General features: G+C 61.8%; 57 protein-coding genes, 1 tRNA gene, 1 pseudogene and 1 riboswitch. Of the genes and pseudogenes, 35 read left to right on the top strand and 24 right to left on the bottom strand.

Features of this window, described 5'->3' with window-relative positions:
- Positions 1–5: 5 nt before the first annotated feature.
- Together AC07SI_RS25255 and AC07SI_RS25250 are read right to left on the bottom strand one after the other, a co-directional pair.
- Positions 6–986, bottom strand: coding sequence for an NAD(P)H-quinone oxidoreductase (locus AC07SI_RS25255; protein WP_495006710.1), 981 nt, complete (start codon positions 984–986; stop codon positions 6–8).
- Positions 983–1,405 carry a RidA family protein gene (locus AC07SI_RS25250; protein ID WP_065904398.1) on the bottom strand — a complete coding sequence of 141 codons (423 nt, stop codon included), beginning with the start codon at positions 1,403–1,405 and terminating at the stop codon, positions 983–985. The genes AC07SI_RS25255 and AC07SI_RS25250 overlap by 4 nt, the downstream gene beginning before the upstream one ends.
- 182 nt (positions 1,406–1,587) lie before the next feature.
- Between AC07SI_RS25250 and AC07SI_RS25245 the strand changes: the two genes are divergently transcribed.
- The 7 genes from AC07SI_RS25245 (at position 1,588) to argE (ending at position 8,767) form a co-directional block, all read left to right on the top strand.
- Positions 1,588–2,562 carry a LysR family transcriptional regulator gene (locus AC07SI_RS25245; RefSeq protein ID WP_065904400.1) on the top strand — a complete coding sequence of 325 codons (975 nt, stop codon included), beginning with the start codon at positions 1,588–1,590 and terminating at the stop codon, positions 2,560–2,562.
- A 311-nt stretch (positions 2,563–2,873) separates the two neighbouring features.
- A complete protein-coding gene (locus AC07SI_RS25240) occupies positions 2,874–4,391 on the top strand; it encodes an amino acid ABC transporter permease/ATP-binding protein (protein WP_106803132.1) in 1,518 nt (505 codons plus the stop codon).
- Between the two features lie 27 nt (positions 4,392–4,418).
- Complete coding sequence (locus AC07SI_RS25235; RefSeq protein ID WP_495006709.1) at positions 4,419–5,291, top strand: phytanoyl-CoA dioxygenase family protein; 873 nt, start codon at positions 4,419–4,421, stop codon at positions 5,289–5,291.
- A 30-nt stretch (positions 5,292–5,321) separates the two neighbouring features.
- The gene (locus tag AC07SI_RS25230) at positions 5,322–6,152 is read left to right on the top strand and encodes an ABC transporter substrate-binding protein (protein ID WP_065904498.1); all 831 of its coding nucleotides are present in this window, start codon (positions 5,322–5,324) and stop codon (positions 6,150–6,152) included.
- Positions 6,153–6,202: 50 nt separating this feature from the next.
- Positions 6,203–6,934 carry a class II aldolase and adducin N-terminal domain-containing protein gene (locus AC07SI_RS25225; RefSeq protein WP_106803133.1) on the top strand — a complete coding sequence of 244 codons (732 nt, stop codon included), beginning with the start codon at positions 6,203–6,205 and terminating at the stop codon, positions 6,932–6,934.
- A gap of 10 nt (positions 6,935–6,944) precedes the next feature.
- Complete coding sequence (locus AC07SI_RS25220; RefSeq protein WP_495006708.1) at positions 6,945–7,619, top strand: DUF1028 domain-containing protein; 675 nt, start codon at positions 6,945–6,947, stop codon at positions 7,617–7,619.
- Positions 7,616–8,767 carry an acetylornithine deacetylase gene (argE, locus tag AC07SI_RS25215; RefSeq protein WP_495006707.1) on the top strand — a complete coding sequence of 384 codons (1,152 nt, stop codon included), beginning with the start codon at positions 7,616–7,618 and terminating at the stop codon, positions 8,765–8,767. Before AC07SI_RS25220 ends, argE begins: the two co-directional genes overlap by 4 nt.
- 628 nt (positions 8,768–9,395) lie before the next feature.
- Here the strand turns inward: argE and AC07SI_RS25210 are convergent.
- The gene (locus tag AC07SI_RS25210; protein WP_495006706.1) at positions 9,396–10,640 is read right to left on the bottom strand and encodes an acyl-CoA dehydrogenase family protein; all 1,245 of its coding nucleotides are present in this window, start codon (positions 10,638–10,640) and stop codon (positions 9,396–9,398) included.
- A gap of 296 nt (positions 10,641–10,936) precedes the next feature.
- Here AC07SI_RS25210 and AC07SI_RS25205 point away from each other — a divergent pair, with 296 nt between their 5' ends.
- The gene (locus AC07SI_RS25205; protein WP_495006705.1) at positions 10,937–11,236 is read left to right on the top strand and encodes a type II toxin-antitoxin system RelE/ParE family toxin; all 300 of its coding nucleotides are present in this window, start codon (positions 10,937–10,939) and stop codon (positions 11,234–11,236) included.
- 4 nt (positions 11,237–11,240) lie between these two features.
- Positions 11,241–11,594: an addiction module antidote protein gene (locus AC07SI_RS25200; RefSeq protein ID WP_106803138.1), complete on the top strand. Its 354-nt coding sequence runs from the start codon at positions 11,241–11,243 to the stop codon at positions 11,592–11,594.
- Positions 11,595–11,703: 109 nt separating this feature from the next.
- Here AC07SI_RS25200 and gudD read toward each other — a convergent pair whose 3' ends face one another.
- A complete protein-coding gene (gene gudD / locus AC07SI_RS25195; protein WP_213552812.1) occupies positions 11,704–13,029 on the bottom strand; it encodes a glucarate dehydratase in 1,326 nt (441 codons plus the stop codon).
- A 19-nt stretch (positions 13,030–13,048) separates the two neighbouring features.
- The gene (locus AC07SI_RS25190) at positions 13,049–14,410 is read right to left on the bottom strand and encodes an MFS transporter (RefSeq protein WP_495006704.1); all 1,362 of its coding nucleotides are present in this window, start codon (positions 14,408–14,410) and stop codon (positions 13,049–13,051) included.
- Between the two features lie 335 nt (positions 14,411–14,745).
- On the opposite strand from AC07SI_RS25190, the gene AC07SI_RS25185 reads away from it, so the two are divergent.
- From AC07SI_RS25185 to AC07SI_RS25165, 5 genes are all read left to right on the top strand, one after another.
- Positions 14,746–15,456, top strand: coding sequence for a FadR/GntR family transcriptional regulator (locus AC07SI_RS25185; RefSeq protein ID WP_495006703.1), 711 nt, complete (start codon positions 14,746–14,748; stop codon positions 15,454–15,456).
- Positions 15,457–15,480: 24 nt separating this feature from the next.
- A complete protein-coding gene (locus AC07SI_RS25180) occupies positions 15,481–16,176 on the top strand; it encodes a tRNA (adenine(22)-N(1))-methyltransferase (RefSeq protein ID WP_495006702.1) in 696 nt (231 codons plus the stop codon).
- 129 nt (positions 16,177–16,305) lie between these two features.
- Positions 16,306–16,596 (top strand): DUF3144 domain-containing protein, encoded by a 291-nt coding sequence (locus AC07SI_RS25175; RefSeq protein ID WP_065904424.1) that lies wholly within the window; start codon positions 16,306–16,308, stop codon positions 16,594–16,596.
- Between the two features lie 220 nt (positions 16,597–16,816).
- Positions 16,817–18,874: a methyl-accepting chemotaxis protein gene (locus tag AC07SI_RS25170; protein WP_495006701.1), complete on the top strand. Its 2,058-nt coding sequence runs from the start codon at positions 16,817–16,819 to the stop codon at positions 18,872–18,874.
- A gap of 202 nt (positions 18,875–19,076) precedes the next feature.
- Positions 19,077–20,816: an OPT family oligopeptide transporter gene (locus AC07SI_RS25165; protein ID WP_495006700.1), complete on the top strand. Its 1,740-nt coding sequence runs from the start codon at positions 19,077–19,079 to the stop codon at positions 20,814–20,816.
- Between the two features lie 10 nt (positions 20,817–20,826).
- Here the strand turns inward: AC07SI_RS25165 and AC07SI_RS25160 are convergent, their stop codons facing one another.
- On the bottom strand, positions 20,827–21,453 hold the full coding sequence (locus AC07SI_RS25160) for a LysE family translocator (RefSeq protein WP_495006699.1): 627 nt from the start codon (positions 21,451–21,453) through the stop codon (positions 20,827–20,829).
- Positions 21,454–21,594: 141 nt separating this feature from the next.
- Between AC07SI_RS25160 and AC07SI_RS25155 the strand changes: the two genes are divergently transcribed.
- Positions 21,595–22,221, top strand: a complete 627-nt coding sequence (locus AC07SI_RS25155) for a glutathione S-transferase family protein (RefSeq protein ID WP_065904430.1) — start codon at positions 21,595–21,597, stop codon at positions 22,219–22,221.
- Between the two features lie 41 nt (positions 22,222–22,262).
- On the opposite strand, the gene solA is transcribed toward AC07SI_RS25155, so the two are convergent.
- The 3 genes from solA to AC07SI_RS25140 form a co-directional block, all read right to left on the bottom strand.
- The gene (gene solA / locus AC07SI_RS25150; RefSeq protein ID WP_083221397.1) at positions 22,263–23,447 is read right to left on the bottom strand and encodes an N-methyl-L-tryptophan oxidase; all 1,185 of its coding nucleotides are present in this window, start codon (positions 23,445–23,447) and stop codon (positions 22,263–22,265) included.
- Positions 23,448–23,629: 182 nt separating this feature from the next.
- Positions 23,630–24,889 carry a hypothetical protein gene (locus tag AC07SI_RS25145; protein ID WP_495006698.1) on the bottom strand — a complete coding sequence of 420 codons (1,260 nt, stop codon included), beginning with the start codon at positions 24,887–24,889 and terminating at the stop codon, positions 23,630–23,632.
- Between the two features lie 97 nt (positions 24,890–24,986).
- A complete protein-coding gene (locus AC07SI_RS25140; RefSeq protein WP_495006697.1) occupies positions 24,987–25,337 on the bottom strand; it encodes a hypothetical protein in 351 nt (116 codons plus the stop codon).
- A 94-nt stretch (positions 25,338–25,431) separates the two neighbouring features.
- Between AC07SI_RS25140 and AC07SI_RS25135 the strand changes: the two genes are divergently transcribed.
- A complete protein-coding gene (locus tag AC07SI_RS25135; RefSeq protein WP_495006696.1) occupies positions 25,432–25,914 on the top strand; it encodes a GNAT family N-acetyltransferase in 483 nt (160 codons plus the stop codon).
- A gap of 13 nt (positions 25,915–25,927) precedes the next feature.
- On the opposite strand, the gene AC07SI_RS25130 is transcribed toward AC07SI_RS25135, so the two are convergent.
- Positions 25,928–26,791: a LysR family transcriptional regulator gene (locus AC07SI_RS25130; RefSeq protein WP_065904438.1), complete on the bottom strand. Its 864-nt coding sequence runs from the start codon at positions 26,789–26,791 to the stop codon at positions 25,928–25,930.
- 111 nt (positions 26,792–26,902) lie between these two features.
- Between AC07SI_RS25130 and AC07SI_RS25125 the strand changes: the two genes are divergently transcribed.
- Positions 26,903–27,511, top strand: a complete 609-nt coding sequence (locus tag AC07SI_RS25125; RefSeq protein WP_065904440.1) for a LysE family translocator — start codon at positions 26,903–26,905, stop codon at positions 27,509–27,511.
- A 12-nt stretch (positions 27,512–27,523) separates the two neighbouring features.
- Here AC07SI_RS25125 and AC07SI_RS25120 read toward each other — a convergent pair whose 3' ends face one another.
- Both AC07SI_RS25120 and AC07SI_RS25115 read right to left on the bottom strand, forming a co-directional pair.
- Positions 27,524–28,060: a hypothetical protein gene (locus AC07SI_RS25120; RefSeq protein WP_106803150.1), complete on the bottom strand. Its 537-nt coding sequence runs from the start codon at positions 28,058–28,060 to the stop codon at positions 27,524–27,526.
- Between the two features lie 109 nt (positions 28,061–28,169).
- Entirely contained in the window at positions 28,170–28,886 is a 717-nt protein-coding gene (locus AC07SI_RS25115) for a hypothetical protein (protein WP_495006695.1), read from the bottom strand.
- 245 nt (positions 28,887–29,131) lie between these two features.
- On the opposite strand from AC07SI_RS25115, the gene AC07SI_RS25110 reads away from it, so the two are divergent.
- The gene (locus tag AC07SI_RS25110; RefSeq protein ID WP_495006694.1) at positions 29,132–29,692 is read left to right on the top strand and encodes a hypothetical protein; all 561 of its coding nucleotides are present in this window, start codon (positions 29,132–29,134) and stop codon (positions 29,690–29,692) included.
- A 121-nt stretch (positions 29,693–29,813) separates the two neighbouring features.
- Here the strand turns inward: AC07SI_RS25110 and AC07SI_RS25105 are convergent, their stop codons facing one another.
- Positions 29,814–30,164: a DUF7079 family protein gene (locus AC07SI_RS25105; protein ID WP_106803153.1), complete on the bottom strand. Its 351-nt coding sequence runs from the start codon at positions 30,162–30,164 to the stop codon at positions 29,814–29,816.
- A gap of 941 nt (positions 30,165–31,105) precedes the next feature.
- Between AC07SI_RS25105 and AC07SI_RS25100 the strand changes: the two genes are divergently transcribed.
- The gene (locus AC07SI_RS25100; RefSeq protein ID WP_495006693.1) at positions 31,106–31,651 is read left to right on the top strand and encodes a GNAT family N-acetyltransferase; all 546 of its coding nucleotides are present in this window, start codon (positions 31,106–31,108) and stop codon (positions 31,649–31,651) included.
- A gap of 407 nt (positions 31,652–32,058) precedes the next feature.
- Here AC07SI_RS25100 and AC07SI_RS25095 read toward each other — a convergent pair whose 3' ends face one another.
- Positions 32,059–32,394: a hypothetical protein gene (locus tag AC07SI_RS25095; protein WP_282396839.1), complete on the bottom strand. Its 336-nt coding sequence runs from the start codon at positions 32,392–32,394 to the stop codon at positions 32,059–32,061.
- A gap of 299 nt (positions 32,395–32,693) precedes the next feature.
- On the opposite strand from AC07SI_RS25095, the gene AC07SI_RS25090 reads away from it, so the two are divergent.
- The 6 genes from AC07SI_RS25090 to AC07SI_RS25065 all read left to right on the top strand — a co-directional run bounded on the left by AC07SI_RS25090 (position 32,694) and on the right by AC07SI_RS25065 (position 36,203).
- A complete protein-coding gene (locus AC07SI_RS25090; RefSeq protein ID WP_495006692.1) occupies positions 32,694–33,116 on the top strand; it encodes a hypothetical protein in 423 nt (140 codons plus the stop codon).
- 189 nt (positions 33,117–33,305) lie between these two features.
- Positions 33,306–33,539, top strand: coding sequence for a hypothetical protein (locus AC07SI_RS25085; RefSeq protein ID WP_106803157.1), 234 nt, complete (start codon positions 33,306–33,308; stop codon positions 33,537–33,539).
- 66 nt (positions 33,540–33,605) lie between these two features.
- On the top strand, positions 33,606–33,905 hold the full coding sequence (locus tag AC07SI_RS25080) for a 7(1) septoil knot domain-containing protein (RefSeq protein WP_495006691.1): 300 nt from the start codon (positions 33,606–33,608) through the stop codon (positions 33,903–33,905).
- Between the two features lie 70 nt (positions 33,906–33,975).
- Complete coding sequence (locus AC07SI_RS25075) at positions 33,976–34,539, top strand: nucleotidyltransferase family protein (protein ID WP_106803158.1); 564 nt, start codon at positions 33,976–33,978, stop codon at positions 34,537–34,539.
- A gap of 300 nt (positions 34,540–34,839) precedes the next feature.
- Positions 34,840–35,280, top strand: coding sequence for a tryptophan-rich sensory protein TspO (gene tspO / locus AC07SI_RS25070; protein WP_065904475.1), 441 nt, complete (start codon positions 34,840–34,842; stop codon positions 35,278–35,280).
- Positions 35,280–36,203: an alpha/beta hydrolase fold domain-containing protein gene (locus tag AC07SI_RS25065; RefSeq protein WP_495006690.1), complete on the top strand. Its 924-nt coding sequence runs from the start codon at positions 35,280–35,282 to the stop codon at positions 36,201–36,203. Before tspO ends, AC07SI_RS25065 begins: the two co-directional genes overlap by 1 nt.
- Before the next feature lie 138 nt (positions 36,204–36,341).
- Here AC07SI_RS25065 and AC07SI_RS25060 read toward each other — a convergent pair whose 3' ends face one another.
- A complete protein-coding gene (locus AC07SI_RS25060) occupies positions 36,342–37,028 on the bottom strand; it encodes a hypothetical protein (protein WP_495006689.1) in 687 nt (228 codons plus the stop codon).
- 26 nt (positions 37,029–37,054) lie between these two features.
- A complete protein-coding gene (locus AC07SI_RS25055; protein WP_495006688.1) occupies positions 37,055–37,456 on the bottom strand; it encodes a hypothetical protein in 402 nt (133 codons plus the stop codon).
- 124 nt (positions 37,457–37,580) lie between these two features.
- On the opposite strand from AC07SI_RS25055, the gene AC07SI_RS25050 reads away from it, so the two are divergent.
- The 3 genes from AC07SI_RS25050 to AC07SI_RS25040 all read left to right on the top strand — a co-directional run bounded on the left by AC07SI_RS25050 (position 37,581) and on the right by AC07SI_RS25040 (position 38,940).
- Positions 37,581–38,120, top strand: coding sequence for a hypothetical protein (locus tag AC07SI_RS25050; RefSeq protein ID WP_226939940.1), 540 nt, complete (start codon positions 37,581–37,583; stop codon positions 38,118–38,120).
- Positions 38,121–38,221: 101 nt separating this feature from the next.
- Positions 38,222–38,446 (top strand): hypothetical protein, encoded by a 225-nt coding sequence (locus AC07SI_RS25045; RefSeq protein WP_213552772.1) that lies wholly within the window; start codon positions 38,222–38,224, stop codon positions 38,444–38,446.
- Entirely contained in the window at positions 38,443–38,940 is a 498-nt protein-coding gene (locus AC07SI_RS25040; protein WP_495006687.1) for a GNAT family N-acetyltransferase, read from the top strand. Before AC07SI_RS25045 ends, AC07SI_RS25040 begins: the two co-directional genes overlap by 4 nt.
- A gap of 51 nt (positions 38,941–38,991) precedes the next feature.
- On the opposite strand, the gene AC07SI_RS25035 is transcribed toward AC07SI_RS25040, so the two are convergent.
- From AC07SI_RS25035 to AC07SI_RS25025, 3 genes are read right to left on the bottom strand one after another with little or no spacing between them, the layout of a single operon-like run.
- The gene (locus AC07SI_RS25035; protein ID WP_065904487.1) at positions 38,992–39,756 is read right to left on the bottom strand and encodes an ABC transporter ATP-binding protein; all 765 of its coding nucleotides are present in this window, start codon (positions 39,754–39,756) and stop codon (positions 38,992–38,994) included.
- Positions 39,753–40,757, bottom strand: coding sequence for a FecCD family ABC transporter permease (locus AC07SI_RS25030; protein WP_065904489.1), 1,005 nt, complete (start codon positions 40,755–40,757; stop codon positions 39,753–39,755). The genes AC07SI_RS25035 and AC07SI_RS25030 overlap by 4 nt, the downstream gene beginning before the upstream one ends.
- Complete coding sequence (locus AC07SI_RS25025) at positions 40,754–41,764, bottom strand: ABC transporter substrate-binding protein (RefSeq protein ID WP_495006686.1); 1,011 nt, start codon at positions 41,762–41,764, stop codon at positions 40,754–40,756. The genes AC07SI_RS25030 and AC07SI_RS25025 overlap by 4 nt, the downstream gene beginning before the upstream one ends.
- A gap of 115 nt (positions 41,765–41,879) precedes the next feature.
- A riboswitch (cobalamin riboswitch) is annotated at positions 41,880–42,073 on the bottom strand.
- A 116-nt stretch (positions 42,074–42,189) separates the two neighbouring features.
- On the opposite strand from AC07SI_RS25025, the gene AC07SI_RS25020 reads away from it, so the two are divergent.
- Positions 42,190–42,633, top strand: a complete 444-nt coding sequence (locus AC07SI_RS25020; protein ID WP_282396830.1) for a hypothetical protein — start codon at positions 42,190–42,192, stop codon at positions 42,631–42,633.
- 865 nt (positions 42,634–43,498) lie between these two features.
- Here AC07SI_RS25020 and AC07SI_RS25015 read toward each other — a convergent pair.
- The gene (locus AC07SI_RS25015; RefSeq protein WP_495006685.1) at positions 43,499–44,890 is read right to left on the bottom strand and encodes an aldehyde dehydrogenase family protein; all 1,392 of its coding nucleotides are present in this window, start codon (positions 44,888–44,890) and stop codon (positions 43,499–43,501) included.
- 103 nt (positions 44,891–44,993) lie between these two features.
- On the opposite strand from AC07SI_RS25015, the gene ptrR reads away from it, so the two are divergent.
- On the top strand, positions 44,994–45,863 hold the full coding sequence (ptrR, locus tag AC07SI_RS25010; RefSeq protein ID WP_065904494.1) for a putrescine utilization regulator PtrR: 870 nt from the start codon (positions 44,994–44,996) through the stop codon (positions 45,861–45,863).
- A gap of 30 nt (positions 45,864–45,893) precedes the next feature.
- Here ptrR and AC07SI_RS25005 read toward each other — a convergent pair whose 3' ends face one another.
- Together AC07SI_RS25005 and AC07SI_RS25000 are read right to left on the bottom strand one after the other, a co-directional pair.
- A complete protein-coding gene (locus AC07SI_RS25005) occupies positions 45,894–46,103 on the bottom strand; it encodes a hypothetical protein (protein ID WP_017138724.1) in 210 nt (69 codons plus the stop codon).
- 146 nt (positions 46,104–46,249) lie between these two features.
- Positions 46,250–47,446 carry an amino acid aminotransferase gene (locus tag AC07SI_RS25000; protein WP_034116881.1) on the bottom strand — a complete coding sequence of 399 codons (1,197 nt, stop codon included), beginning with the start codon at positions 47,444–47,446 and terminating at the stop codon, positions 46,250–46,252.
- Between the two features lie 343 nt (positions 47,447–47,789).
- Between AC07SI_RS25000 and uvrB the strand changes: the two genes are divergently transcribed.
- The 3 genes and pseudogenes from uvrB to AC07SI_RS24985 form a co-directional block, all read left to right on the top strand.
- The gene (gene uvrB, locus AC07SI_RS24995) at positions 47,790–49,805 is read left to right on the top strand and encodes an excinuclease ABC subunit UvrB (RefSeq protein ID WP_495006684.1); all 2,016 of its coding nucleotides are present in this window, start codon (positions 47,790–47,792) and stop codon (positions 49,803–49,805) included.
- A gap of 88 nt (positions 49,806–49,893) precedes the next feature.
- Complete coding sequence (locus AC07SI_RS24990; protein WP_495006753.1) at positions 49,894–49,968, top strand: UvrB/UvrC motif-containing protein; 75 nt, start codon at positions 49,894–49,896, stop codon at positions 49,966–49,968.
- Between the two features lie 104 nt (positions 49,969–50,072).
- Positions 50,073–50,168: pseudogene (locus tag AC07SI_RS24985) on the top strand (UvrB/UvrC motif-containing protein); the annotation flags it as partial.
- Between the two features lie 118 nt (positions 50,169–50,286).
- Here AC07SI_RS24985 and AC07SI_RS24980 read toward each other — a convergent pair.
- Entirely contained in the window at positions 50,287–51,837 is a 1,551-nt protein-coding gene (locus tag AC07SI_RS24980; RefSeq protein ID WP_495006683.1) for an MDR family MFS transporter, read from the bottom strand.
- Positions 51,827–52,873 (bottom strand): HlyD family secretion protein, encoded by a 1,047-nt coding sequence (locus AC07SI_RS24975; protein ID WP_065904509.1) that lies wholly within the window; start codon positions 52,871–52,873, stop codon positions 51,827–51,829. Before AC07SI_RS24975 ends, AC07SI_RS24980 begins: the two co-directional genes overlap by 11 nt.
- 183 nt (positions 52,874–53,056) lie before the next feature.
- On the opposite strand from AC07SI_RS24975, the gene gltX reads away from it, so the two are divergent.
- A complete protein-coding gene (gltX, locus tag AC07SI_RS24970; protein ID WP_025856465.1) occupies positions 53,057–54,538 on the top strand; it encodes a glutamate--tRNA ligase in 1,482 nt (493 codons plus the stop codon).
- Between the two features lie 147 nt (positions 54,539–54,685).
- Positions 54,686–54,761: transfer RNA gene (locus tag AC07SI_RS24965), tRNA-Ala, on the top strand.
- The last annotated feature ends 45 nt before the right edge of the window (positions 54,762–54,806 follow it).

Here is a 54,806-nt window from a genome sequence, read left to right as displayed (position 1 = left end):
CCAGGTTATTCAGCGACGGTCAGCACGACTTTGCCGACATTGGCATTGGCTTCCAGCAGGCGGTGCGCCTCGGCGGCTTGAGCCAGCGGCACGCGCGCGTGGATCTGCGGGCGCACCACTCCGGCCGCCAGCCACGGCAACAAGCGTGAGCGGATGCACACCGCCAGGCGGGCTTTTTCGGCGTGGCTTTTCGGGCGCAGGGTGGAGGACGTCAGGCTGAGGTTCTTGCGCATCAGCACCTGCAAATCCAAGTCGATATGGGCGCCTTGCAGGAACGACAAACTCACGTGCCGCCCACCCATGGCCATGGCCGCGAGGTTGCGCGCCACATAGGGTCCGCCGACGTTATCCAGCACCACGTCGACCCCACGGCCGTCGGTGCAGTCGCGCACCGCCTCGACGAAGTCTTCAAGGTGTCGGTCAACCGCGCGCCACACGCCGAGCGTTTGCAGCATCGCGACCTTGGGCGGGCCGCCGGCCGTGGCGATCACCCGCGCACCGGCGGCATGCGCGCACTGCACGGCGAAGCTGCCGACACCGCTGGCGGCGCCGTGGATCAGCACACTGTCGCCGCTGCGCAAGCGCCCCAGTTCAAACAGGTTGTGCCACACGGCAAAGGCCGCTTCCGGCACCCCGGCGGCATCGAGCAGCGACAACCCCGCAGGCACCGGCAAGCAGTGCGCCGTGTGGGCCACGCAGTACTCGGCGTAGCCGCCGCCGTTGAGCAAGGCCATCACGTGATCGCCGATCGCGAACTCATCCACGCCACTGCCTACCGCGACCACGATGCCTGCCGCCTCGAGGCCCAGCACATCGGTGACGCCTGCCGGAATCGGCGCGCCGCTGCGTTGCATCAGATCGGGACGATTGACCCCGGCAGCCGTGACGCGAATCAGCACTTCACCGGCTTGCACATCCGGCAGCGGGCGCTCGACGGACTGCAGCACCTGCGGTCCGCCGGGCTCGCGGGCGATCACCGCTTTCATACGGTCCAGTCGTCCGGCACGACGGCGATCACGTCGATTTCCATCAACCATTCCGGCTGGCCCAACCCGGAAATCACCAGCCCGGTGGAAATCGGGAACACGCCTTTGAGCCACTTGCCGACCTCCTGGTACACCGGCTCGCGATAGCGCGGGTCGATCAAATAGGTGGTGGTCTTGACGATGTGCGAGAGGTCGGAGCCTGCCTCTTCCAGCAGTTGCTTGACGTTTTTCATCGCCTGCTCGGCCTGGGCGCGCGGGTCGCCGAGGCCGACCAGGTTGCCGTCGAAGTCGGTGCCGATCTGGCCGCGCACATAAATGGTGTTGCCGGCGCGGACCGCCTGGCACAGGTCGTTGTCCAGGGCCTGGTTGGGGTAGGTCTGCCGGGTGTTGAACATGCGGATGCGGGTGTGGGTAGGCATAACGGCAACTCGTGGGAAGCGGGATGAATCCAGCTTCACACCGCCCCGGTTCCGGCGAAACCAGCATTTGCGCGGGGTAGTGCTTAGGAAAAACCGAAGCCTGTGCCCCTCATCGGTTCGCGGCGGACCCGGCACGAACCCTGCAACGCTGCCCGTACAGTCATTGTTGAGGGGCAGGCGTAATGCTCAGTCGTATTACTCAGCGTCAACTGGAGTATTTCGTCGCGTCGGGAGAAGCGGGCAGCATCAGTGCTGCAGCTGAACGCATTCACGTGTCGTCGCCGTCGATCTCGGCGGCGATCACCCATATGGAGGCCGAGCTGGGCATCCAACTGTTTGTCCGGCATCACGCCCAGGGCATTTCGCTGACGGCGGTGGGGCGCCTGGTGATGCAGGAGGCCAAGCTGATCCTGGAGCAGATGACCAACCTCTACACCATCGCCTCGGAGTCATTGAACACGGTGCGCGGGCCGTTGCGGGTGGGCTGCCTGGAGTCGCTGGCGCCGATGATCACGCCGGAACTGGTGTTCGGTTTTGGCCGCGCGTTTCCCGGCGTGCGCCTGACCCAGGCCGAAGGCAACCATGAGGAATTGCTGGAAAAACTGCGCAGCGGCGAGCTGGACATCGCCCTGACCTATGACCTGGTGACCAGCCCGGATATCGATTTCCAACCCCTGGCGCAGCTGCCGCCGTATGTGATGGTCGGCGAGTATCATCCGCTGGCGAGCTTGCCGGCCGTGAGCATGCAGGACCTTGAGGCGTACCCGGTGGTGCTGCTGGATACGCCGTGGAGCCGCGACTATTTCCTCAGCCTGTTTATCCAGGCGGGCACCACGCCGAACATCATCATGCGCTCCACCAACCTCGAAACGGTGCGCGCCATGGTCGGCAACGGGATCGGCTATTCCTTCGCGAATGCGCGGCCCAAATCCAATATGTCCCAGGACGGCAAGCGCGTGATCCGCCTGCGCCTGGCCGGTGCACACCGGCCGATGCGGCTGGGCTATGCCACGGCCAGCAACACCCAGCTGTCGCGCGTGGTGTCGGCGTTTGCCGAGCGCTGCCGCATGTTTGTCTCCGACCAATACATCCCCGGCATGGCCCCGCCGAGCTTTTTTGACCCACACGCGGTGCGGGTGCTGAGTGGTGTGAGCTGAGATTGCACCAAAAGGTCGCGCGTGCCGCGCCCAGCATTCAGGCGTGCACCGTTTTGGCCAGTGCCTGGGCAGCGCGCACCTGCAGGCGCTGGCTTGCCCGGGAGGGCGGTGCGCAGCGGTCGATTCATTGACTGACAGATCGCTATCGCCGGCAAGCCGCCTCCTGCAGTTGATCTGGCTGGCTTGCGGGGCTGCATAGGCTCTGCCTACCCAGTGCCCCGGCTTTTACGAATTGACCCTGACCACCTCCCGCCACGACTCTCATCCCATCGATGCAGATCAACTTCTTTTTTTTGCAGGGCACAGCGACGATGACATTCGACTGGAATTACATGTTTGGTTTGCTGGGCGATGCCGAGTTCTGGCGCGCGACGTGGACGGTGATCAAGCTGAGTACCCTGACGTGGGTCTTGAGTATCGCACTGGGCTTTCTGCTGGCGCTGGCCAAGCAATCCCGGCACCCATTGCTGAGTGTTCCCGCGCGTGGCTATATCTGGCTGTTCCGCAGCTTGCCGCTGCTGGTGCTGCTGATCTTCATCTACAACCTGCCCCAGGCGCTGCCGGGCACCTCGGCGATTCTGGCCGACCCGTTCTGGTCCGGCCTGCTGGCGCTGGTGATCTGCGAAACGGCGTATGTAGCCGAGATCCATCGCGGCGGTTTGCTCTCGATTCCCAAGGGCCAGGGCGAAGCGGCGCGGGCGTTGGGCTTGAGGTTTTTCGGCACCCAGTGGCGCGTGGTCATCCCGCAGGCGCTGCGGGTGGCGTTGCCGTCGCTGGCCAACGAATACATCTCCATCGTCAAGCTCACCTCACTGGTGTCGGTGATCTCGTTGACCGAAATCCTGATGGTCGGCCAGCGCCTGTATTCGCAGAACTTCCTGGTGATCGAGACCATGGCGGCGGTGGCGTTCTTCTATGTGTTTATCGTCACGGTGTTCGACTTCCTGCTCAAACGCCTGGAGCGTTTTCTCGACGTCAACCAACGCAATGTCTCCCGCGTGCCGGATGCGGCGGTGCTGGCCCTGGCCACGCAACAACGCGTCGCCTTGCAGCGCCCGGCCAGCACCGGCGCCGCCGCGCTGCAAGCCACGCGGTTGCACAAGGCCTACAACGACATCGAGGTGCTGGGCTCGGTCAACCTGCAGATCCAGCCGGGTGAAGTGGTGTCGGTGATCGGGCCGTCCGGCTCCGGCAAGACCACGCTGATCCGCCTGCTCAACGGCCTCGAGCAACTGGACAACGGCGAGATCCAGATCAACGGGCAGCCGTTCATTCACTTGAACAAAGTCGGCGCGCAGAAACCCCAGTACATCGAGCACGCCGAGCATCGCCTGAACATCGGCATGGTGTTCCAGAGCTTCAACCTGTTCCCGCATTTGAGCGTGCTCGACAACCTGCTGATGGCGCCCAAATACCACCGCCTGGGCGCGACCTCCGAACTCAAGCAGCAGGCCTACGCGCTGCTGCACAAGGTCGGCATGCTCGATCACGCCTGGAAGTACCCGCACCAGTTGTCCGGTGGCCAGCAGCAACGCGTGGCCATCGCCCGCGCCTTGATGATGCGCCCGCAGATCATGCTGTTCGACGAGCCCACCTCGGCGCTCGACCCGGAAAAAGTCAACGAAGTGCTGCAGGTCATCGAGGCCTTGGCCGAGGAGGGCATCACCATGGTGATCGTCACCCACGAGATGAATTTCGCCTTCAAGGTCTCCGACCGCATCGTGTTCATGGAGAAGGGGCGTGTGGTCTGCGACGACACGCCCGATGCCTTGCGCAGCGGCCATAACCCACGCGTGGAGGCGTTCCTCAAGGACGTCTCGCTGGCGTGATCTCTTTAACGTTCAGGAAACACTAAAATGATCGAGCAAGCACACATCGAACAATTCCAGCGCGACGGCTTCCTGGTGGTAGAAGGCGTGTTGTCGGCGGACGAAGTGGCCGCGCTGCAGCATGACTTCGACCAGTGGGTAGAAGAGAGCCGCAGCCATGACCAGGGCTGGGGCGCCACCGTGGATGGCCGCGCGCGGTTCGACCTGGAGGGCGACCACCGCGCGGATCATCCCTCGCTGCGCCGGGTGAGTTCGCCTACCGAGATTTCCGCGGTTTATGAGCGCGTGGCGTTGCACTCGCGGATGGCGGCGATTTCCGCGCAACTGGTCGGCGCCAGTGGTGCACGGTTTCACCACAGCAAGATCAACTCGAAACTGCCGCACACCGCGACCCAGGTGAAGTGGCACCAGGACTTTCTGTTCACGCCGCACAGCAATGACGACATCGTCACGGCCTTGCTGATGGTCAGCGAAGTGACCCCGCAGAACGGCCCGCTGAATGTGATCCCCGGCAGCCACAAAGGCCCGCTGTGGTCGCACTGGCAGAACCAGCGTTTCACCGGTTCGGTGGACGACGCGGTGGTTGAAGAGCACTGCCAGCAACCGGTCGCCTGCTACGGCCCGGCCGGTTCCGTGTGCTTCATGCACACGCGGCTGTTGCATGCGTCGAGCCCTAACGAGACCGAGCTGCCGCGCACGCTGTTCATCAGTGTCTACGCCGCTGAAGACGCGCTGCCATTCGGCGAAAACCCATTGCCCAGCGTTCATGCCGGCCTGCTCGTGGCCGGTGCCGAAAGTGGCCTGGTGCGCTCCACCAGCAACCACATGCGTTTGCCGCAGAAGCCTCGCGGCGCGTCGTTCTTCGTGCAACAGGCCGGACAAGATACCGCCACTGCCTAACCACCCCCCAAGACCTTGCAGGTAATGACCATGACAGCGTTTCGTAAAAGTGTTCGCCCCCTTGCCGTGTGCCTGTTGGGTGCTGCGGTTGCGATGACTTCGTTGGCGGCTTCGGCCTTCCAGAAAGACGGCACGATTGTCGCCGGCTCCGACGTCACGTTCTTTCCCTATGAATACATGGACAACAACAAGCCGGCGGGCTTCGATATCGAGTTCATGGACGGCCTGGGCAAGGTCATGGGCCGCAAGGTCGAGACCCTCGACACACGCTTTCCCAACTTGATCACCGGACTGCAGGCCGGGCGTTTCGATGTGACCAACTCGTCGATGTACATCACGGCAGAGCGGGTCAAGGTCATCGACATGATCCCTTACCTGAAGAGCGGCGAGTCGATCCTGACCCTCAAGGACAGCGCCTTCCAGCCCAAGACCCCGGAAGAGTTCTGCGGCCACAAGATCGGCTCCATGGGCGCCACCTCGTGGCTGGCGCAGATGAACAAACTGTCGACGGAGTACTGCGTGGCCAAGGGCTTGAAGCCGATCCAGATCAGCGAATACAGCACCGACCCGCAGACCACCCAGGCCCTGCTGGCGCACGCGGTTGAAGCGCAGATCACCGACGCCGCCGTGGCCCGTGGGGTGATCGACAAGTTGGGCAACCGCGTGGTGATTTCGTCCGACACGTTGATCTACCCGGTGCTCAACGGCTTTGGCGTGAAGAAGGGCAATGACACGGTCAAGCAGGCCTTGCTCGACGGCCTGGCAAAATACCGCGCCACGCCTGAGTACGCGGCCTTGCTGAAGAAGTATAACTTCGAGGCACCGACCGATGCCGACCTCGCGGCGCTGATGCCCAAGTAACCCAATCACGCGGCCGCCGCTGTGCGGCCGCGTCCTGCGGAGACCGATTCATGGCGTTATCCCACGAAGAACAGACGCGCATCGACCTGGCGGCGACCTTTCGCATCATCGCCCACCTGGGCATGCACGAGGCGGTGGCCAACCACTTCAGCGCTGCCGTGTCGGCCGATGGCAAACAGTTTTTGCTCAACCCGAAGTGGAAGCACTTCTCGCGTATCCGTGCCAGTGACCTGTTGCTGCTCAACGCTGATGACAGCGCCTGCGCCGATCACCCGAACGTGGACGCCACCGCCTGGTCGATCCACGGGCAGATCCACCGGCTGTTGCCACAAACCCGCGCGGTGCTGCATTTGCACCCGGTGTACACCACGGCCGTGGCGTGCCTGGCCACGCCGCACATCCCGCCGATCGACCAGAACACCGCGCGTTATTTCAACCGCGTGGCGGTGGATGAACTCTACGGCGGCATGGCCGACACCGAGGCCGAAGGCGCTCGCCTGGCCGGGCTGCTCGACGGCAAGCGCCGCCTGCTGATGGGCAACCACGGCGTGATGGTGACGGCGACGTCCATCGGCGAGGCCTTCGATGATATCTGGACCCTGGAGCGTGCCTGCCAGATCCTCGTGACGGCCTGGTCCACCGGGCAGCCGCTGCGGGTGCTTTCCGATGACGTGGCGGAGAAAACCGCGCGCGGTTGGGAAGGGATTGTGGATTTCTCGGTCCGGCATTTTGAAGAAATGAAGCAGTTGATGATCGACGCCGACCCTTCGGTACTCGATTGAGGAGCACGCCATGACTTTTTCCGTTGTCGCCCGGTGTGCCGAGACCGGCCAGTTGGGTATTGCGATCAGCTCTTCGAGCATTGCCGTGGGTGCCCGCTGTCCTTGGCTGCGCCCAGGCGTTGGCGCGGTGGCGTCGCAGAACATCACGCTGCCGAGCCTGGGGCCGCAACTGCTGGATTTGCTCGAGCAGGGCCTGGCGCCGAGTGAGGCGCTGGCGACCTTGGTGGAACAGGATCACAGCCAATATCGTCAGGTTACCGTGATTGATAGTCAGGGGCGCACCGCGCATTTCAGCGGGGCGCAGACCCTCGGGATTCATCACGCGCTGAGCGGCGAGCAGTGCGTAGCGGCGGGCAATATGTTGGCCGACGCTGGGGTGATTGCGGCGATGGTGCGCGCGTTCGAGATGGCCACGGGGCCGCTCGCCGAGCGTTTGCTGGCGGCGATGCAGGCCGGCCAGGCCGAAGGCGGCGAAGCGGGGCCGGTGCATTCGGCGGCGTTGGTGGTGGTCGACGACTTGCTGTGGCCGATCGTCAACCTGCGTATCGACTGGGCCGATGAGGATCCGATCAGCGCGCTCGATCAACTCTGGCAAGCCTATCGCCCGCAACTGCAGGCCTACATCGACCGCGCCCTCAGCCCGCAGATCGCACCGGGCTATGCCGTGCCGGGAGATGAGCGTTGAACACAAGCCGCGACCTGCTGGCGCAACTGGTGCGCTTTGATACCACCAGCCGCGAATCCAACCTGGCGTTGATCGACTTTGTGCGCACCTATCTGCAGGACCACGGCGTGGCTTGCGAGCTGGTCTACAACGCGCACAAGAGCAAGGCCAACCTGCTGGCGACCATTGGCCCGGCCGAGGTGCCTGGCGTGGTGTTATCCGGGCATACCGACGTGGTGCCGGTGGACGGGCAGCGCTGGACGGTGGCGCCGTTTGAACTGACGGAAAAACACGGCCGGTTGTACGGGCGCGGTACTGCCGATATGAAGGGCTATATCGCCTGCGTATTGGCGTGCGTGCCGGCGCTGGTGAAGGCGCCGTTGCGCATGCCGGTGCATATCGCGCTGTCGTACGACGAAGAGGTGGGCTGCCTGGGTGTGCGCGCGTTGATCGAGCGGTTCCATGGGCAGGCGGTCAAGCCGTTGCTGTGCGTGATCGGCGAACCTACCGAGCTCAAGCCGGTGCTCGGCCACAAAGGCAAGCTGGCAGTGCGCTGCGAAGTGCACGGCGCGGCCTGCCATTCGGCGTATGCGCCGTCGGGTGTGAATGCCATCGAATATGCCGCGCAACTGATCAGCGAGCTGGTGCGACTCGGTGAGACACTCAAGGCGCCGGCGTTGCTCGACGAGCGTTTTGATCCGCCGTTTTCCACGGTGCAGACCGGCGTGATCGGCGGCGGCAAGGCGCTGAATATCGTCCCGCAGGACTGCACGTTCGACTTTGAAGTGCGCTCGCTGCCGGCCCAGGATCCCCGGCAGGTGGCGCAGCAACTGCGCGATTACGCCGAGCACACCTTGCTGCCGGCGATGCAGGCAGTGAGCGCGCACTGCGCGATTGAGTTCAGTGAATTGTCCAGCTACCCAGGGTTGGCCACCTCGCCGCAAAGCCAGGCAGCGGAGTGGGTCGCGCAGTTTTGCGGCTCCCGGGATTACGGCACCGTGGCCTTCGGGACTGAAGGCGGGCTGTTTGACCAGGCCGGCATCCCGACAGTGGTATGCGGCCCCGGCAGCATGGAGCAGGGGCATAAGCCGGATGAATTCATCAGCCTGGAACAGCTGGATGCCTGCGACCGAATGCTGGAACGGGTGCTCGCGTTCGTGAGCCGATAAACCCCTCTCAAGCCATGTGCTCATCAAACTGTGGGAGCTGGCTTGCCCACTCCCACAGAGGCCTCAAGGCATGGCTCAGGCCCCCGGGCATATGGAGCTCCCACAGAGGCCCCAAGGCATGGCTCAGGCCCCCAAGCCTATGGAGATCAAATGTGGGAGCTGGCTTGCCTGCGAAGGCGCTGTGTCAGTCGACGAATTGGTCAACTGACCCACCGCCTTCGCGAGCAAGCCCGCTCCCACAGGGGGATCCTGGTATTACTCGGGATCCCGGGTGTATGGAGCTCAAATGTGGGAGCTGGCTTGCCTGCGAAGGCGGTGTGTCAGTCGACGAATTAGTTAACTGACCCACCGCCATCGCGGGCAAGCCCGCTCCCACAGGGGCCTCAAGGTATGGCTCAGGCCCCAAGCATATGGAGCTCCCACAGAGGCCCCAATGCATGGCTAAGGCCCCCAGGCATATGGAGCTCAAATGTGGGAGCTGGCTTGCCTGCGAAGGCGGTGTGTCAGTCTACGGATTGGTTAATTGACCCACCGCCTTCGCGAGCAAGCCCGCTCCCACAGGGGCCTCAAGGTATGGCTCAGGCCCCCAGGTGTATGGAGATCAATGTAGGAGCATGCTGTGGTGATTTCACCCAGCCCCGGCCACGCCCACTCGCCACTGCGCCGGGGGCAGGGTTCCGTTTACCAGGTAATTTCCCACGATCCGTGATTTGTAGACGCGCGGGTTGTGGTTGGCCAATGTGCGCGCGTTGCGCCATAGCCGGTCCAGTGCCTTGTTGCTGGCGGTGGCGCTGGCGCCCAGGGCGTCGAATAGCGCGGTGGTCGCTGCGAGTGTGGCATCCACCACCGGGTTGACGGCCAGGCACACTTCCAGCTCGGCGAGTGCCACCTGTGGGTCGTCGTCATGCACGGGCTGGTCGTGGGCAATCACATACTGCGCGGTGTGCTCCAGGCGCTGCGCCGCCTGTTGGGCGATGGCCTGGGCGGCGTAGGCCTGGCTGGCGACTTCGCCGATCACTTGCAGCAATTGCACATCCTGGCCGGCGACATCGGCATTGCCCGTGGTGAAAGTGCGGGCGCGTTGGCTGAGTTCTTCGGCGCCACTCAAGGCCGCGCGGCGGGCGATGCCGGCGAGGGTGCTGAGGTGATAAAGCTGGAAAAACGATTGCCCATGGCCAAAGCGCTGTTGGGTGGGACGCGCCTCATTGTCCAGCACCGGCGCGCTGTCGAAGATGCAGGTGCCGCTGGCGGTGAGGCGTTGGCCGAAGCCGTTCCAGTCATCGACGACCTGCACGCCGGCAGCCTTGAGGTCGACAACCACGCTGTAGGTCGTGCCGTCTTCGCCGGTTGCAATCGTGTTGATCAAGTCACTGTAGAGCGCGCCCGTGGTGTAGAACTTGCGGCCGCTGATGCGCAAGGTACCGCTTGCGTCGCGGTGCAGTCGGGTTTCGAAATCACCACGGGTCTGGTTGCCGACTTCGGTGCTGCCGGGAGACAGCAGCGCGCCCTCGCCGAGACGGTCGAGCCACTTGACGCGCCAGGCGGGGTCTTTGGCGCTGAGTACATCTTCGCAAAAACCAAAATGCCCCCGCAGGGCCTGAGTGATGTTGGAGTCGGCGGCAGACAGTTCGGTGAGCACGGCGAGCAGCTCAACCAGGGTCGCTCCGTGACCGCCATGGCTTGGCGGCAGGCGCCAGCGCGGCAGGCCCAGGGCGGTGAGTTGCTGGATCACACCGGCCAGGCTGGCACGCGTCTGATCTCGCTCGGCCGCCTGCGCGAGGATTTGGGCGAAGAGTGGGCGCAACGGTGCGGCCAATTGTTCGTAGCGGGCAGACGGCGGTGCGCCCCAGATAGGCAAGGCAGAATTGGACATGGGTTGACCTGGCGGTGCCTGCGCGTGGACGCGTCGGGCTGGAAAAAAAGAGTCAGAAGCACGGGGCCAGTGGTCTGGTGACGCCACCCTAACCCAGCGGTGACGAGGTTTTTAATACGAAAAATTGCTATCGAACTGCGGGCTGGTTCTATCGGCGCGACGGGAAACAAGCACTCACAGAATCGCCCGGCCCCATGTACCGGGCGTGAACTAGGATTTTTTCTTCGGGGAGCTCTGCGCAGCTTGAAAAATCACTAGCATCGGCAGGGAGTAGCCAGTAGGCTACATGTGAATCTGTGACCAACATAATCGGCAGGACGCCAGAGTTGGATACATGGCTGGATGGAATGGGGGACGTTTGTGGAAAAGTGGCGGTTCTGACTCGGTTGGATCGCGCCGAAGAAAACAATTTTGGTGATTGCGAGCCTGCCGGTAACGGCCTCAGTGAAATGCGTATTTTTGTCGGGCCCGGCTACCGGATCTACTTTGTCCGCACGGGCATCACCGCCTACTTGATGCTGTGGGGCAGTGACAAAACCGACCAGCAAAGAGGCATCAAGCGCGCCAAAGAGATTCTGGATGCCCTGAGAGGTTAACCAAATGAGCAATTCGACATTCAAGCCAGAGGACATGCCGATCCTCGATCTGGATACCTCCGGTACCCAGGTCTATGAAGCTTCGCGCTTCCTCGACAGCCCTGAAACCATCAGTGCTTACCTTGCGCAAAGCATGAAGTCGCAAGACCCGCAGATCCTCATGAAGGCGCTTGCCGAGGTCGCCAAGGCACAAGGTGTGAACAAGGTGGCCGCGGCGGCGGGAGTGAATCGCGAGAGTCTGTACAAGACGCTTAAGGGCGGGTCTAAAACGCGCTATGAGACCGTGCAGAAACTGATGCTGGCGTTAGGCGTGGAGCTGACGGTGCAGCCGATCAAGCGAACCCACTCGGCGAAGTGACCACGATCACCGGTGGGAGCTGGCTTGCCTGCGATGGCGATGGGGCAGGCCACCTCAGAGTTGCTATCGCAGGCAAGCCCACTCCTGCATTGAGCGGGCGTGTGAGTGCCTAGCGCACCAGGCAGGGTTGCTTGTTGTTGAAGCTCCAGCCCGGGATCAGGAACTGCATCGCCACGCTGTCATCGCGCGCGCCGAGGCCCATGCCTTTGTAGACTTCATGGGCCTTGGCCACGGCGTCCATGTCGATGTCCACGCCCAGGCCGGGCTTGGCGGGCACCTTCACGTAGCCCCCTTCGATCTTCAATGGCTCGTGGGTCAGGCGCTGGCCGTCCTGCCAGATCCAGTGGGTGTCGATGGCGGTGATGTCGCCCGGTGCGGCGGCGGCCACCTGGGTGAACATCGCCAGGGAAATATCGAAGTGGTTGTTGGAATGCGAGCCCCAGGTCAGTCCCCACTCGTTGCACATCTGCGCGACACGCACCGAGCCCTGCATGGTCCAGAAGTGCGGGTCGGCCAGCGGGATGTCCACCGATTGCAACTGGATCGCGTGGCCCATTTCGCGCCAGTCGGTGGCGATCATGTTGGTGGCGGTCTTGAGGCCGGTGGCGCGGCGGAATTCGGCCATGACTTCGCGGCCCGAGTAACCGTTTTCGGCACCGCATGGGTCTTCGGCGTAGGCGAGCACGTGGTGCTGGTCGCGGCACAGGCGGATGGCTTCTTTCAATGACCACGCGCCATTCGGGTCTAGGGTGATGCGTGCGTCGGGGAAGCGCTCGGCCAGTGCGGTGACGGCTTCGATTTCTGCGTCACCGCTCAACACGCCGCCCTTGAGCTTGAAATCATTGAAGCCGTACTTGGCTTTGGCGGCTTCGGCCAGGCGGACTACGGCCTCCGCCGTCAGGGCTGTTTCGTGGCGCAGGCGGAACCAGTCATCATCGGCCTCGGCCTCGTTGCGATATGCCAGGTTCGTTGCGTTGCGGTCGCCGATATAAAACAGGTAGCCGAGCATTTTCACCGCATCACGTTGCTGCCCTTCGCCGAGCAAGGCGGCCACCGGCACTTCCAGGAATTGACCCAGCAGGTCGAGCAGCGCCGCTTCCATCGCCGTGACCGCGTGGATGGTGATGCGCAGGTCGAACGTCTGCAGGCCGCGACCGCCCGCGTCGCGTGAGGCAAAGGTGCTGCGCATCTGGTTGAGGATGCGCTGGTACTGCCCGATCGGTTGGCCGATCACCAGGCTGCGCGCGTCCTCCAGGGTTTCGCGGATACGTTCGCCGCCGGGCACTTCACCCACACCGGTGCGGCCGCTGCTGTCCTTGAGGATGACGATATTGCGCGTGAAGTAAGGCCCGTGGGCGCCGCTCAGGTTGAGCAGCATGCTGTCGTGGCCGGCCACGGGGATGACTTGGAAGTGGGTGACTACTGGGGTATTCATGGCACGTTCCTGGATAAGGTCAGAGAGGTTTGCTGATGGCTGCGCCCACGGGCACAGCGCCGGGCGAGGCCAGTACGGCGGACGGTGAGGTCTTGGCAAAGAACACCAGGATTGCGGCGAGCACTGATGTGCCTGCCAGGCCATAGAGGCCGCCCTGGATCGAGCCGGTGGTCTGTTCGAGGAAGCCGAAGGTGGTCGGTGCGACGAAGCCCCCCAGATTGCCGATGGAGTTGATCAGCGCGATCACGGCTGCAGCGATGCGCACATCCAGATAACCCTGGGGGATCGGCCAGAACAGCGAAGACGCCGACTTGAAGCCGATGGCCGCAAAGCAGATCGCCACGAAGGCGAAGATCGGCCCGCCGGTGGTGGACATGAACATGCCGGCAGCGGCAATCAACAGCGCGGCTGCGACCCAGGCCTGCTGGAACTTGAACTTGCTCGACAACGACGCGAACGCGTACATGGCGATGATCGAGATCAGCCACGGGATCGAGTTGAAGAAACCGACCTGCACATCGCTCAAGTCGCCCATCTTCTTGATGATGCTCGGCAGCCAGAACGTCGCGGCGTAGATGGTCAGCTGGATGCAGAAGTACAACGCGCAGAACAGCAGGATCTGGCGATCCTTGAGCAGCTTGCCGAGCGTCGGCTTGACCGTGGTCAGGGCTTCACGCTCGCGCTGTTCCTGGTCGATGGCGCCGACCAGTGCATCCTGTTCTTCGCGGGTCATCCATTTGGCGTCGTGGGGGTTGGAGTCGAGCCAGAACCACACGAAGAACCCCAGCGCCACGGAAGCCAGGCCTTCGATGGCGAACATCCATTGCCAGCCGTGAAAGCCGAACCCTTCGATCTGCAGCAGCGCACCGGAGAGCGGGCCGGAGATCAACGAGGCCACCGCCGAGCCGCTGAGGAAAATCGCGATGGCTTTACCGCGCTCCACACCCGGCAGCCAGCGCGTGAAGTAGTAGATCACCCCAGGAAAGAACCCGGCCTCGGCCACGCCCAGCAAAAAGCGCAGGATGTAGAACTGGGTTTCGTTCTGGATGAACGCCATCAGCGTGGCGACGATGCCCCAGGTGAACATGATGCGAGTCAGCCAGATGCGCGCGCCGACCTTCTGCAGCAGCATGTTGGAGGGCACTTCGAAGAGCGCGTAGCCGATGAAGAACAACCCGGCACCCAGGCCGTAGGCCGCAGCGCCGATGCCGAGGTCGTGCTCCATGTGCGTGCGCACGAAGCCGATGTTGACCCGGTCGATGTAGTTGAGGATGAACATGATCACGAACAGTGGGAGCACGTGGCCCTTCACTTTGCTCACGGCGCGCGCGAGGACCGAATCACTTTCTGGAGCGGCAGATGCATGGCTTGAATTGTTCACAATTCAAAACTCCCCCTGATTTATTTTTATGCGGGTTTGCGTGTCTTGTTGATAGACATCATACAAGTGATTTTCAAGGTCGCAATGCGGTCGTGCGTGAATTTGTTCTTATAAGGCCGATGCTCGACAAGTTATTTTGGTTATGTTCCAGTTTTTGCTTGGCTTTTAGAGGGCGTCGGTACCCAGGAATGATGCGCGTGCCTGACGCTGGTGGTGATGTATAGGTTAGAGCTTAAGATTGGTTGTCATACAAGTAGAGTCAAGGCAAATCAACTCAGCCGTGTCGCCGGGCGGGATGTTAAGCTCGCACCAGCCCAACCCGTGGACCCGCAACGATGCCGATTGACAGTGGAATGCCCGTCCGTAGACGCTCCAACAACCTCGCTCAAGGCGTGGTCGACGCGCTGACCCAGCGCATCCTGCTCGGGCAGCTGAAGCCCGGTGAAAAGCTGCCGTCGGAATCCACCATCGTCCTTGAGCATGGCGTGAGCCGCACCGTGGTGCGTGAGGCCATTTCCAAGCTGCAGGCGTCGGGGCTGGTCGAGACCCGCCATGGCATCGGCACTTTTGTGCTGGCGCAACACGCCCGCCAAGGCCTGCGTTTGCACGTGGACACGGTTGCCAGTGTGCGCAACATGCTCGAGTTGCGCCTGGGCCTGGAGGTGCAGGCGGTTGCGCTGGCCGCGTTACGCAGGAGCGAAGAACACCTGGCGCACATGCGCACTGCACTCGACGATTACCAGGCGTCGCTGGCCAACAACGACAGCTGCGTCGAAGAGGACAAGCGTTTTCACCAGTTGATCGCCGAGGCCACCGGCAATACCTTCTTCACCGAAATCATGCTGCACCTGGGCAATGCGATGATTCCGCGCACTCAGCTCAAGGGCGATGAGCGTGGCGGTGCGGACTTTGCCCAACTGGGGCAGTTGGCGAACCTGGAGCATGAGGCGATTTTCAACGCGATCAAGCGCCAAGACCCGGACGCTGCCCGCGCCGCAATGGTGCTGCACCTGACCAACAGTCGGGATCGGTTTTCGGGTGAGTAATTTTGTGTTGATAAGGAACGGCTGTTGAACCCACATACATTGTCCATGCGCCTGGAGCGCGTGGCGGCGAACGTGCCCGCTGGCGCGCGTCTGGCCGATATCGGCTCGGACCACGCTTACCTGCCAGTCGCGTTGATGCGACGCGGGTTGATCACGGCGGCGGTGGCGGGGGAGGTGGCGACCACGCCGTTCCATGCGGCTGTGCGCACTGTGCGTGAGAATGGCCTGGAGCAGCACATTACCGTGCGCCTGGCCGATGGGCTGGCGGCGATAACGCCGGCGGACCAGATCACCGCGATCAGCCTCTGCGGGATGGGCGGCGAGACGATTCGCGACATCCTGGAAAGTGGCAAGGCATACCTGAGCGGCCGTGAGCGCTTGGTCCTGCAGCCCAATGGCGGCGAGCAGCCGTTGCGTCAGTGGTTGATGGACAACGGTTACGCGATCCTCACTGAAGAGCTGCTGCGCGAAAACCGCTTCTACTACGAAATCATTGTGGCCGAGCGTGCCCCGCCGGTGAGTTATACCGCTGAGCAGCTGTATTTCGGCCCACTGCAGATGCAGGCGCGCAGCCCGGAGTTCCTGGCCAAGTGGCAGCGCATGCTGCGCCAGAAGCATAAGACCCTGGCCAGTTTCGAACAGGCGCGGCAGGCAGTGCCGCAGGAGAAGGTGCAGGAGGTTGCGCGGCAGGTGCGGTGGATCAGTTCGCTGCTGGCCTGATGCGTTTTGGTCGGCGCCGGGCCTGCTGTCGGTGGTGTTCTTGCGCAGGCTGGCGCCAGGCCGGGCTCCTACGCGGGCGGGGGGTATGGTTCAATGGCGGCCATCATTCACTTATCCTGGACATCCGCCATGGCAGACGCCACTGACCAAGCCTTCTATGACCGTGCAGACGCGCATATCGAATTGTCGAACGAGCAACTCAAGACCTGTGAAAACCTCGGCGAGGTCAGCGCCTCGATGATGTTCGGCACCACCCGTTTCAATGCCTGGGCGAGTGCGCGCAACTTCAAGTCCGGTGCTGAAATGGCCGAGGCGCGCGAGGCGATGTTGAAGTATTTCTGCGATCAGTACCGGATGATGCTTGAAGATAACCTCGACGATCACATCAATAATTTCAGCCAGTACATGTTGGTGAAATAGCTCACTGTTACAGGTGTGCCCAGACCTTGAGTGCTTTTGCCCCATTTTCGCGCACACCTCACCTGCCTTTGTGCGTCACACCGTCTATTTCGGGGCACGCTCCCTGCGGCCCGTATCTTGCTAGTGCCTTCCCAATCAATGACATGGCATTTTGCCGTTAGTCATTTCAAGGCTTCGCCCACCGCGGTACGCGTGGGTTGTTTTTGGGGAGTAGTCGGACATGCACAGCCTCTTGTCACCCGGTATCCGCCTGCTCGGGCGTTTCGGCTTTGCGCGCAAATTCCAGATCCTGTTTTTCCTGTTCATGCTGCCCCTGGCGGGCAGCCTGTGGATGATTGGGGCGGACTATCGCGACAAGTTAACCGTGATTTCCAGTGAGCAATCCGGCGTTCGGCAACTGCTGGCCCTCGATGCGCTGGATGCCCAACTGACCGCCCAGCGCAACCTGGCGGCGCGCTGGAAGGCTGCGGACATCCTGCACGCCCCCACCCCCGCGGCGAAGGCGGCGATGGACAAGGTCGATGCGAATTTCCCGCTGATCCTGCAAAGCCTGCAGGCCCTGGGCGAGTCGCTGAAAAGCCAGAACGCCAGCGCCGACACTCTCGCGCGCTTCGAGGCGCTGCAAGCCAGCGTCAAGGGCATGGACTCGCAATCGCTGCGCACCGTGGGCTGGTGGCCGGACGGATATGACCGCTTTACGTCGGCCCTGACCGCGATGCAAACCCTGCGCGAGCAGATCACCCTGGACGCCGGCCTGATCCTCGACCCGTGGCTGGAAACCTATTTGCTCATGCAGATTTCCACCCAGCACAGCCCCGACCTGATCGAGCGTATCGGCCGCATGGCCAGTGTCGGCCAGTCGTCCATCGCCTCGGGGCAGTTCACCCTGCAAAGCCGTTTGCAGATGCGCGATCTGCGCGGTCGCATCGGCGATGCGCGCGACCAATTGGTCAAGGCCGCGGCGTCGCTCAAAGCCAAGCAATACGCCGGCCTGGAACCCTGGACAGCGCAATACGACAACAGCCTGCAACAGCTCGACAACGAGCTCAAAGTCCTCGACGACGGCGTGTTCGGCGGCACCATCAAGCTCGACACCGCAGCCTTTGAGCGCAGTGTCGACGCGATGCTCGACGGCCTGGGCGCGCTGCGCAACCAGTCGCTGATGTCGCTGGACGCGCGCCTGGGTTACTACCGCGACCGCTCGCTGCAAAAATTTGTCCCGGTGGCCGCGACCTTCAGCTTGCTGGCGTTGGCGGCGCTGTACCTGTTCATCTGCCTGCAGGCTTCGATTCGTCGCAGTGCCAGCGGCATCACCACGCTGGCCGAATCCTTGCGCGACGGCAACCTGTGCGTGGAAGTGGCGGTGGAAGGGCGCGACGAACTCGCCGCCATCAGCACCGCGCTCAACGTCGCGGTGGTGCAGTTGCGCACCAGCCTGCTGGGGGTCAACCATGAAACCCAGCAGCTCGGTTCGGCGGTGCTCACCCTCAATACGCAGTCGGGCAGCACCCTCACCGAGGTCGAGGACCAGCAACAGCAGATCAGCCAGATTGCCGCAGCGGCCACCCAGTTGGCCGCCACCTCTATGGGCGTCGCCAAGAGTTGCGAACAGGCCTCTGGCAGTGCCCAGCAGACGCGGCGCATCGCCGAGGACAGCAGCCGCGACAGCCAGCGCACCACGGCCAGTATCCAGCAGCTCAACCAGCGCCTCACCGACACCGCCGATGCGCTGGAGCAAGTCAGCCAGCAGGGCCAGCAGATTCAATCGGTGGTCGACACCATTCGAGGCATCGCCGAGCAGACCAACCTGCTGGCGCTCAACGCAGCGATCGAGGCCGCGCGCGCCGGCGAGCAGGGGCGCGGCTTCGCCGTGGTGGCTGATGAAGTGCGCAGCCTGTCGCAGCGCACCCAGGCCTCGACCGCACAGATCGCCGGCACGGTGGACAGCCTGCGCGCCACGGTCAGCCAGGCAGTCAACCTGATGGGCGCCGCGTGCGAACAGGCGCTGACCGATGCCGAGTCGGTCACCGGGCTGGGCACGCGCCTGGGCGAAATCGCCGGCGCAGTGCAGAACGTCACCGACACCCTGGCGCAGATCGCCACGGCGGTGGAGGAGCAAGCGGCGACGGCGGATGAAGTCAGCGGCAATATCCAGCAGGTCGACCAGGCGGCAGGGCGCTTGCTGGACGGTGCGCGCGCGGTCAATCGCGCGGCGGACACCCTGAGCAAAGGCAGCCAGGCCTTGAGCGACAACACCGCACGGTTTCGCCTGGCCTGATCCGGTGTGGGGGCGGGCTTGCCCGCGAAGGCGCCGGGTCAGCCACCGCCTCCCTCACTGACCCGCCGCGTTCGCGAGTAACCCCGCCCCCACGGCACAGCAGCGGTGTTTTCCGCCCCCGGTTATGTTCGCCACCTGAACCTTCGGTGGATACAGGGCTCACTTGTTAGGTCGCCCTGTTCCCTTGCCGAAAGGAATCCGCATGCCTGCAACCTCGCCAACGCTGCCTCCGTGCGGCCCTGTCGAACGCGAACTCAGCCTGCGCGCCGTGATCACCGGGAGCGTGCTCGGTATCCTGCTGACGCCCTCCAATGTGTACGCCGGGTTGAAGATCGGTTGGTCGTTCAGCATGTCGATCATTGCCCTGCTGGTCGGTTATGCCATCTGGCAAGGCCTGGCCCGGCGCACTGCCGAGCCACTGCCGTGGACGCTGCACGAGAGCAATATCAACCAGACCGTCGCCTCGGCAGCGGCGTCGATCATCTCCGGCGGGCTGGTCGCGCCGATCCCGGCCTACACGCTGCTGACCGGTAACCAACTGGACGCTCTGCCGATGATCGCCTGGGTGTTCTCGGTGAGCTTCCTGGGGATCTGGATCGCCTGGTACCTGCGGCCCTCGTTGCTGAATGACAAGGCACTGAAGTTCCCCGAAGGCATGGCCACCCTCGAAACCCTCTTGCACATCTACAACCACGGGCGCGAGGCCGCGACACGCTTGAAGGTGCTGCTCGGCGCCGCGCTGTTGTCGGGGCTGGTGAAGTGGGTGGACACGTTTTGGTGGGCGATCCCGCGCTGGGCGCCGAGCGCATCGCTGGAGCGCCTGACCTTCACCGCCGACCCGTCGTTACTGCTGGTGGGGTTTGGCGGCATCATCGGTATTCGCGTAGGCCTGACCCTGTTGCTGGGGGCCTTGCTCGCGTGGGGCGGCCTCGGCCCTTGGCTTTTGGCGCAGCACCTGGTGACGTTGCCGGCCGACAGCAGTGGCCCGCAGTTCGCGGCGTTGGTGGAGTGGTTGCTGTGGCCGGGCGTGAGCCTGATGGTGTGTTCCACCTTGGCGTCATTGGCGATTCGCTTGTGGGCGTTGCGCGCCGCCACCCAGGCGGCGGGCGGGCGCACCTGGAGCGTGCCCCGGCCAGGGCCGGCTGCGGGGTTCGTGTTATCGATCGTATTGGTCGTTTGCCTGCAGGCGGTGTTGTTCGGCATCAACCTGTGGATGGCATTGTTGACGATTCCCTTGGCGATCTGCCTGGCCGCCGTGGCCGCGCGGGTCGTGGGCGCCACCGGTATTCCGCCGATCGGCGCCATCGGGCAGCTGTCTCAATTGAGCTTTGGCATCGTCGCGCCCGGCCAGGTGCCGATCAACCTGATGAGCGCCAACACCGCCGGCGGCTCGGCCGGGCAATGCACGGATCTGATGAACGACTTCAAGGTGGGCAAGGCGATTGGCGCCACGCCGCATAAGCAGGTGATCGCGCAGATCCTGGGGATTTTCATCGGCAGCATCGTCGGGGTGTTCGCCTACCTGGCACTGATTCCGGACCCGCACGCCATGCTGCTCACGGAAGAATGGCCGGCGCCGGCGGTCGCCACCTGGAAAGCCGTGGCGCAAACCCTGACCCATGGCCTGGAGTCACTGTCCACCAGCATCCGCTGGGCGATTGCCATCGCGGGCCTGGTTGGCGTACTGCTGGGCATTCTCGACAGCACACTGTCTACCCAGCGGGCACGCTACCTGCCCAGCGCTGCTGCCCTGGGCCTGGCCTTTGTGTTGCCGGCGTCGGTGTCACTGATGATGGCGCTCGGCGCCAACCTCACCTGGCTGGTGAGCTGCCGCTGGGCGAGCCTCACCGAACGCTTCGCCATTACCGCCGCCGCCGGGTTGATTGCGGGGGAGAGCATCACCGGCGTCGGCGCGTCGTTGTGGGCCATGGTGAATGGCTGATCACGTCTGTCTAGCGCTGTTGCAGGGCGATTTTCAGCCCCAGGCCCATGAACAGCGTGCCGATGATTTTGCCTTCCCAGCGCCGCAGCCGGGCCAGGCCTTTGATCATGCGGCTCAAGGGGCGAATCGAGAGTGAAATCAGGCTGGTGTAGACCGCGCTGAGTCCCGAGAAAATCAGGCCCAGCACCACGAACTGGAGCAGGGACGAGCCGGATTGCGGGTGGACGAACTGCGGCAGGAAGGCCAGGAAGAAAATCGCGGTTTTCGGGTTCAGCACCTCGGCGCCCACCGCCTGGAAAAACGCCTGCGTCGGCGCCACCTGCGGCAGGTCTGCGCGTGCGTGGGTGCTGGTCTTGGCCATGAACGCGCGCACGCCCAGGTAGACCAGATAACAGGCACCCGCCCACTTCACCAGATTGAACGCGGTGGCGGAGGTCATCAGGATCGCCGATAAACCCAGGGCCGCGCCGAGCGTGTGGATCAAGTCGCCCGTGGCCACCCCCAGCCCGGTCGCGATACCGGCCTGGCGTCCACCCTGGACGGTACGAGTGATCACCAGCAACACGGCAGGACCGGGGATCAGGAACAGGCCGATGACCACGGCTATATAGGTGATGAGCGCGGTGAGTTCAAACATGGCGAGCTGTCCAGTTGAAGGCAAGGCCCTCAGTTATCCTCAGGTTTGGCATGAATGCAATACTGTTTGATTCAGGGCACTCCACGGCGACGGCGTAGTCTTGTTCTAGACACCCCTCACTCTCGTCCTGCGGAGCTTGCCATGATCACGGTCCACCACCTAAACAACTCGCGCTCACAGCGCATCCTGTGGCTGCTCGAAGAACTGGGCCTGCCTTACGAGATCAAGCGCTACCAGCGCGACCCGAAAACCAACCTGGCGCCGCCGGAACTCAAGGCCATCAACCCGCTGGGCAAATCCCCAGTGATCGAGGACGGCGCGCTGGTCCTGATCGAATCCGCCGCGATCATCGACTATCTGATCCGCCGCCACGGCGCAGGCCGCCTGCAGCCCGATCCTGCCACGGCCACCTACGACAAGTACGTGCAATGGCTGCACTTCGCCGAAGGCTCGGCGATGCTGCCGTTGATGCTCAACCTCTACGTCGGCCGCCTGGGTGAGGCGGGCGCGCCGTTGCACCCACGGATCGAGTCGGAGCTGGCCAACTACCTGGGCTATTTGAACGATGTGCTGGCGGATTCGCCTTACCTGGTAGGGGATGAGTTGAGCGGCGCGGATATCCAGATGAGCTTCATCGGTGAAATCGCCAAGGCCCAGGGCAAGCTCCAGGCCTACCCGAACCTGGCGGCGTGGGTGCAGCGCTTCCAGGCGCGACCTGCGTACCGCAAGGCGGTGGAGCAGGGCGGCGAGTACGCGTTTGCCAAATAAACTCAGCGCAGGCGAGGCCTATCCGCCTCGCCCCTAGCGTTTTACTGCGGCGCTAATGCCTGGCCTGCAAACCGCTTCAGCGAAAACGCCGACAGGTCCAGGTCGCTCGAACCGCGGATACACCACTGCGCAAATGCCTCGCCCAGTGCAGCCGAGTGCTTGAAGCCGTGCCCCGAGCACGGCGACACCACCAGGGTGTGCTGCAGCGTGGGGTGCTGGTCGATGATGAAATGGTGATCCGGCGTCACCGTGTAGGCACACACCGCCGACTTGACGACTTTGGACGTGACCCCGGCAATACGGCCTCGTACCTGCTGCGCATACATTGCCTGCTCCTCAGCGGCCGAGACCGTGCGGTCGAGTGTTTCGGGGGTGGACGCGGTGTGGTACTGCGCCGTGGCAATCTTCAACGTGCCCTCGCCGGGCAATGCCGGGAAACCGTAGTTGGTATTGCCCTCGCCCTGGCCGTGCGTGAGGATGTAGGTCGGTGATTTCCCCACCAGGTCGGCCCCCGGCTCAAGCTCGAACCAGAACAGCTGTTGCCGATACACCTTGAGCAGTTGATCAAACGGCGCGCCAAGCAGGCCACCGGCCCAGTTGCCCGCACTCACCACCAACTTGTCGGCCTGCAGCGTGCGCTGGTCGGTGGTCACGGTGACGCCGTGTTCATCCGCGCGGATAGCGGTCACGGTCTCGCCCTTGTACAACGTGGCGCCGTGCTGTTCAGCCAACCGGAGTTGCACCTCGATGCAACGCTCTGGCCGCACAAAGCCGCCGCCCGGTTCGTAATAGCCGATGGCGCTGTCCGCCACGTGGGCGAATTGCGCAAAGCGCTGGCGAATCTGCGCCGCGTCCAATACTTCATGTTCGATGCCGTAGGTGTTCGCCAGACCAATGGTGCGCAAGGTGAAGTCCGATTCATCGCTGGGGTCGAAATCATCGCGGGAGGTCAGTACCAGCAACCCGGATTGTTCGAACAATGCCTCCCCCGACGCGGCCTCAAGCTCACGCCAGATACGGTGCGAGTTGCGCACGATGGGCACGTACTGCGCGCCTTCACCCACCGACAGCCGCGTGATGCGGGTGTCGCCATGGCTGGAGCCGAAGGTATGGGGCGGATGATGACGGTCGATGCCGGCGACCTTTACCCCGGCCTTGGCCAATTGGTACACGGTGGCGGCACCCATGGCGCCCAGGCCGATGACCAGCGATTCATAACGTTCCACTGTCGATACTCGCTAGAGAGGGAGGGCGCTTAGTTGAGGGCAACGGCGGCTAAAACACAATGGGGGGCGGGATGTTTCAGGCCGGTCAATGTGCGCTTGGGCGAAACCGCGGAATGTTTTTGCGAGGTGCCGAGCTTTGCGTTGCCGGTGAAGGGCTCACCGGCAACCGATAACGCTGCCGGTCAGCGCACCACGTCCAACGCGGTAATTTCATTCACATAGTGAAATTCGCTCGACGTCGATTCCAGCGTCAACGCGACGCCCAGGTCCTCGATGAAGGCGCGCGAGGTTTTGTAGTCGCCCTGGTCGCACGCGAGCCGGATGGCGTCCCCGGTCAGCGTGGCAAACACCTGGCGCGCCGGGAAACGCTCGCCGACCTTGCAGGTCAAGGTTGTGTCGTTCGGTTTGTCGGTGGGCTTGGCCGGCACATTGACCATGCTCAGGTGAGCGGTCAGCGTCTGGCCCGGCGTCCAGCTGGTCGGCAGCTTCAGCTCGGCTGTGCGGGTTTGCAGGACCCGCCCGTCACCCACGCCGTTCATCTTCGATTTCAGCTGGATCAGGTCGGCCTGCATCAGGCGGTCGACGTTGAAGACCGGCCCGTAGACCTCGTTCTTCACCAGCAGGCCGCCCTCGGCCTTGAGCGTCACCGATGTCGGCGAATCCTCGCTGCCGTCGCCCTTCTTGGACAGGTAGGTGTAGCTCAGCGTCTTGAACTTGGGTTGCAGCAGCGGCGAGTCGAGGCGTTGCAGCACGGCAGCCGGCACCTCGACATCGCCGAGGCTGGTTTCAACCTGGGTACGCGGGTAGTCGACCGGCGCGATGTCGGGTCGCAACATCGCCAGCAGCGCCGCGTTGACCCCACCCTGCACCGAACAACTGATCCGCGACTGCGTGCCTTGCTTGCCTTCCGGTTCGATGATCAGCACGCGCTCGACATTGCGCGTGCCCGGCGCCTTGCCTGGCTGGGGCTTGATCGAGCGCCAGCTGTTGCCGACCTTGAGCTCGCTGCGCGTGTATTCGTGTTCGCCTTTGAACAGGAAATTCGGTTGGTCCAGCAACGGCGCCAGGCGCTGAGCCACTTCATCGATATTGCCCTGCGCAATGAAACCCCAGTAATAGTAGAGGCCCAGCGGGCCGAGGTCGGCGACCTCGTCGTTATAGGCCAGCAGTTTCAACCCGGCGATCGGCGGCGGGCTGACCGGCACGGCGTTGGCGTTGCGGTTGGTGCGATCTTTCACCGCGATCCAGGTGTAGTTCTTTTCCTGCTTGAGCGGCGCATAGGCCTGCCAGGCATCGCGATGGGTGTTCAAGCTGCTGAAGAAACTCGCGTCGCAACGGGCGAAGGCCTTGAGCGTGTCGGTCAGGGCGGCGTCATCGGCGTGGGCGAAGGACGGTGCCAACAGGGCGCAGGCGAGGACGAGGGCGGACGCAGGCAACTTCATCGGGCGGGATTTCCGTATCGAGGCGGGGAGGTGGGCATTATCCAGAAATTGAGCGCCAGCGCAGTCAAAATGTAGGCATTGTCGAGCGTGTCGCCTTTCAGCCCAGGCGTACACGCCAGTCACCGCCGTGCTGCAGGCGGCATTCTTCTTCGCTGTCAACGCGTACGCAGCGGTCCAGGCGCACCGCGCCGGCTTCGGCAGCGGCCAGCGCAATGCCGGTCAACTCACGCAGGCGCTGGTCAGTGCCGGTGGCGAGAGCCAGGTCTTTGCTGGCGCGGGTGTCGAACACCCAGATCACCCGCAGGCTTTGGGGGAAGGCGGCGTAGTCGACGGTGTGGGTCAGCCACTCGAAGCCGCGGATTTCGGCTTTGGCGGTTTCGCAGGCGTCGGTGAGGGTGGCGACGAGGCGGCGTTCCAGGCGCGTGGCTTCGCGTGGGGTCAAGGGCATGCGGGACTCCGGGATGTCATGTGTTTTTCACGAGGAGGTCCCAGACTAATGGGCTGGTTGCATTGTGCAAATCCATTTCAAGGAAAGTGCCCTCATGGACGACGCTGTTACCTATCGACTTGCCACGCTCGATGACGCACTGAGCCTGTGTGAACTGGGGCAAGTGCTCTGCGACGTGCACCATGCTGCGCGGCCCGATATCTATGCGGCGCCCACCGAGGATTTTTCGCGCGATCTTGCCCATTGGTCTGGCCGGTTCGAAAAGGCGGGCCAGATTGTCTTCATCGCGCATGCGGGCCTTGAGGCCGTGGCCTTTATTACCGCCAGCCTCTCAGCCAGCAGTGGGCCGCTGATGCAGCCGCAGACTGTCGCGCGTGTAGGCTCGGTGTGCGTAGCCGAAGCGTATTGGGGCCAAGGTATTGGCCGCCACCTGATGGGCCTGGTTAAAAACTGGGCGCTGGTCAATGACGCGCAAGATTTGCGCCTATCGGTGTGGTCGTTCAATGAACGTGCCGTGCGCATGTACACCGAGTTGGGGTTTGAGAGGCGTGCGCTGGAGATGGGAATGCGTCTGTAGCGCGGGCCGTCGACTACACCGGCGCCCTTAATGCGCTGATGATGAACGCGTGCAGGCTATTCACCGCCTTGGACCCGCGCGAGGCGCGGCTGCGCAGGATCGAAACTTCCATCGGCGCGATAGTGCCCAGGCCATGCTCAGCGCTCAACACCTGCAGCGATGGCTGCACGGTGCACTGGGTGATCGCGGCAATCGCGAGGCCGCCCTCGACGGCGGCCACCTGGCCGGCGAGGCTGGAACTGTTGTAGACCACCTTGTATTGGCGCCCCTGCTGGGCCAATGAATTCACCGCGTAACGCCGCGCCAGGCTTTCACTTTCGTAGACCGCGATAGGCAGCGGGTCTCGCCGCCACAGTTCGAACTGCGGCGAGCCCACCCACACCATCGGCTCCTTGAACAGAAAGGTGCCGCTGTGGGACGAGTCGCGGGACACCAGCGCAAGATCAAGATCGCCGCTGCGTAGACGCGGGATCAGCGTGGTCGACTGTTCACAGGTGAGTTCGATTTCGACCCCTGCGTAGCGCGGCGAAAAACGCTTGAGCACCGGTGTCAGGTAACTGGCGGCGTAGTCCTCTGCAACGCCGAGGCGGATGCGTCCGGTCAATGCCTCACCGTTGAAGGCCGCCTGGGTCTCGGCGTGCAGGGCAAGCATTCGGCGCGCGTAGCCCAGCAGCGTCTGGCCGTCATCGGTGAGTTGTAGGTGCCGGGGACCACGGTTCAACAGCGGGCGCCCCAGTGCGGCTTCGAGTTTCTTCATCTGCATGCTGACGGCGGACTGCGACCGGTTAACCTCCTGGGCGGCGCCAGAGAGCGACCCCGCGTCCACCACGGCGACGAAACATTTGAGCCAATCAATCTGCAGATCGCTGGACGGCATTGCACTTACCTGTATTCGTTAATCGAATGGCTGCGACGTGAATAATGCGCTTTTCAGGGTGATTGTTCACTCGCAAGATAGGCGCTTGCCCCCTATTTGCAGGATCTGATCATGCCATTCGACACGTGGCTGCTGTACCTGGTGACCTGCTGCGGCATTGCCGTGGTGCCAGGACCCAATGCGTTACTGGTGCTGACCCATGGCGCCCTTCACGGCAGCCGCAGGACGTTGTTCACCATCAGCGGCGGCGTGCTCGGCTTTGCCCTGGTGCTGACGCTGTGCGCGCTCGGCCTGGGCGCACTGATCAAGGCCTCGGCCACCTGGTTCACGGCCTTGAAGGTGGTCGGCGGGCTGTATCTGATCTGGCTGGGGTTTGGCCTGTGGCGGTCGCCGCCGGTGAGCCTCGAGACCACTGCGACACCAAGCCTGCGCCGCTGGCCGTTGTTTCGCCAGGGGCTGGTTTCGGCCCTCTCGAACCCCAAGGCATTGCTGCTGTTCACCGCGTTTATCCCGCCATTCCTCGACCCGCACCGCAGCATCATTGCGCAGACAGCCGCCATCGCGCTGACCTACGCCGTCGTGGAGTTCGCGGTGGAATACCTGGTCGCCAGCGCCGCGCACCGAGTGCGCCCTTGGCTGGCCCGAACCGGGCGCCGCTTCAATAAAGTCTGCGGCGGTTTTTTTGTGCTGTTCGGGCTGGCCTTGCCGGCGCATAGCTGAAGGTCGTTGGCCTTAGAAGTTGTCGCCCCATTTGCACAACTTGCTGTCGCCCAACGGTTCGAAGCTGAACGAGCGTGTGCCCACCTGCATTCTCTTGAGGATCACCGCGCAGCTACCAAGCCCGGCCGCCTGCAGTTCGTAGTCCGCGCCAGCAACAGGCACAAAAGTGAACATGTTGTAGCAACGATTGCCGATGTAATGAAACGCGATGGGCTGCCCGGCGGGCACCAGCAGCTCGCTCTCCACGGTGGAGGGTAACTGCACGGCGGTGGGCTGCATGCCGAGCTTTTCACCGTTGCGATCAGCATAGCCGTCGCGCTGCGCCACCATCACCCCCGCGCCAGGCAGGCGAAAGTTGATGCAGTCCGACTTGGGCACGGCGCGGACCATGCCGTCGCTGATCACTCGCACGCGGGCAGTGTCGCCGCTGGTGGGCGATGAGTAGGGAGTGGAGAAGGAGCGGACATCCGTCAGCGCTCCACACCCGCTGAGCAATGCCAGTAGGCTGATTCCGACAAGCGAGTTAAGCGCGCGCGGTGATGTGTACATGAGGTGCTCCCTGCGGATTGCGGTCAAGAACGCCCTTTTTTCAGCGCAAAAGGGCCAGCACGAAAGTGGCTGCACACACAGCAGCCATTGTGTACCAGGCCCGGTCGGCTTATTGCCCGGCCTGGCTGACAGGGGGCACGTTGCGGGTGTGATAATCGCCCGACGCGTCCTGGATGCAGTAATTGGGGGAAATCGGCTTTTCCTCGCCGGCTTTCAACTCAACCACCTCATTGCGGCACGTTGTCTTGAATGTTTGCGACTGGAATGCCTGCCGGATTTCATAGTCGGCGCCTGCGCGTGGCACAAAACTCACGGGCGCTGAAGAGCAACTGGACCCGGACGTGACGAACGCCACAAACGCGATCAGCGGCTGCCCGGCCGGGACCACATGTTCATCGAAGTACCTGCGCGTCTCATCGATCTTCGCGCTGACCGGGGAGGGAGGCATGCCGATGACATTGTTCTGGTAGTCGGAAGGCCACATGCCGAAGATATCGCCGCTCTGACCGCTGGGCACGATACGCGAAGGATTCCATCCTTGCGGCCGTTCGCGGGCCGCCAGCGCTTTTACATAAGTGTCGTTGAAATACTGCTCGCAGCTTTGGCCGGAGACAAAACCTGCGTAGGCCCCTTGCCCGCTGATCAGGCGGATGCGCGCCGTACTGGCGGGGTCGTACTTGGCCATCTCGGCCGGGTCCTGGACATCGGTTTTCTTGAAGGTGCAGCCCCCGACAGCCAACGGCACGATGAGCAACAGCCCCAGGCGTGCGATGACAGTGCCCAAGCCGGTATGAATTGATGAGCGCTTGCTGGCGTCCTGCTTCATTATTTTCTCCCTGTTAGTGGCGCAACCTTTGATGACGGGGTTTGGGCAGGCGTTTGCCCTCAAAGTTCGCGGGCTCGCGTTGGATTGGGCAAAGAAAGCCGGGCGGCTGCCTTTCCTCTGTGCCGATGTGTCGCGCGTACAGTCCGCCCTGTTATTCTGATTCAGCAATCCGGGGTGTAGATAAGATGCCATACGGCATTAAGCGACAGGAATGTCGGCTAATTGATAGTTAGGGAAAACTGAGTATGCGTCGCTTAATAGCCCATGGGTTTGTGTTTGTCAGCATTGCGATATTCTGTTCCGGCTGCACGTCTTATTCGTCCCAGCCGACAATCAACGAACCCGCTGCACCCGAAACAAAAGAAATCATCCCCAGCTTCAGTTACGCAATAAACTCCCCCTGGAAAGCCAGTCGCTTCGGCAAGGACGCCTACGCAGCGACACTCAAGGTTATTCCCGATGCCCAGGATACGGGCTTCAGCCTTGCCGCCCCGAGCCTGCCGGCATTAGAAATAAAGATCTCGGAGTTTTCATCTGGCGGCGCGTGCGGACAAGAGTACTTGACGGGCCTGAGCCTGGGCTTGATCCCCAGTTGGTGTACGCGGACAAACCTTTTCAAGTTTGATTTTATATTGAACAAGGATCAGCGCTTTTGCAGGCAGAAAACCTACTCGATCAACTCCACGTCGTTTTCACATCTCACCATGATTCCGTTTGCACTCTTCAATACGGACAATCAGCCATTGACGCTCTATCAGGCGGCGCTTAAAGATTTCCTTCGGACAGGTCAATGTGCGACGCCTTGAGCGGCTGCGGCTACGAGAGGGGCTCATACCAAGCGTTGGGGCGTTCGAAATTTATCTCTGTTGATCGGTAGCTTCTGGCCTATACGCCCGGCTAGCCACCAGGGGCATTGATGAAGTCAGGTCAGGCATATCCCGGCGGAAGGCGAGTTGCCACTTGCTCCCAGCATCTTCTGATTTCTTTGATAATGCTGCCGTCACCCTGTTTTTTCGTAGAGACCTCACACACCGACAAATGCTCTAACAGCCACTCATCTGTCCAGCCCGCCCATTCACCTGCAATGGATTTGAGGTTTGCTTCAAGTGCCGGGAAAACTTCACCCCATAGGATGCTGTGAATTTCCTGGGGCGAATAGCCTGTTTCCACGACTACGCGAGCGACATAGTCAAACGTCGAGTCGGTGATCTCTGTATCGAGGAAAAATTCTGAAAGTGCCTGCCAGATCTTCAGGCGGTTTGTGTCGACAGTTTCCATGCAATATCCCGAAGCTGGATGGCGCCCAGAGGCCAGTGGGTAGGGTAGCCGAAAAAGCGTTGAGACAGATATTGGGTGTCAGGACGGGCTGCTTTAGGCACAAAGCGGCTTGTCGTGAAGGGTAGCAATCGGCCAATAGCTGCCATTCATTCGCGTCTACAGAACCAGGGGGCAATTCACCGCCTCGGTTAGCCTGTTACGAGGGGCTGCAAACGGAACTCCAGGGTGTTCAGGACGACTTTGTCATTGACACCTCGGGGCAGCTCCGGATCGGTGGGGGAGTACGCTTTCCTGCGCCCGCACATCAAGTTCAGGCATTAAATATTTCTTATGAAAGGTCGATATACAGTTACAGACAACAACAGCGAGTGCCAGCAATGGATTTTTTGCGATATTTTAAAAGATTTTTTCCACGGAAAAATTCAGTCCCAACTCAGGCTGCGGCGGTTCCACCAGCCCCTATCGTCACTCCTAGAAAACCAAATCCAGAGCCGCCAAGCTTGGATTCTGATCATGCGGAGCAGCTGCGTCGAGTTGGTGGGTTAACGGTGGCCCTACACAAGAACGATATGGAACTGGATCTTCTAGACTGGGGGTACCTAGCTAGTTCAAACGGGGAAGTAACGCTAACGAAGAAAGGAAATGAATGGATAGCGGCTAGTGGCGCTTGGTCCCCACATCGACATCCAAGTATTGATCGATAAACATGTATGGACACTGAATTGCTTTGGTCCCCTGATTGTGAGGTGGTCTTCGTAAAGGGCTGCTAACGGCCAAGAGCGGCCTTTCAGAAAGGCCAGCTAACGAGCTGTTACTCGGAAAATAACCCCGTCTCCTTTCCTACAGCGATGGCTCCATCATTACCCGTCACATTGGATCTTTCTTTATCAAAGTGCCGCTCTAGACTGGCTCCTACCCCTTGGCCAATCGGAAGCAAACCCATGTCCGCCCCCGACTTCGACTGCCAACCCGATCTGTGCGGAAGTACCCTGAGGCTTAGACCTCTGGCAGGCAGTGATTTTGAAGGTATGTTTCAGGCCGCGGCTGATCCAGATATCTGGGGCGGTCATCCCGCCAGGGATCGCTATAAACGCGAGGTGTTCGAGGCGTACTTCGCCTCCCTACTCGCCACGAAGAAGGCGCTCGCCGTCATTGATATTGCCTCGGGGGATATCGTTGGCACATCAAGCTACTACACGCCGCCGGATCTACCGAACAGCATTGCCATCGGTTTTACATTTCTGGTGCGTGCGAAGTGGGGTGGCAATTCCAACCGCGAGCTTAAGCAGTTGATGCTGGAGCATGCATTCAAGGCTTACGACATCGTCTATTTCCACATAGCGACTACGAACATTCGTTCGCAAACGGCCACGATGAAGTTGGGTGCGGTGCACTTGTATGATGCCGAACTGAAAATATCCGCCGCGCCTGCCTTGGCGAAGTGTTACGGACTAACGCGCGCTCAATGGAAGACGTCGCGGGGGTGAAAGGGGCGGTCACTCATCTATGGATGTACCAACCCAAAACCTGCGACTCGATGCCTCCGGCGACTGTCCTTGCCCCTAGCCCCCCACGGCCGATGCCGACGTGTGGGAGAAACCCGGCGCCAGTCACCAGGATGTGGTTGCTTCCATGTTGGCGTGTGGTGAACAAAATGGCTCCGGCGTTGATCCCAAGGCCAGCTTCCAAGAAAGGGCCGAGCGATTTGTATGTATGAAGCGTGCGGGCTATACCCGGCGTTGCGGTTTCGACATCTGTGCATTCCTCCCCAAGGAGCCGTTGAAGGCCTGTGAGTCGGCGCAATGAAGCCTATTGAAAACCCCGTAGGCTGAGTTGCCCCCAGTATCTATAGCTACATTCAGCTGACTGATTTCGAGCCGCCCAATGGCGTCGTCTACATGGATTTAACCGATACCACATCCACGTACTTGTACTTCTTCCTGGCAGCCTTCACCGCCTCCTGCTCAGCAAGCAACGAGCTCAACGTATCGGCCTCGTGAATCAACTCGATCATTTTCCCCTCAAACTCGTTTCCAACACGCAACGTGACCCTCAGCCTGGGCGTAAATGCTTTCGCCACCTTCTTCTTGGCCGCTGGAGCGACCACGGGTTTCGCGGGCGCAACGTCTTCCACAGGCGCCTTTACTAGAGGAGCAGAAACCTGCTCTTCGGGCTGAGGCGTACCGAATAGAGCACGACGCATTTCTTCTTCAGTTAATTCAGTGTTCATAGAACATCTCAAAGGGGGCGGTAATCAGCTCGATGTATTCTACTAGGATGGCTGCTCCAGCGTGTGCTCTGGAAGCCTGGGTGACCACTGTGAATTCGGGCTACGTGCTCGCAATATTTCAGCGTAGTAGCGGGTGTGCAGCCTATATTGCACCCGCACGGGCGGGTAAGTTTTAAGCTTGTCACAGCAATGAGGGGGAGTTGTGCGCATCTTTTCCCGTCGAAGGTTCCCTGACAAGCTGCTCCTCCACCTACAGTCAGGTACGATCCTGACGACTCATCAACAACTGAGATCGTGTAATGCAAGATGGCTGCTGGCCCTTTCATCTCTTCGGTGCCAATTTCGCCACTGAGGCCGAGGCGCAGAAGTTTGTGTTTGAACATTGGGAGCCAGAGCCGCCTGAAGGCGCGAGCGAAGCCGAGTACGATGTGTGGGAAGAACGCAATCCAACCTGGCGACTGGCGGAGGATCTTGGGTTCTACATGGATTCAGACTTCGTTGAGCTTGCCGCCACTGCGGAAGACGTCATAGCGCAAATCCGCAGTCAGTCCGAAAGAGCGCTGATCGTCTCCAAAGCAGGAGAATTCACGCATTTTATCATTGTGGGTTCGAATGCCATCTGGGGCGACCGTCGTTCGACCTCTTCCCAAGTAGAACCGCTGGTGCGCTTGCCGCAGAGCACTGGAACTATTTCATATCTCGGTATGTTCAACTCAATTTGACTGCCAGAAAGGGCGCGTCCGTGGTCGGACAGTTACTGCGGTATATGACTGAGTGTTTTCGGCCCGGAGTCGGTTCACAAAGGGCAGAAATTGGCCGAAATCAGCCCCTTTCTCCTCCCATCCGGTCTACCATGCCACCCCGGCAGTGGTTTCACGCGCTACCGTTCTCTTTCCTTAAAGGTACCGCTCATGACCATCGACCAGATCTCCCTGCCTAAAGGCGTAGGCCCCCACGCCACCAAGCTCCTCGACGCCATCACCGGCGCATCCACCCATGAAGAACTCAACCGCGCCGGCGGCAAGGCCGAGGGTTTTGTGTTGGGGTTGGAGTCCGCCAAGGCCATCAAGAGCCAGATCGCCGAGTCGTTGTATGTGGCTTACGATGACGCTGCCAGTCACCGCGCCAGCGAGTTGAAGGGCTGACTTTCAGGGACACTGCGCGCGCACGTCCGCTAGACTGGGCGCCTTATATTTCAGGATGAAATGCTCATGCTTAAAGTTGTCGTCGCGTCACTGCTGTTGAGCGCTTCCGTCTGTGCTTCGGCGGGGACGAGCGTTGATGTCTCGAAGATTTACGGCAATATCCAGTTTGTCGATAGTTATCCCGACTATAAGGTCAAGGTGGTGAACAGCTACCCCGACCTCAAGGTGCAGCAGGTCGATCACTATCCTGACTCCGCCGGCAAATGGAAAACGGTCGATCACTACCCCGACTACAAGATCCAGATCGTCGATCACTACCCCGATTTCACTATTCAGTACGTGGATCACTACCCTGGCGTTAACTGAGGGCGGCGCTTCCGGCCGCTCAGTCACGAAAAGCCAACGGTGAAGGGTTGTTGATCACCCAGGAGTCTCCATGACATTGACCGTCGAAACCCTGCTCGAACTGGCCATGGCCAACCCCATCAATGCCGAAATCATCGCGCGTCTGCCGGCCCTGGGCCTGGATCAGTGTTTTCTGACGGCGGGCTGTCTGTTTCAGGCGGTGTGGAATCATCAGTCGAACCTGCCTGCAGATCAGGGCGTTAAGGACTACGACGTTTTCTATTTCGACACCGACTTGTCCTACGAGGCTGAGGACAAGGTCATTCGTGCGGCCGAGCAGTTGTTCCAGGACCTTGGCGTTCATGTCGAATTGAAGAACCAGGCGCGGGTGCACCTATGGTATGTGCAGCGCTTTGGCCGGCCCTATCCGCAATTGCACACGGCCAAGCAGGGGATTGATCGCTACCTCGTGGCGGGCACCTGCATCGGCGTGGAAATTGCGACGGGTGAGGTGTATGCGCCTTACGGGCTGGAGGATGTGGCGCAGGGCGTGCTGCGGATCAATCCGCTGCATGCGGAGCCTGAGTTGTTTGCGCAGAAGGCCAGGAGTTATCAGGCACGCTGGCCATGGCTGAAGATTGTGGCGCCTGGCTAGCGTGAGTGTGGCGGTGATGCTTGTACGGTGTGGGTCGGTAGGGCGTGGCGATCCCTTCGCAGCCTCGCTGGGGCTCGACAGCTCTCACAGTTGATCGTGGTCACGGCTGAAATCCCATCTTTAGACATACTGGAATGCAGCAGCCCCCTGTAGGAGCTGTCGAGCCCCAGCGAGGCTGCGAAAGCGGTATGTCAGGCGATAAAGGTACCCCGCATTGCCAGTGCCCATCTGTAGATCGGCAGTGAACTTTTACCCGTGTGCGACACGTCCAAGCTTGAAATGCTCAGCCAAGGACCGACCATGACTTTCTTCATCTTCCTGCTCGCCTGCGCCGCCGCCGCCAGTACCGGCATTATCTTCAAGCCCGGGGCCTGGTACGACTCCCTGGTCAAACCCGGTTTCACCCCACCCAATTGGTTGTTTCCGGTGGCGTGGACGATCATCTACCTGCTGCTGGCCTGGGCCGGCTACCGCTTGAGCCTGATCCCCGGCAGCCAGGAAGTGCTGGCGTTGTGGGCGGCGCAGATCGCCTTGAATACGCTGTGGACGCCGGTGTTTTTCGGCGCACATCGCATCCTCGCCGGAATGGTGGTGATCGTGTTGCTGTGGATCACCGTGGCGACGATGGTGGTGCTGGCAGTGCGCCTGGACTTGATCACCGGGTTGATCCTGTTCCCTTACCTGGCGTGGCTGTGTGTGGCGGCGGCGCTCAACTTCTCGATCCTGCGGAATAACCGTTGATGGCCTGCAAACCTTGGCCTGCCAGTGAGGCTGAACTGGCCCAGATGCGCCGCTTCAATCAGAAGCTCGCCTGGTTGCCGCGTTTCAAGATCCGTAATCGCGTCACGCCGCGCTTGATCCAGGCACTGCTGCGCGTCAGCCAGACGCTAAAGAAGGCGCCAGATGCAGAGCGCAAGCTTGTAGGATCGGTGCCCGTGCGCATTCTGCGGCCGAGCGGCAAGCCCAAGGGCGTGGTGCTGGATATCCACGGCGGCGGTTGGGTCATCGGCAATGCGCAGATGGACGACGACCTCAACCTCGGCATGGTCAACGCGTGCGATGTGGCGGTGGTGTCGGTGGATTATCGGCTGGCGGTCGATACGCCGGTCGAAGGGCTGATGGACGACTGCCTGACGGCCGCTCGTTGGTTGCTTACCAACGATGAGTTTGCCGACCTGCCGGTGATCGTCGTCGGCGAATCGGCCGGGGGGCACTTGGCTGCGGCGACATTGCTGGCGTTGAAAGAATGGCCGCAATTGCTCCAGCGGGTGAGCGGGGCGGTCTTGTATTACGGTGTCTACGACCTGACCGGGACCCCGAGCGTACGCTCGGCGGGGCCCGATACGTTGCTGCTGGACGGGCCGGGCATGGTCGAGGCATTGCGCATGCTGACGCCGGGCTTGAGCGATGATGAGCGTCGGCGGCCGCCGCTGTCACCGTTGTATGGCGACTTGGAGGGCCTGCCGCCGGCGTTGATGTTTGTCGGGGAGCTGGACCCGTTGAAGGATGACACGCTGATGCTCGCTGAGCAGTGGCCGGGCGCTGAGGCGCATCTGTTGGCGGAGTCGTCGCATGGGTTTATTCATTTTCCGGTGGCAATGGGCGCGGGCGTGCTTGCCTACAGCCGAGAGTGGATTACCCGGACCATCGAGGTTTCGTCTTAGGCAGGCGGAAAGTCTTCGTAGGATTTTGGAAGGTAGCCCCAAATCCGCCTGCCAGGTTTCTCGCCGCGACCGTGGCGTGGATAATCTTGCGGTTTTTATCGTTCTGGCGCGCGTCGGCCATTGGCAGTTCAGTCATCTTCAGTCCTTTTTGTTCGTATCCACGACTGTGACCTTACTGGCACCCAGTTCGGTCAGCCTTCCGTCGAGTGCCTTGAGCAGCCTGATCGAGCCGGCATCGTATTCCTTGAGCTGACGGCTCGCGGTATCCCTGTCGCTGTTCACGGCAAGAATCATCTCCATCAACCCATCAGGTTTTCCGGCTTTGATGTCTTCGTCGATGATGTCCTGGGTCACTGTCATGCTTCGTACGGTGTACTCGGTATCGGCCGCGAGCTTCTGGAGGTTATAGCGCCTGACTGCCGGGTCTTCCTTATCATTGCCTGTGTGGGTCGGGCCCATGGGGACGTCGTCCAAGTCAATCAGCGTATCGGCCATGTCTTTGCCAAAGTACCGCTCCAGCTTGAAGTGCTGAACAATCATTCTCTGATGCCAGCGGCGCTCGAATGCCATGTATTCGCGCCAAGGGCCTTGGGAGAACTCTTTCCACCCGGTTTCATGCGTTGCGCTGATCAACTTGTCCAGCGCGTTGTAACCATCATCCAGGATAGCCACGGTTTCTTGCACCGTGTTTTGTGCCGCATCCAGAAATTGGCTCGCCTGCGCCCGCGCCTCTTGGCGTGATTGCAGGGCGTAGGTACCGGCCAGCGTGAGTAGTGAAGTCAGGACAGCGGTAACAACCGCGGTCACAAGAGAGTTTTCGGCCATCAGGATGCTCCATTTCAGCCAGGTGTTCAGGCGCTAATCGTCTGCTCGTACGAGGCGCTCATCAGTGTGCCGCGCTCACCCCACGCCTCTTGCGCAAGATCCTGGATAATCTCCTGCAGTGTCTCAATGTTTGTCGCAGGGGCGCTGATGCATGCCAGGCGTCCGGGCGACCAATCGATGACGTCACATTGAGGGTACTTGGCCAACAGCGTCGACAGGGCTGCCTTCGGCGACTCCGCACCTGTGTACATAAAGTCAAAATACGCCTCGGTGGTGTCTTGCAGCGGGTACACCAACACCCAGGCATCCGGAGGGTTTTGGAACCACAGGGTGACATAACGGTGGGCCCATTCCGGCCCGTCTTCGGTCATGTGGCGCAGCACGTCGATGATCGACCGGCAGCCGAGGAGGGGGACGGAGGAGGACATGGGCCGTTCCTGTTGTAGAGGTGGCGCGCAGATATACCACGCCACGCCGTCCGGCTAAAACGATCCCCTTTTTCCGACAAGCCGGGTAACCTCTCGCCTCCCACAATCAAGCCAAGGAAAGCACGTGAAGGTTCTTCAAGGATTCATCGGTTTGTCGGCGCTGTACCTGCTGGCCGGTTGCGAGCAAGTCACTGAGAAAGCCGTGCGCTTCGACGTGCCCTACGGCTACTACGAGACCGCCTGGCGCCAGGACGTGACCGAGAAGGGCCAGTTGACCTGCAAGGTGACCACCGACACCCAGGACCGTGGCGAGAAGTGGGTGCCATCGGTGATCCTCGCGGCCGCTGAGGATGCTGCCGAAGACGATACGTTGTTTCTTTCCAGCTACACGCCCGCCGACACTGACCTGCGCTTGTTCCAGGTGCGCACCTTCAACAAGGCGGAGCCGGTGATCGACACGTTTTTCCATCGGGCTCCCGATCAAAACGGTGTGTATACGCTGCGCCTGACCTGGCAAGCCGATGGCGCCATCGGCTACCAGGTCGAAAACGGCAGCACCTGGGAAGAGAAGAAGTTCGTCCAGAAGCCGGGTTTTCGCGTGCGCCATGTGAGCGTGCATGCGTCGGGAATGAAGGGCAATGCAGTGTGTGAGTTGCGCCAGTAAGTGCTGCTGGAGCTGCTGCCAATGCTGATCCATTGAACTTAAAACTTGATCGATGAGTCAGGTTAATCAGCAGCTCTTCTTCCATGACAAGGACTCCTCCCATGCGCGAATACACCCTCAACTACTTGTTCAACGACGAACCCCGCACCCATGTGTTCGAGCTCAAACAGCCCGACCTGCCGGTGCATGAGGCGGCGTTGCACTTGCTGCAGTTGCATTTCGGTGATGCGGAAAATGGCTTGATCCTGCCGCCTGCGGATGCAGCGCCGGAGGAAATTCTCGAGCAGGCGCAGGTGGTGGGGATTACGCAGATCGAGGTTGCATGAGCCCAAGGCCGATCATTCGGGCGGTCACGACGGCGGATATCCCTGAGGTACTGGCGTTCGTGCTGGGGGCCCGTGCCGAGCTTTTCCCCAAGCTCGACGCGACAGGGATGCCGGCGGACCTGGCGCATTTCGAGGCTATTTATGTGCAGGGTGATGGGCGATTTCTGGTTGCCTGCGATCGAGGCCAGATCGTCGCTGCCATTGGCTATCTGCCTTACGACGGTCGTTTCCCACAGTTGAATTACCAGGGCCAAAAGACCGTGGAGGTGGTGCGCCTGTTTGTGCTGCCGGCGTTTCGCCGCTTGGGTCTGGCGCGCGCGTTGTACCTTGCGTTGGAGGCGCAGGCTAAGGCGGATCGGGTCGCGGTGATGTACCTGCACACCCATCCGTTTTTGCCTGGGGCGATTGATTTTTGGCTTCGGCAGGGGTTCGAAGTGGTGGATGTGGACGCGGACCCGGTGTGGCGCACGACGCATATGCAGCGCACCCTCTAACACCGCCAGTGTAGACGCCGGCAAGCCGGCTCCTACCGTTGAGTGCTCTGATCAGTTTGGGCGTAGCCGCAGTATCTGCGCCCCATCGAACGGGTCTGTCAGGTAATGCGCCTGCACCCCGAACGTCGCCTGCAGCCGCTGCGGCGTCAGCACGTCCAGCGGTTTGCCCAGCGCCACCAACCGCCCATGATCCAGTACCGCCAAGCGGTCGCAGGTGAGCGCCTGGTTGAGGTCATGCAGGGCAATCAAGGTGGTGACCGGCAAGCCTTGCACCCCCTTCAGAATCCCCAGTTGATGCTGGATATCCAGGTGATTGGTCGGCTCATCCAACAACAAAATCTGCGGCCGTTGCGCCAACGCACGGGCGATGTGCACCCGTTGGCGTTCACCGCCCGAGAGGCTGCGCCACGCACGTTGGCCCAGGTGGGTGGCGTCTACATCCTGCAGCGCCTGGTGCACGATAGCGTCGTCCTCGCGGGACCAGGGGCTCAGTGCCGACAGCCACGGCGTGCGGCCCAGGGCCACGGCGTCGAACACGCGAATGGCGTCGTCGGTGTCGGCCTGTTGTTCGACCACCGCGAGTTGCTGCGCAATGGCACGACGGGACAGGTCGCCCAAGCGCACTTCACCCAGTCGCACCTCGCCAGTGGCCGGGGTGCGCAGGCCAGCCAGCAGTTTCAGCAGAGTGGATTTGCCTGAGCCGTTCGGGCCGACGATGCCCAGGGTTTCACCCCGCTGCACCTGCAGGTGAATGTCGCGCAGCAACGTGGCTTCACGCACTTTGAAGCCCAGGCCGGTGCAGCTCAGTACGGTCATCGCGCATTCCTCCGGCCGATCAGGATCAGCGCAAAGACCGGCGCGCCCACCAAAGCCGTGACCACGCCGACCGGGATGACCTGGCCCTTGATCAAAGTGCGTGACAACACATCGGCTGCAATCAAGAACAATGCGCCGCCCAAGGCGCTGGCGGGCAGCAGGCGCGAGTGCCCGGTGCCGAGCAGCAGGCGCACGGCGTGGGGAATCACCAGGCCGACAAAACCGATGGAGCCGACAATCGACACCATCACCGCCGTGACCAGTGCGGCGCAGGCCACCAGCACAAATTGCACGCGGCGCACCGGGATGCCCAGGGAGGCCGCCGAATCGCTGCCGAAGGTAAACGCATCCAGCGCGCGCCGGTGCCACAGGCACACAGCAAGCCCTGCAACTGCCACCGGCACCGCCAGCCATACCGACGGCCAGCGCACCCCACTGAGATTGCCGAGCAGCCAGAACATGATGCCGCGCGCCTGTTCGGAGCTGGCCGACTTGGTGATCAGGAACGCCGTCAGCGCGTTGAACAGCTGCGAACCGGCGATGCCCGCGAGGATGATCTGCCCGGTACCGCTGGCTGAACCACTGGCTCGCGCGAGCAGGATCACCAGCGCAAATGCGGCCATCGCGCCGACAAAGGCGCCGGCCGACAGCGAGATCAAACCGCCGCCCACCCCGATCAACGCCACCAGCACTGCGCCCGTCGAGGCGCCGGCGCTGATGCCCAGCAGGTACGGATCGGCCAGCGGGTTGCGCAACAGCGATTGCAGAATTACCCCGCAGGTCGCCAGCCCGGCGCCGCATGCGGCAGCGACCAGCGCGCGCGTGAGGCGGTAGTTCCACACCACGCCTTCATCGATCGGGTCCAGCACGTAGCCGGCGGCCCAGAGCTTGTTGGCCAGCACCTGCAGTACCACCTTTGGTGCGATGGCGGTTTCGCCGATGGCCACGCCGGCGAGCACGGCGATCAGCAGCAGCGACAGGGCGAGTAGGGTGCGTATCATTTGGGCAAGTCGTAGCCATCGATGGCTGTCGCCAGTTGTTCCAGGCCATCGAACATACGGATGCTGGCCTGCAGCGCCAGGGCGTCGAGGATGATGATGCGGTTGTTTTTCACCGCGTCCATGTTGCGGGTGACCGGGTCACTGCGCAGGAAGGCGAGTTTCTTTTCGTGGTCATCGGCGGGGTAGCGGCGGCGGTCCATCCGCGCGATCACCAAAAAGGTCGGGTTGGCCTTGGCAATGGTTTCCCAGCCAACGGCCGGCCATTCTTCATCGGACTGCACCACATTGTGCAGGCGCAGGGTTTGCAGCATGAACTCGGGAATGCCCTTGTGACCGGCCACGTAAGGGTCGCTGGCCATCTCCGAGCTGGAGAACCACACCAGAGCACTGGCCTGCTTGAGGCCTTTGCCCTGCACGGTCGCGACGGATTTGGCCAGGCGCGCCTTGAGTTCGTCGTTCAGTTGTTGGCCGCGATCCTGTACGTCGAAAATCTGCGCCAGTTGGCTGATGCTTTTATAGATGGTCTCGATGCGAAACGGCTCCAGCCGCGTGCCGTCGGCGCCGACCAGGTTGTCCTTGCCTTCGCAGTCGGAGGGCAGCAGGTAGGTGGGGATCTTCAATTCGTGGAATTGCTCGCGGGTCCCGACCACGCCCTGCGGGCCGACCACCCATTCCAGCTCGGCAGCCACCAGCTGCGGGCGCTTGGCGATCACCGACTCGAAACTGGGCTCGTTGTCGGCCAGGCGTTCGATTGTGTCGTTCTGTGCCTTGTACTGCGCCAGGACGCTGTTGAACCACAGCGAGGTGCCGACCACTTTATCGCCTACGCCGAGGGCGTAGAGCATTTCGGTGGCGGCCTGGCCGATGGTCACGCTGCGCGCGGGTGCCTGCTGGAAGGTGAGCGTGCTGCCGCAGTTCTGCACGGTCAGCGGGTACTGGGTGGGCGCGGCGTGGGCCAGGGCACAGAAGCCCAGGCCAGTGATCAGGGCGGTAACGCGTGGCAGCATGGGGCGATCTCCTTGAAACCGTACGTGGAACTGGGGAGGTACGGTCTGGAATTACGCCCTCGAACGCTGCGGGTCAGGCAGGCAAGGATGTCCTTCCCGGACACCCCGCCGGTTAGTGTTGGTGCTTGGGCCGGCAGGTCTCCTGACTGATGCGTCATCGCCACGCTCCGGCCTTCCCGGACGAGGTCCAGTGGCATCAAGGAGCAGGCTCGGCACCTACAGTTGCGGGGGCAGTTCCGATTGGCGCGGCATACCGCGCTTCGGATTCCCTATTAGTCCCATTTGGGAACCGGCGCGGTATGGTAGTCGATCACGCGGTTGAGCGGGAGTTCTGACGGCGCACGGTGAGAAGACTGCGGTAGCTCTTATGGGATGGCTCTCCTATGATGCGCGGCCATGGACAGCCTTCACACAAGGAATACACAGTGAAATCATTCGTCGCCCTCGCCCTCATCGCCATGCTCGCCGGTTGCGCCACCCCAGGTAAAAGCGAAAAGCAGATTTTTGACGAAGCCGCTACCGCGCATGTCATGTCGCTGCCTTCCGGGGAAAACAGGGTGCGCTTGCACAGTGTGAAAATCCCCAGCCACGGCTTGATCGCCGACAACCTGGCCCTTGCCATGGCCGGTGGCGCCAATGCGATGTATCTGAAAGAAGAATTGCTGAAGGCCAAAAGCCTGGGCGACACCGGCTTTCTGATTATCGGCGCCAGCACTGTCGTTGACGTGGCCGTGATCGGCAACGCCTGTGAAGGGCTGGATCTGAAAGGTATGCAGATTTACTACTCGGGCACCAATGCGCAGAAGGATAAAGTGCGAACCGCGGTTGAAAAGACCCAGGCGCAGTTTTATTACATTAATGCGCAGTGAGAGTCTGGCAGTAGAGGCAGCCTTTTGGCAGTGAGTGGGCCAGTGCTCGCAAACGCTCTTGTACGGGTATGCGGACGTATCTTGCCCAGCAGGTTAAGCAGGCTAAGCAGGCTAAGCAGGCCAGACAGGCTAAGCAGCCAAGCAGGCCAAGCAGGTTGAGCAGGTTGAGCAGGTTGAGCAGGTTATTGTGGTGAGCAGGCTTGCCCTGCGTTGGGTTGCGAAGCAGCCCCAAAACCTCACACCACGGTTTGCCTGAAACTATGCGGTGGGATCCATGGGGGCGCTTCGCACCCCAACGCAGGGCAAGCCTGCTCACCACAACAACCCGTTGACATGGCCGTGATCGGCAACGCCTGTGATGGGTTGGATTTGAAAGGTATGCAGATTCACTACTCAGGCACCAATGCGCAGGCCCAGCAGGCTAATTGTGGTGAGCAGGCTTGCCCTGCGTTGGGTTGCGAAGCAGCCCCAAAACCTCACACCGCGGTTTTGCCTGAAACTATGCGGTGGGATTACTGGGGGGGCGCTTCGCACCCCAACGCAGGGCAAGCCTGCTCACCACAACAACCCACTGACGTGGCCGTGATCGGCGACGCTTGTGAAGGGTTGGATTTGAAAGACATGCAGATTTACTACTCAGGTACCACTGCGCAGGCCCAGCAGGCTAATTGTGGTGAGCAGGCTTGCCCTGCGTTGGGCTGCGAAGCAGCCCTAAAACCTCACACCACGGATTTCCTGAAACGATGCGGTGGGATTCATGGGGGCGCTTCGCACCCCAACGCAGGACAAGCCTGCTCACCACGACAAGCCTGCTCACCACGACCAGGCGGCTCACCACGAAAGCCGGCAGTCGTGCTGACCCGGCTTACTTGCGATCCAGCCAGACCGTCTGCGCATTGCAGAATTCCCGCACGCCGAAGTGCGACAACTCGCGCCCGAAGCCGCTCTTTTTCACCCCACCAAATGCCACCCGAGGGTCGGACACGCTGAACGCGTTGACGAAGATCCCGCCGGTTTCCAGCTGGTTGGCGATCTCCCGCGCCTTGGCTGCGTCAGTGGTAAAGATGCTCGCGGTCAGGCCGAACTCGCTGTCGTTGGCCAGGGCCACGGCGTGGTCGGCGTCGCGGGCGGTGATGATCGAGGCCACCGGGCCGAACAGTTCCTGCTTGAACGAAGTCATCTGGTCGGTGACACCCGCCAGCACGGTCGGCGCGTAGTAGTTGCCGGCACCCGGTACTTTGTCACCGCCCAGCAGCAAGGTTGCGCCTTCTTCCAGGGTGGCCTGGACCTGGCCGTGTAATTCGTCACGCAGGTCGAAGCGCGCCATCGGGCCGACATAGGTGTGGGGCGAGGTCGGATCGCCCATCACCAACGCACGGCTGGCTTCGAGGAATTTCGCGGTGAACGCTTCCACCACGCCTGCTTCGATGATCAGGCGCTTGGCGGCGGCGCAGACTTGGCCGCTGTTCTGGAAGCGACCGATCACGGCAGCCTGCACGGCGGCGTCGAGGTCGGCGTCGTTGAGCACGATGAACGGGTCGGAGCCGCCCAGTTCCAACACGCATTTTTTCAATGCAGCACCCGCCTGGGAACCGATGGCGATGCCGGCACGCACGCTGCCGGTGAGGGTCACAGCGGCGATGCGGGGGTCGGCGATGGCCTTGGACACGCCATCCTGGGTCACGTTGAGCACTTCGAACAAGCCTTCAGCGAAGCCGGCTTTGTCGAACGCGGCTTTCATCAGGTAGGCGCTGCCCATCACATTCGGCGCGTGTTTGAGTACGTAGGTGTTGCCGGCGAGCATGGTCGGCACGGCACCGCGCAGCACTTGCCAGACCGGGAAGTTCCACGGCATCACGGCGAGGATCGGGCCCAGCGGGCGGTATTCGATCTGGGCGCTGCCATTGTCGACCAGGGTCGGCTCCGGGGCCAGCATGGCCGGGCCGTGGGCGACGTACCATTCGGCGAGTTGCGCGCATTTTTCGATTTCGGCCCGTGCCTGGGCGATGGGCTTGCCCATTTCCAGGGTGATCATCTGCGCCATGTCTTCGGCTTGCTCGCGCAGGGCGCCAGCCAGGGCCAGCAGCAGCTCGGCACGCTGGCTCACCGGCTGGCGGCGCCAGGTGCGGAAGGCACCGGTGGCGCGGTCGAGGGCGGCGTCCAGTTGCGCTGCGGTTTCGTAAGGGTAGCTGCCGACAGTCTCGCCATTGGCGGGGTTGATCGACAGGGCGTGGGTCTGGTGAGAAATAGCGTTCATGGCACCGTCCGGCTGAATGAGGGGAATGAGTCCAGCCTACGGGGCTGCATCTTTTCTGGAAACTGAATAATATTAAGCAATACGTTCACGATTGGAGAATGATTTGGACCTGGTGCAGCTGGAAATCTTCAAGGCCGTTGCCGAGCAGGGCAGCATCAGTGCCGCCGCGCAGGTGATTCATCGGGTGCCGTCGAACCTGACCACGCGCATCAAGCAACTGGAGCAGGACCTGGGCGTGGAGTTGTTTATCCGCGAGAAGAGCCGCCTGCGCTTGTCACCGGCCGGCTGGAATTTCCTCGGCTACGCGCGGCGCATTCTCGATCTGGTCCAGGAGGCGCGTGCCACGGTGGCGGGGGAGGAGCCCCAGGGCGCGTTTGCCCTCGGCTCGCTGGAAAGTACTGCGGCAGTGCGCATTCCGGCATTGCTGGCGGCGTATAACCAGAAGCACGCCAAGGTCGAGCTGGACCTGAGCACCGGGCCGTCGGGCACGATGATCGAGGGCGTACTCTCGGGGCGCCTGGCGGCGGCGTTTGTCGATGGGCCGGTGCTGCACGCGACCCTGGAAGGCGTGGCGGTGTTTGAGGAGGAGATGGTGGTGATCGCGCCGTTGCACCACGCGCCGATCACGCGTGGGCAGGATGTGAACGGGGAGAGCATCTACACCTTTCGCTCGAATTGTTCGTACCGGCACCACTTCGAGCGCTGGTTTTCACAGGATGGCGCGGTGCCGGGGCGGATCTTCGAGATGGAGTCATACCACGGCATGCTTGCCTGCGTCAGCGCCGGTGCCGGGCTGGCGCTGATGCCGCGCAGCATGCTGGAGAGCATGCCGGGGTTTGCGGCGGTGAGTGTGTGGCCGCTTGCAGACTCGTTCCGCATCCTGAATACCTGGCTGATCTGGCGCCGAGGCACGGTGTCGCAGAGCTTGAACAGCTTCGTGAAGCTGCTGGAAGAACGCGTAACCCCTTTGTAGGAGCTGGCAAACCAGCCCCTACAGGATGTGTCAGCCGCCAAATTGCAGGGTGCCCATGGCCAGCTTGGCCATGATGGCTGTCGCGCCGAGCTGCACCAGCCACAGCGCCAACCCGCCGAGGAACACCCCCAGGGCCACTTGCAGCACCAGGCTTTTCTGGCGCTTGGCTTGCGGGGCGCGCGGGGTGTAGTCATGCAGTTCATCGCGGTCGGCGCGCAGGTCCAGGTCGTCGTTTCTCATAAGGCTCTCACAGCAAAGGGGCAGTCAGGGGTCAGTCTAGGGGCTGAGTGCTGCGGCCAGTGAATTTTTTGCAAGCTCGCTCGCCACAGCCAATAAAAAAGGGGAAGCCCTTGAATGGCTTCCCCCTCGGCACAGCCGTTTCAGGTTTACAGCACCTGAACAATCGCCTTCGTCACGGCACCAATGTTCGACTGGTTCAACGCTGCCACGCAGATACGCCCGGTATCCAGCGCGTAGATGCCAAACTCGGTGCGCAAGCGGGTGACTTGCTCAACCGTCAGGCCGGAGTAGGAGAACATCCCGCGCTGGCGACCGACGAAGCTGAAGTCGTGGCCCGGGGCAGCCTTGGCCAGTTCGGCGACCATCTGCTCGCGCATGCCACGGATGCGCAGGCGCATTTCAGCCAGTTCGGCCTCCCACTGGGCGCGCAGCTCAGGGTTGTTCAGCACCGCAGCCACGATTGCCGCGCCGTGGGTCGGCGGGTTGGAGTAGTTGGTGCGGATCACACGCTTGACCTGGGACAGGATGCGCGCGCTTTCTTCCTTGGATTCGCTGACGATCGACAGCGCGCCCACACGTTCGCCGTACAGCGAGAACGACTTGGAGAACGAGCTGGACACAAAGAAGGTCAGGCCCGATTCAGCGAACAGGCGCACCGCAGCGGCGTCTTCGTGGATGCCGTCGCCAAAGCCCTGGTAGGCCATGTCGAGGAATGGCACGAGGTTCTTGGCCTTGACCACGTCCAGCACGTTTTGCCAGTCGGCCGGGCTCAGGTCGACGCCGGTCGGGTTGTGGCAGCACGCGTGCAGCACCACGATGGACTGTGGTGGCAGGGCGTTGAGGTCTTCGAGCAGGCCGGCACGGTTCACGTCGTGGGTGGCGGCGTCGTAGTAGCGGTAGGTCTGTACCGGGAAGCCGGCTTTTTCGAACAGCGCCTGGTGGTTTTCCCAGCTTGGGTCGCTGATGGCAACGACAGCGTTGGGCAGCAGTTGCTTGAGGAAGTCCGCGCCGATCTTCAGTGCGCCGGTACCGCCGACCGCTTGGGCGGTGATGACGCGGCCGGCGCTCAGCAGCGGCGACTCAGCGCCGAACAGCAGTTTCTGCACGGCCTGGTCATAGGCCACGATGCCGTCGATCGGCAAGTAGCCACGGGCGGCATGTTGCGCCACGCGAATGGCTTCCGCTTCGGCAACGGCACGCAAGAGTGGAATTTTCCCCTCCTCGTTGCAGTAAACGCCCACGCCAAGGTTGACCTTGGTGGTTCGTGTATCGGCGTTGAATGCTTCGTTGAGGCCCAGGATTGGATCGCGTGGTGCCATTTCGACAGCGGAGAACAGGCTCATTTTTGCGGCAGCTCTTTGGGGGAAAGGAGGGACGTGTCGCGCTCCAGCCGAATGCACTAGAGCGGTGCACAAACGGGGAGCTAGTATAGAGGCCATCACCGCCAAGGGCGACAGCCGAAACGGCTTTTCGGCCAAGTTTTTCGGTTTATTTGCCCACCGTTAGTCGTATTGCAACATTGCTCCCGGACGGCAGGTCAGATGATTGCCTTGAAACCCGCCACATTCGCCACCACTTCTACGGCTATCATGGTTTTTTCCTACGGCCCGCTCTGAATCTTCGCGGGTTGTGGTCTTATTCGTCCCCGACGGGTTTACAGTCTGGGGTGACTCCAAGAGGTACGTTATGTCGGATTTCCAACTAGTCACCCGCTTTGAACCTGCTGGCGACCAGCCCGAGGCCATTCGCCAGATGGTCGAAGGCATCGAGGCCGGCCTGGCGCACCAGACCTTGCTCGGGGTGACCGGTTCAGGCAAGACCTTCAGCATTGCCAACGTGATCGCGCAGATCAACCGTCCCACCTTGGTGCTGGCGCCGAACAAGACCCTGGCCGCGCAGTTGTACGGCGAGTTCAAGGCGTTCTTCCCGAACAACGCGGTGGAGTACTTCGTTTCCTACTACGACTACTACCAGCCCGAAGCCTATGTGCCGTCCTCCGATACCTTTATCGAGAAGGACGCCTCGATCAACGACCACATCGAGCAGATGCGGCTGTCGGCAACCAAGGCGCTGCTGGAGCGCAAGGACGCGATCATCGTCACCACGGTGTCGTGCATCTACGGCCTGGGCAGCCCGGAAACCTATCTGAAGATGGTGCTGCACGTTGATCGCGGCGACAAACTCGACCAGCGCGCCTTGCTGCGCCGCCTGGCGGACCTGCAATACACCCGCAACGACATGGACTTTGCCCGCGCCACCTTCCGCGTGCGCGGCGATGTGATTGACATCTACCCGGCCGAGTCCGACCTGGAAGCGATCCGCATCGAGCTGTTCGATGATGAAGTCGAGAGCCTGTCGGCCTTCGACCCGTTGACCGGCGAAGTCATCCGCAAGCTGCCGCGTTTTACCTTCTATCCGAAAAGCCACTACGTGACGCCGCGCGAAACCCTGCTGGGCGCCATCGAAGGCATCAAGACCGAGCTGGCCGAGCGCCTCGAATACCTGCGCTCCAACAACAAGCTGGTGGAAGCCCAGCGCCTGGAGCAGCGCACCCGGTTCGACCTGGAGATGATCCTGGAGCTGGGCTACTGCAACGGCATCGAAAACTACTCGCGCTACCTCTCGGGCCGCGAATCCGGTGCGCCGCCGCCGACGCTGTACGACTACCTGCCGGCCGACGCGCTGCTGGTGATCGACGAATCCCACGTCAGCGTGCCGCAGGTCGGCGCCATGTATAAGGGCGACCGTTCGCGTAAAGAGACCTTGGTGGAATACGGTTTCCGCCTGCCGTCGGCGCTGGACAACCGGCCGATGCGTTTTGACGAATGGGAAAGTATCAGCCCGCAGACCATCTTCGTGTCGGCAACGCCGGGCAACTACGAGGCCGAGCATGCGGGCCGTGTGATCGAGCAACTGGTGCGCCCGACCGGCCTGGTCGACCCGGAAATCGAAATCCGCCCGGCGCTGACCCAGGTCGACGACCTGCTTTCGGAAATCACCAAGCGCGTGGCCCTCGAAGAGCGCGTATTGGTCACTACGCTGACCAAGCGCATGTCCGAAGACTTGACCGACTACCTGGCCGACCACGGCGTGCGCGTGCGTTACCTGCACTCGGACATTGACACCGTGGAGCGCGTGGAAATCATCCGCGACCTGCGCCTGGGCACCTTTGATGTGCTGGTGGGCATCAACCTGCTGCGTGAAGGCCTGGACATGCCGGAAGTGTCGCTGGTGGCGATCCTCGATGCCGACAAGGAGGGCTTCCTGCGTTCCGAGCGTTCGCTGATCCAGACCATCGGCCGCGCGGCGCGTAACCTCAATGGCCGGGCGATTCTCTACGCGGACCGCATCACCGGGTCCATGGAACGCGCGATTGGCGAGACCCAGCGGCGTCGCGACAAGCAGATTGCGTTCAACCTGGAAAATGGCATCACCCCCAAGGGCGTGTTCAAGGATGTCGCCGACATCATGGAAGGCGCCACGGTGCCCGGCTCGCGCAGCAAGAAGCGCAAGGGCATGGCCAAGGCTGCCGAGGAAAGCGCCAAGTACGAAAACGAACTGCGCTCGCCGAGTGAGATCACCAAGCGCATCCGGCAGTTGGAAGAGAAGATGTACCAGCTCGCGCGGGACCTGGAGTTCGAGTCTGCGGCGCAGACGCGTGATGAGATCGGCAAGTTGCGTGAGCGTCTGCTGGCTGTTTGAGGTGTAGCGTCTGGAAGGGCCTCATCGCAGGCAAGCCAGCTCCCACAGTTGACCGTGTTCGCCTGGACGACGCGCTTAACTGAGCGAGATGTACCATCTCGCGCGGGACCTGGAGTTCGAGGCTGCGGCGCAGGCGCGTGATGAGATCCGGCAAGTTGCGTGAGCGTCTGCTGGCTGTTTGAGGTGTAGCGTCTGGAAGGGCTTTATCGCAGGCAAGCCAGCTCCCACAGTTGACCGTGTTCGCCTGGGCGACGCGCTTAACTGTGGGAGCTGTACCCGCTCGCGCGGGACCTGGAGTTCGAGGCTGCGGCGCAGACGCGTGATGAGATTGGCAAGCTGCGTGAGCGTCTGCTGGCTGTTTGAGGTGTAGCGTCTGGAAGGGCCTCATCGCAGGCAAGCCAGCTCCCACAGTTGACTGCGTTCGCCTGGACGACGCGCTCAACTGTGGGAGCTGGCTTGCCTGCGAAGGCGGCGACTCGGTCTAATGCGCTTCCCCCGCCTTGAGCCCCGCCGGCAACGCTTTGGTCAACAATATCGCCAGCATGCTGATCCCCAGCGCCAGCCCGACAAAATGAAACGCATCGTTATAGGCCATGATCTGCGCCTGCTGGTGCGCAATCTCACTCAACTTGCCTAATGCCGCCGTCTCGTTGCCGAACTTCTCGGTCAGCGTCGCCATCCGCTCCGCCACCTGCGGATTGGTCGGCACGACCGCCTCGCGTAGATAATCGAAGTAGGTCTTGGTGCGCGCATCCAGCAAGGTTGCCAGCAGCGCAATGCCGATGGCGCCGCCGAGGTTGCGCAGGATGTTGAACAGGCTCGACGCCGAGCCCGCGTCCTGGGGCAGGATGTAGGCGGTGGCGATCAGCGAGATGGTCACCATGATCAGCGGCTGCCCGAGGGCGCGGATGATCTGGATCTGGTTGAACTGGCTGCCGGCGAAGTCCGGGTTAAGCACCCCCGAGGAAAAACTCGCCAGGCCGAACAGGCCAAAGCCTACCGTGCACAGCCACTTGGGCGAGACGTACTTCATCAGCTTGGGCACCAGCGGAATCAGGAACAACTGGGGCACGCCCATCCACATGATCACTTCGCCGATTTGCAGTGCGTTGTAGTTCTGGATCTGCGCCAGGTACAGCGGCAGCAGGTAGATCGAGCCATACAGCCCCACACCCATGCCCAGGCTGGAAATGCTCGAGAGGCCGAAATTACGGTTGGCCAGGATGCCCAGGTTGATCAGTGGGTTGGGCTTGGACAGTTGCACGATGACAAAGGTGATCAGGCTGAGCAGCGCGACGCTGCCAAGGCTGACGATCAGGCTCGATTCAAGCCAGTCCTTGCGATGACCTTCTTCCAGAAACACCTGCAAACAGCCCAGGCCAATGGCCAGGGTGACGATGCCGAGGTAGTCGGTGCTTTTCAGCAAATCCCAATTCGACGGCTTTTTCTCCAGGCCATAGAGCAGCCCGGCGATCATCACCAGGCCCGGTGGCACGTTGATGTAGAAAATGTACTCCCAGCCCCAGTTTTCGGTGAGCCAACCGCCGATGGTCGGACCGATGGACGGGGCGAAAGTCGCCGTCATCGCGAACATCGCCATGCCTTTGGCGCGGTGGTGCTCGGGCAGCTTGATCAAGGTGAGGGTGAACGCCAGCGGGATCAGCGCACCGCCAGTGAAGCCCTGCAAGGCGCGGAACACGATCATGCTTTCCAGGCTCCAGGCCATGGAGCACATCAATGAGGCGATCAGGAAACCCACCGACACCCACACGGCCAGGCGCCGTGCCGAGAGCAGCTGCACCAGCCAGGCGGTGAGGGGGATCATGATGATTTCGGCGACGAGATAGGAGGTGGAAATCCACGAGCCTTCCTCCAGCGTGGCTGACAGCGCACCCTGGATATCCTTGAGCGACGAGTTGGTGATCTGGATGTCGAGCACGGCCATGAAGGCGCCGAGCATCACGCTCATGACCGCGATCCAGTCGCGCCGGGTCGGTTCGCCGACCGGGCGCAGCAGTTGATCACCGGCCATCGGGCTGGTCTTTGATGTTCACTTTGACGGTGACAGACATGCCAGGGCGAATCTTGCCCTGCAGCGGGTTATCCGGCGCAAACGTCAGCTTTACCGGAATGCGTTGGACGACTTTGGTGAAGTTGCCGGTGGCATTGTCCGGCGGTAACAGGCTGAACTGGGCCCCGGAGGCGGCGAACAGGCTGTCGACCCGCGCCGCGATGGGCGTGTCGCCATAGGCATCGAAGGTCAGCTCGGCGTGTTGCCCCGGTTGCATATGGCCGATCTGGGTTTCCTTGAAGTTGGCCTGGATCCAGATGTCCTGGTCGGGGACGATTGATAGCAGATAGGCGCCGGCCTGCACGTATTGGCCATTGCGCGCAGCGCGCTGGCCGACCAGGCCGCTGATCGGCGCGTGGATTTCGCTGCGGGTCAGGTTGAGTTCGGCCTGGGCAAGGTCGGTCTTCGCGTTGACGATCATGGCGTCGAGGCGCTTGATCTCGGCGTTCAGGGCATTCACCTGCTGGCGCTGGCCCTGCAGATCGGCCTCGGCCATGCTCACCTGGGAGCGGGCGATGTGGTTGTCGGCGGAGAGGGTGGTCACGCGTTCTTCCGAGACGTAGCCGGGCCCGCGCAGGGTTTGCGCGCGCGACAAGTCGATCTGCGAGCGCCCCAGGCTGGCCTGGCTGGACGCGACCTTGGCCGCGCCGGCGGCGATCAGGCTGGCTTGCTGGGTGAGCTTGCTCTGCGCCTGGACGCGCTCGGCTTCACGCATGGCCAGGGCGGCGTTGGCGCGGTCGACGGCCAGGTGGAAGTCATCGCCTTCGAGCTTCACCAGCAACTGGCCTTTTTGCACGTGCTCGTTATCGCCGACTAGCACCTCGACAATCCGCGCGCCCAATTGGCTCGACACACGGGTGATTTCGCCCTGCACGTAGGCGTTGTCGGTGCTTTCATAGAAGCGGCCCCTGAAGAACCACTGGGCGAAGAAACCCAGGGCAATCAGGGTCACGATAAACACAAAGATAAACAGGCGGCGTTTGAGTGGGGCAGGCATGGGCAGGATGTCTGTAACAAGAGGTAATGGAATATAGCCAGCCGCGCATCTGGCAAATAGCCATGGCACACCTCCAGACCGAAGCTTGGCCACTATGCCCTTGTGCTGGAGCCGGGGTGCCTGGGGCTGTTACCATTCGCCCCTTGTTTCAATTTCAGTTATATCGCCCATTCGAGACCTGCCATGACCACCGTCCGCACGCGCATCGCGCCATCGCCTACTGGGGATCCCCACGTCGGCACTGCCTACATCGCCTTGTTCAACTACTGCTTTGCCAAGCAGCACGGCGGTGAATTCATCCTGCGGATCGAAGACACCGACCAACTGCGTTCGACCCGCGAGTCGGAACAGCAGATTTTCGATGCCTTGCGCTGGTTGGGCATTACCTGGGCAGAAGGCCCGGACGTTGGCGGCCCGCACGGCCCGTATCGCCAGAGCGAGCGCAGCGACATCTACAAGCAATACACCCAGCAACTGGTCGACATGGGCCACGCGTTCCCGTGCTTCTGCACCGCCGAAGAACTCGACCAGATGCGTGCCGAGCAACAGGCCCGTGGCGAAACCCCGCGCTACGACGGCCGTGCACTGCTGCTGTCGAAGGAAGAAGTGGCCCGCCGCCTGGCCGCTGGCGAGCCGCATGTTATCCGCATGAAAGTGCCGAGCGAAGGCGTGTGCGTGGTGCCGGACATGCTGCGCGGTGACGTCGAGATCCCGTGGGACCGCATGGACATGCAGGTGCTGATGAAGACCGACGGCCTGCCGACGTACTTCCTCGCCAACGTGGTCGACGACCACCTGATGGGCATCACCCACGTGCTGCGTGGCGAAGAGTGGTTGCCGTCGGCGCCCAAATTGATCCTGCTCTACGAGTACTTCGGCTGGGAGCAGCCGCAGCTGTGCTACATGCCGCTGCTGCGTAACCCGGACAAGAGCAAGCTGTCCAAGCGCAAGAACCCGACCTCGGTGACCTTCTACGAGCGCATGGGCTTCATGCCGGAAGCGATGCTCAACTACCTGGGCCGCATGGGCTGGTCGATGCCGGACGAGCGCGAGAAGTTCTCGCTGCAGGAAATGGTCGACAACTTTGACCTGTCCCGCGTGTCGCTGGGCGGGCCGATCTTCGATATCGAGAAGCTGTCCTGGCTCAATGGCCAATGGCTGCGTGACTTGCCGGTGGAAGAGTTCGCCAGCCGTGTGCAGCAGTGGGCGTTGAACCCTGAGTACATGATGAAGATCGCGCCGCTGGTGCAGGGCAGGGTGGAGACGTTCAGCCAGGTCGCGCCCCTGGCCAGTTTCTTCTTTGCCGGCGGCGTGAACCCGGATCCCAAGCTGTTTGAATCCAAGAAGCTTTCGGGCGACCAGGTTCGCCAGCTGATGCAGTTGATCCTGTGGAAGCTGGAAAGCCTGCGCCAGTGGGAGAAGGATGCAATTACCGCGACAATCCAGGCGGTGGTCGAGTCCCTCGAACTGAAATTGCGCGATGCGATGCCGCTGATGTTTGCCGCGATCACCGGGCAGGCCAGCTCAGTGTCGGTGCTCGATGCAATGGAAATTCTCGGCCCGGACCTGACGCGTTTCCGTCTGCGCCAAGCCCTTGATTTGCTTGGTGGTGTGTCGAAGAAAGAAAACAAGGAATGGGAAAAGCTGCTGGGCGCTATCGCTTAAGCAACGAGCAGTAACGTTAAAACCCCGGTTTTCCGGGGTTTTAACGGTAAGTGATTGTTATCCCGGCAAAAAATTTTGAAAATTGTTGAAAATAAATTTGACAGCCTTTCAAACCGCCATTAAGATTCGCCCCGTCCTCACCGATGAGGGGCTATAGCTCAGCTGGGAGAGCGCTTGCATGGCATGCAAGAGGTCAACGGTTCGATCCCGTTTAGCTCCACCAATTTACAGGTTCAAGGTCTGGCCACACCGTCCTTGAATCGATCAG

It is taken from the genome of Pseudomonas sp. GW821-FHT05D12 (assembly GCF_059419825.1).
Note: the sequence above shows the minus strand (reverse complement) of the source record. Positions and strands in the feature narration are given on the sequence as shown.

Excerpts from the sequence above, each read along its gene's own strand:
- AC07SI_RS25045 (WP_213552772.1), top strand. The coding sequence starts at position 38,222 with ATGCGCGAATACACCCTCAACTACTTGTTCAACGACGAACCCCGCACC.
- AC07SI_RS24980 (WP_495006683.1), bottom strand. The coding sequence starts at position 51,837 with ATGGCCGGTGATCAACTGCTGCGCCCGGTCGGCGAACCGACCCGGCGC.
- AC07SI_RS25145 (WP_495006698.1), bottom strand. The coding sequence starts at position 24,889 with ATGAAGTTGCCTGCGTCCGCCCTCGTCCTCGCCTGCGCCCTGTTGGCA.
- AC07SI_RS25160 (WP_495006699.1), bottom strand. The coding sequence starts at position 21,453 with ATGTTTGAACTCACCGCGCTCATCACCTATATAGCCGTGGTCATCGGC.
- uvrB (WP_495006684.1), top strand. The coding sequence starts at position 47,790 with ATGTCGGATTTCCAACTAGTCACCCGCTTTGAACCTGCTGGCGACCAG.
- AC07SI_RS25125 (WP_065904440.1), top strand. The coding sequence starts at position 26,903 with ATGCCATTCGACACGTGGCTGCTGTACCTGGTGACCTGCTGCGGCATT.
- AC07SI_RS25120 (WP_106803150.1), bottom strand. The coding sequence starts at position 28,060 with ATGTACACATCACCGCGCGCGCTTAACTCGCTTGTCGGAATCAGCCTA.
- AC07SI_RS25105 (WP_106803153.1), bottom strand. The coding sequence starts at position 30,164 with ATGGAAACTGTCGACACAAACCGCCTGAAGATCTGGCAGGCACTTTCA.
- AC07SI_RS25240 (WP_106803132.1), top strand. The coding sequence starts at position 2,874 with ATGACATTCGACTGGAATTACATGTTTGGTTTGCTGGGCGATGCCGAG.
- AC07SI_RS25035 (WP_065904487.1), bottom strand. The coding sequence starts at position 39,756 with ATGACCGTACTGAGCTGCACCGGCCTGGGCTTCAAAGTGCGTGAAGCC.
- AC07SI_RS25075 (WP_106803158.1), top strand. The coding sequence starts at position 33,976 with ATGACATTGACCGTCGAAACCCTGCTCGAACTGGCCATGGCCAACCCC.
- AC07SI_RS25100 (WP_495006693.1), top strand. The coding sequence starts at position 31,106 with ATGTCCGCCCCCGACTTCGACTGCCAACCCGATCTGTGCGGAAGTACC.
- AC07SI_RS25080 (WP_495006691.1), top strand. The coding sequence starts at position 33,606 with ATGCTTAAAGTTGTCGTCGCGTCACTGCTGTTGAGCGCTTCCGTCTGT.
- AC07SI_RS25230 (WP_065904498.1), top strand. The coding sequence starts at position 5,322 with ATGACAGCGTTTCGTAAAAGTGTTCGCCCCCTTGCCGTGTGCCTGTTG.
- AC07SI_RS25250 (WP_065904398.1), bottom strand. The coding sequence starts at position 1,405 with ATGCCTACCCACACCCGCATCCGCATGTTCAACACCCGGCAGACCTAC.
- AC07SI_RS25165 (WP_495006700.1), top strand. The coding sequence starts at position 19,077 with ATGCCTGCAACCTCGCCAACGCTGCCTCCGTGCGGCCCTGTCGAACGC.
- AC07SI_RS25060 (WP_495006689.1), bottom strand. The coding sequence starts at position 37,028 with ATGGCCGAAAACTCTCTTGTGACCGCGGTTGTTACCGCTGTCCTGACT.
- AC07SI_RS25210 (WP_495006706.1), bottom strand. The coding sequence starts at position 10,640 with ATGTCCAATTCTGCCTTGCCTATCTGGGGCGCACCGCCGTCTGCCCGC.
- AC07SI_RS25130 (WP_065904438.1), bottom strand. The coding sequence starts at position 26,791 with ATGCCGTCCAGCGATCTGCAGATTGATTGGCTCAAATGTTTCGTCGCC.
- AC07SI_RS25245 (WP_065904400.1), top strand. The coding sequence starts at position 1,588 with ATGCTCAGTCGTATTACTCAGCGTCAACTGGAGTATTTCGTCGCGTCG.
- AC07SI_RS25220 (WP_495006708.1), top strand. The coding sequence starts at position 6,945 with ATGACTTTTTCCGTTGTCGCCCGGTGTGCCGAGACCGGCCAGTTGGGT.
- AC07SI_RS25025 (WP_495006686.1), bottom strand. The coding sequence starts at position 41,764 with ATGCTGCCACGCGTTACCGCCCTGATCACTGGCCTGGGCTTCTGTGCC.
- AC07SI_RS25185 (WP_495006703.1), top strand. The coding sequence starts at position 14,746 with ATGCCGATTGACAGTGGAATGCCCGTCCGTAGACGCTCCAACAACCTC.
- AC07SI_RS25110 (WP_495006694.1), top strand. The coding sequence starts at position 29,132 with ATGCGTCGCTTAATAGCCCATGGGTTTGTGTTTGTCAGCATTGCGATA.
- AC07SI_RS25085 (WP_106803157.1), top strand. The coding sequence starts at position 33,306 with ATGACCATCGACCAGATCTCCCTGCCTAAAGGCGTAGGCCCCCACGCC.
- AC07SI_RS25115 (WP_495006695.1), bottom strand. The coding sequence starts at position 28,886 with ATGAAGCAGGACGCCAGCAAGCGCTCATCAATTCATACCGGCTTGGGC.
- AC07SI_RS25090 (WP_495006692.1), top strand. The coding sequence starts at position 32,694 with ATGCAAGATGGCTGCTGGCCCTTTCATCTCTTCGGTGCCAATTTCGCC.
- AC07SI_RS25175 (WP_065904424.1), top strand. The coding sequence starts at position 16,306 with ATGGCAGACGCCACTGACCAAGCCTTCTATGACCGTGCAGACGCGCAT.
- AC07SI_RS25040 (WP_495006687.1), top strand. The coding sequence starts at position 38,443 with ATGAGCCCAAGGCCGATCATTCGGGCGGTCACGACGGCGGATATCCCT.
- AC07SI_RS25135 (WP_495006696.1), top strand. The coding sequence starts at position 25,432 with ATGGACGACGCTGTTACCTATCGACTTGCCACGCTCGATGACGCACTG.
- AC07SI_RS25055 (WP_495006688.1), bottom strand. The coding sequence starts at position 37,456 with ATGTCCTCCTCCGTCCCCCTCCTCGGCTGCCGGTCGATCATCGACGTG.
- AC07SI_RS25200 (WP_106803138.1), top strand. The coding sequence starts at position 11,241 with ATGAGCAATTCGACATTCAAGCCAGAGGACATGCCGATCCTCGATCTG.
- AC07SI_RS25000 (WP_034116881.1), bottom strand. The coding sequence starts at position 47,446 with ATGAGCCTGTTCTCCGCTGTCGAAATGGCACCACGCGATCCAATCCTG.
- AC07SI_RS25095 (WP_282396839.1), bottom strand. The coding sequence starts at position 32,394 with ATGAACACTGAATTAACTGAAGAAGAAATGCGTCGTGCTCTATTCGGT.
- tspO (WP_065904475.1), top strand. The coding sequence starts at position 34,840 with ATGACTTTCTTCATCTTCCTGCTCGCCTGCGCCGCCGCCGCCAGTACC.
- AC07SI_RS25005 (WP_017138724.1), bottom strand. The coding sequence starts at position 46,103 with ATGAGAAACGACGACCTGGACCTGCGCGCCGACCGCGATGAACTGCAT.
- AC07SI_RS25170 (WP_495006701.1), top strand. The coding sequence starts at position 16,817 with ATGCACAGCCTCTTGTCACCCGGTATCCGCCTGCTCGGGCGTTTCGGC.
- AC07SI_RS25015 (WP_495006685.1), bottom strand. The coding sequence starts at position 44,890 with ATGAACGCTATTTCTCACCAGACCCACGCCCTGTCGATCAACCCCGCC.
- AC07SI_RS25030 (WP_065904489.1), bottom strand. The coding sequence starts at position 40,757 with ATGATACGCACCCTACTCGCCCTGTCGCTGCTGCTGATCGCCGTGCTC.
- AC07SI_RS25140 (WP_495006697.1), bottom strand. The coding sequence starts at position 25,337 with ATGCCCTTGACCCCACGCGAAGCCACGCGCCTGGAACGCCGCCTCGTC.
- AC07SI_RS25235 (WP_495006709.1), top strand. The coding sequence starts at position 4,419 with ATGATCGAGCAAGCACACATCGAACAATTCCAGCGCGACGGCTTCCTG.
- AC07SI_RS25225 (WP_106803133.1), top strand. The coding sequence starts at position 6,203 with ATGGCGTTATCCCACGAAGAACAGACGCGCATCGACCTGGCGGCGACC.
- AC07SI_RS24975 (WP_065904509.1), bottom strand. The coding sequence starts at position 52,873 with ATGCCTGCCCCACTCAAACGCCGCCTGTTTATCTTTGTGTTTATCGTG.
- AC07SI_RS25155 (WP_065904430.1), top strand. The coding sequence starts at position 21,595 with ATGATCACGGTCCACCACCTAAACAACTCGCGCTCACAGCGCATCCTG.
- AC07SI_RS25255 (WP_495006710.1), bottom strand. The coding sequence starts at position 986 with ATGAAAGCGGTGATCGCCCGCGAGCCCGGCGGACCGCAGGTGCTGCAG.
- gltX (WP_025856465.1), top strand. The coding sequence starts at position 53,057 with ATGACCACCGTCCGCACGCGCATCGCGCCATCGCCTACTGGGGATCCC.
- AC07SI_RS25065 (WP_495006690.1), top strand. The coding sequence starts at position 35,280 with ATGGCCTGCAAACCTTGGCCTGCCAGTGAGGCTGAACTGGCCCAGATG.
- gudD (WP_213552812.1), bottom strand. The coding sequence starts at position 13,029 with ATGAATACCCCAGTAGTCACCCACTTCCAAGTCATCCCCGTGGCCGGC.